The organism is Mycobacterium sp. NGS63 (genome assembly GCF_059812295.1).
Genome location: NZ_JCALCJ010000006.1, coordinates 112,108 through 166,677 on the forward strand (window position 1 = coordinate 112,108; position 54,570 = coordinate 166,677).

The following is a 54,570-nucleotide window of genomic DNA, read 5'->3' on the forward strand; positions in this document are numbered from 1 at the left end:
GCCGAACGGGATCGCGCTCGACCGCAACGGCCACTTCCTGATTGCGAATTTCGGCGCGGGTATGCTGCAGGATCTCGACCCGACGACGGGTGCGATCACGACGCTGCTCAGCGGACAACTCGATGGACGCCCGTTGCGTTGGCTGAACTTCGTTCTGGTGGATTCGGTTGGGGCGCTGTGGTGTTCGGTGAGCACGATGGCGGACGATCTTCTCGATACCATCGCCCGCGGTACCGCTGACGGGTTCATCTTTCGGGTCGCACCGGATCGCCAATCGGCGCACCTAGTCGCCGACGCGGTGAACTTCCCGAATTGCATGGCGCTGGATCGCGACGAGGACTATCTGTACGTGGTCCGCACGGTAGCCGCCGACGTGGTGCGGTTTGCGATCCGGGGCGAAACACTCGGCCCGCCAGAGCGATTCGGCCCGTCGCTGGGCGGCCGGGGCCCAGACGAGTTCGGCCCCGACCATGGCCGGCTCCTGGCCGACCCGCAGGTGACTCGTCGCTGGGGGATGGCCGACGGATGCGCGTTCGATGCTGACGGAAACTTATGGGTCACGCTCGTAGTGCCGAACAGGATTTTGGCGATCCACCCGGACGGCCGGGTAACAGTAGTCCTCGACGATCCCGACGGCGAGTCGTTGAGCGCCCCCACGAGCATCGCCTGGGGCGCCCAGGACATGCGCGACATCTACATCGGCTCGATCGCGACCCCCTACGTGCTCAAGGGCAGAAGCTCGGTGCCGGGCCTACCGATGGTGCACCAGCGCTAGCCGCCCGACGGCCCGGGCCTCATGAAGTCCGCCAAGGCCTCGTCCGAGTCCGAAGGGATGATCGATTCCGGTAGTCCCCACAGCTGCCGAATCGTCGTGCCGCCGTCGACGACGAGTGTTTGCCCGGTGATGCGGGCTGCCAGCTCGGAGGACAGGAACAGCGCGGCGTTGGCGATGTCATGCGCGCGGGGCGCCGCCAGCGGGTTGATTCCGTTGACGGCATACTCACCCGGCGGCTGGTCCTCGTTGCCGGAGCCCACATTGCCCGGCGCGATCGCATTGGCGCGAATGCCATAGCGCCCCAGCTCATCCGCGAAGGTCTTGACGAGCGAGATGACGCCGGCCTTGGCGGCGCCGTAGGCGGCGTGGTAGGTCGCCGCCGCGATGCCGTCGACCGACGCGACCGCCACCAGCGATCCACCGCTCCGCTGGGCGATCATGTACCTCCCCACAGCCTGAAAAAGATAGAACACCTGGGTCAGGTTGTAATGGATCGCCGCGTCCCACAACTGGGTACTGGTCTCCTCGACCTTCGACCAGGTCGCCCCGCCAATGATGTCGACGCACACGTCGACCCCGCCCAGCGCCGCGACGGCGTCGTCGATCGCCCGACCGACCTGCACGGCGTCGGTCATGTCGGCGACGATCGGGACGGCCTTGCCTCCCCGGCCGGCGATCTCGTCGACGATGCCATGCGCGCGCCGCTCGTCGATATCAATACAGGCGACCGTCGCGCCCGCCTCGGCCAGAGCCAACGACGTGAACCAACCGTGGCCCGCACGCTCCGGAATGTAACCCGCACCCGACACCACGGCGCGCTTACCGGACAGTCCTAAATCGATCACGTCCGGAGTATCGAGACTGCCTCGACCGCTGTCAACGAGTAGCCCTCAGCGCGCGAAGCCCCGCAGAATCCCGGTCACCCCAACTTGCCAGCGCCGGTTCACCGACGCTTTCGACTTGCCCAACCAGCGGCCGCCTTCCTGGACCGCGAGACCCTGTGCCAGCGCGAGCAATACGTGCGCGATGTCGACGGGGTCGCCGGTGAGCAGCCCGGCATCGGTGCACCGCTTGATCCTGCCGACGAAGATCTCCCGCACCGAGGGCGACGCGGCGAGTTCCTCGGGGCCGGGGTCGAAATCCTGGAACGGTCGCGAGAACATCACCCGGGCCAGCGCCGGGTAGTCGAGACAGAATCGACGAAACACCGGAATGAGCCGCTCGACGTCGGCGACCGCGTCGTCGGTCTCGGGCACCGTGAGCAGCCGGCAGGCGAGCATCCGGAATCCCTCGAAGAACACCGCGCGCAGCAGACCGCGCTTGTCCTGGAACAACTCGTAGACCGCGGGCACCGAGGTGCCGGCCTGCTCGGCCACGCGCCGGGTGGTGAACCCCGACAGGCCGTCCTCGTTCAACGTCGAGATCGCGACCTTCAGCAGTTGGTCGCGAAGCTCCGGGGTGCGCTGCTTCGGCCTGGGCATCCGGCTCAGCGGGCCTCGAATTCGGCTGCGGCTCCGTCTATTCCGGTGCGAAGCCCCTTGAGCGCAGCGGCGCGGGCGCGCAGCTTGGTGGCGGCATGTGCGACGAGATCGAGTTTGGTGAATTCGAGGGCGGCCTCTTGGGCACGACCGAGCACCCGCTCCGGCAGGTCGATCTCGTCGACGAATCCCGCGGCCAGGGCGGTCTCGCCGAAGAACACCTTGGACAGCCCGGCTGACTGCTGGTAGGCCGAGGGCGTGAGCCGCAGCTTCATGACCGCCGAGGCCGCATGCGGTAGGACTATTCCGAGAGCGACCTCATTGGCCTGAATCTTGTATTCCGGCGCGGCGATTCGGTGATCGCCACTGCACAATAGGAACGATCCCATTGCGATGGCCGGGCCGGTGCAGGCCATGACGACCGGCTTCGGATACGACAGCAGTCGATACGACAGTTCGAATCCGGCCTTGAGCATGTCGATCGCCGGCTGCCGCTCGCCGGCGGTCAAGATCTTCAGGTCAAATCCGCCGCTGAACACTCGGTGGTTGCCGGCGATTATCACCGCGCCGACGTCGTCGCGATCGGCGTTGTCGAGTGCCTCGTTGAGCGCCCGCAGCATCGTGGGCCCCAGCGCGTTGACCTTCCCGTCGTCCATCGTGATCAGCGCAACGGCCTCGTCGCGACGGTAGGTGACCGGTCCGTTCATCATGCTCCCTCGACCGCATTGATTTGTATCGACGTTACGAAACAACGTTACGAAAAGCAAGAGCCGACCTTCGGTCGCGCCTGTCCGGCGCGGTGCCAGCCGCGGCAAATCGAGGGCTGTCCCGCTAGCTGCCGATGTGGAACCATGTCGCAGATGAAGGACGACGATCCCGAAAAGCGGATCCGGGAGCTGGAACAACAGCTCGCCGACGTCACGCGCACGCCGTCGGCCCCGCCGACTTATACGGAGGGAGCCGCCTACACCGAAGGCGCGTCCTATCCGGGCGGTTCGCCGTACGGGTTGGGCGCCCCGTCACCGCGCCGCAGGAGGCCCGACCTCCGGTTGCTCATCCTCATCCTGGTGGGGGTGCTCGTGCCGATCGTCATGAGCCTGGTCGCCGTTTTCGCGAAGTCGGGTCCCCGCAAGTCCGGCGCTCCCCGCACCGCGGCGTCGGCGGGTCCGACGGCGGTGCCCCACGGCGGCGAGCTGCGCGTGGGCGGCAACATGGGCAGCAGGACGATCGCCTGCAACGACGGCAGGCTCACCCTGTACGGCTACGGCACCACGTATTCGGTCACCGGCCACTGCGCGAGCCTCACGGTCGGCGGCTACAACAACATCGTCACCGTCGACAGCGCCGACGCCCTCGAGTCCACCGGCTACGGCAACACCGTCACCGACGGCGCCTGCAACAACGGCGCCCTGAAGCTGTCGAGCTACGGGATCACGTTCAACATTACCGGCCACTGCGCGAGCCTCGCGATCACCAGCTACGACAACAAGGTCACCGTCGACGGCGTCGACGCCATCACCGTCTCGGGCTACAACAACGACATCACCTATCACTCGGGCACGCCCAAGGTCACCGATTCGGGCTATTCCAACAACATTCACCAGGGCTGAGCCCCGAGACACGTAACCTGACACGGTGGCCACGAACAACCGTTTGACAGTCGAGAACTGGCTCGAGGCCGGCTACACCGTGCTCGCCGAGCAGGGTGTGCGCGCGCTCAAGGTGGATCGGCTCTGCGAGCAGCTGGGCGTCACGCGGGGCAGCTTCTACTGGCATTTCGAGGACATGGGCAGCTTCCGCGCCGCCCTCGTCGAATCCTGGAACGCGTTTTTGGAACGCGACCGGCAATCGCTGGCCGAACTCGACTCGCTGCCCCCGCGGGAGCGGTTGTCCGCCATGATGATTGCGCTGGTGAGCCCCCAGCACTGGATGCTCGAACGCGCGATGCGGGAATGGGCGCGCACCGACCCAGCCGCCGCCGCCACCATCAAAGCCGCCGACCGACGCCTCCTGAAAGCCGTGGCGAAGGCGTACGGCGACTACGGATTCGGCGCCGCCGACGCGAAGCTGCGCGCGGAGTTGACGTTCGCAGCCGGGATCGGGCTGCTGCACCTGGCCGGCTCGGCCGCCGAGGCGCAGCGGGCGGCCCAACGCGAAGGGCTGCTGGACCTGATGCTGGCCTAGACCATCGCGATCGGCGAGATCTTCGCGCCAATCGCCAATGCGCCCGCCAACTCTCGGCCCATGTCGTAGTCGAACACGACGTGGCCGGACGCGATGTCCACGTCGCGCTTGAAACGTTGTAACGGGCTCGACAAGAATTGCGCGCTGGCACCGGATGCCTCCAGCAGGTCGGAGATGATCGCCCGGCTCTCGTGCACCGTGTGGGCGGCCGCCACACGCGCGTCGGCGCGCGTCGACCGGCCCACCCGTTCGCCGCCGGCCACGAGGCGCTCGATGCCGTCGGCGGTCTCGGCGACCAGCGCCCGCAGCGCGCGCAGCCGCACCCGCGCGTCGGCGAGCCGGATCTGGGCGGACGGCTGATCCTTTTGCGCCACACCGCTATAGGCCAGGACGCGCTCGCCCAGCCGCGCGGCGAACACTTCGGTCACCCGCTCGGCGGCGCCCAGCACCGGCATCGACGCCGTCAGCGCCAGCGCCGGCACCAACGGCCACCGATAGGTCGGCGCGTCGTGAAAGCCGGCCCCCGGCGCGGTGCCGCCGTAGATGTCGGCCACCGCGACGATGCGGTGCTCGGGGACCAGGGCGTCGGTGACGACGACGTCGTGAGAACCGGTGCCGCGCATGCCCGCCGTGTGCCAGGTGTCGACGACCTCAACCTCGTCGGCGGGGACCACGGCGAGCACCGGATCGATGCGGTCGGGCCGTTCGACGAGCGCCCCGACGATCATCCAGTCAGCGTCCATCGCCCCCGTCGCCCACGCCCACCGGCCCGAAAGGCGCACCCCGCCGTCGGCCGGGATGCCGCGCCCGGTCGGGGCCAGGGGAGCCGGCGCCAGCACCGGGCCCGAGGCGAACACCTCCTCCTGCGCCCGCGGGTCGAACAGCGACAACATCCAGTTGTGCAGCGCGTAGAACCCCAGCGTCCACGCGCTGGACGGGCAGCCGTGGGCCATCAGCCGAATCGGTTGCAGCAGTTCGGGAAACGGAGCCTGGATGCCGCCGAAGCGCGCGGGCAGCAACAGCCGAAACAGGTCGGCCTGCCGGAACTCGGCGACCGTCGCCGCGGGGAGCCGGCGCAGCCGCTCGGCCTCCTCGGCGCGTTCGGCCAGCCGCGCGACGAATTCGTCGGTGATCCCGTGCACCGGGCGACCGTAACATACTATTTAGTATGTTCTAGCCACGTCACTCGCCGGAGAACCGCTCCCACGCCGACTGTCGTGTGATGCCCAGGGTTTGGCCGATCTTCGACCAGGTGAACCCGCGCCGGCGCAGCTCGCGCACCCAGGACCGCAGGTCGGCCTCGATCTGCTGGGCCACGACGGCGATGCGGGGGATGTGATCGAGCATCTGCTCGTCGCTCATCGTCTCCCAGATCGGCAGCCGAACCTCGTTGGGCTTGTCGCGGTACTCGTCGATGATGGCCTGCGACAGGTCGATGCATTCGTTGCAGATCTGCACGCCCGGTCCGGCCACCAGCTTGTCGACGTCGGTGTTGGACTTGCCGCAGAACGAGCACCAGATCTGCGTGGTTCCCTTGGCGGTCATCGACACCCCCCGGTTGTCAGGCTGGTCCTGACAAACCGTACGACGTCAGGGCCGCCCTGACAAGCGCGCCGGCTTGTCGGGATGTCGGCGTATCTTTCGGACATGAGTAAGTCCAGGGCGGGCTCGGGTGCCGAGTTCGGCGCGTTCGTGGTGGCGATGCTGATCATCTGGGTCATCATCAAGTTCATCTGGTGGATCGTCGGGGCGGCGGCCCTGGTCGGTCTGTTCTTCCTGGTCCGGGCGATCGTGCGGGATAACCGCCGGCGCGCCAAGCTGCGCGCGGCCAACCTGGCCGCGATCGCCGCCCGTGCCGATCAGCAGCACGACTGGGTGCTGCGCGGCGACGATCGCGGGATCTACGGCGTCGAGGGCGCCGAATTCATGCACTACCTGTATCCGGCGCGACAGCAGGTGAGGCGACTACGATCACGCGGATGAACCTGTCGCGGCGCGATGCGTTGAGGTACGCGGCCGTCGCGCCAGCACTGCTCGGGGTCGGCGGCCTGGTCGCCGCGCCGCGGGCGGGCGCCGGCATCGCGGGGATGGGCGTCTTCCTCGACCCGGGCCACAACGCGGTGAACGACGCCTCGACGAATCGACAGGTCAACAACGGCCGGGGCGGCACCAAGCAGTGCAACACCTCGGGCACCGCCACCGACGCCGGCTACCCCGAGCACGCGTTCACCTGGGCGGTCGTCGGGCTGATCAGCGGCGCGCTCAACGAGCGGGGCGTGCGCACCCAGCTGTCGCGCGACAACGACGGCTCGGCCGGCCCCTGCGTGGACGAACGTGCGGCGCTGGGCAACGCGATGCGCCCCGACGCGATCGTGAGCATCCACGCCGACGGGGGACCGCCCTCCGGCTCGGGTTTCCACGTGAACTACTCCAGCCCGCCGCTCAATGACGCACAGTCCGGGCCGTCCGTCCAGCTGGCCCGTACGATGCGGGACGCGTTGGCGCAGGCGGGTTTTCACCCGGCCACCTACATCGGCTCGGACGGCCTGTACGGGCGCGCGGACCTGGCCGGGCTGAACCTGGCCGAGTACCCGGCCGTCCTCGTCGAGCTGGGCAACATGAAGAACGCCGACGACGCCGCGCGGATGCAAAGCGCCGACGGCCGGGCCCAGTACGCCAACGCCGTCGTCCAGGGGATCGTCGCGTACCTGACCGCCAAGGCCGGTTAGCTTCGACCGGTGGAATCCGACCGGGTCGTCGACCTCTATCAACGTCACGCGGTCGCGTGGGCGCGTGACCGGGGCTCTCAGCTGCTCGAAAAGACCTGGCTGGACCGGTTTCTCGACCTGCTTCCCGACGAGCCGACGGTGCTCGACCTCGGCTGCGGCAGCGGTGTGCCGATCGCGCGCTACCTCATCGACCGCGGCTGCCGGGTGACGGGGGTGGACACGTCGGCCGCGATGATCGCGATGTGCGCCGAGCGCTTCCCCGACCACGACTGGCGTGTCGCCGACATGCGAACGCTCAACCTGAACCGGGTGTTCGACGGAATCGTGGCCTGGGACAGCTTCTTTCACCTGACGCAAACCGATCAGCGCCGGATGTTCCCGATCTTCGCCCGCCACGCCGCGCCCGGTGCGGCGCTGACGTTCACCAGCGGACCCTCGGCCGGCGAACGAATAGGCAGCTATCGCGGTGAGCCGCTGTATCACGCCAGCCTGGACGGCGACGAATACCGCCGGCTGTTGCGCGACAACGGCTTCGACGTCGTGGCGCACGTCGTCGACGACCCCGAGTGCGGCGGGCACACCGTTTGGCTCGCGCGGGGGCGCGGCGAATGATCAAGGCGCTGTTGTTCGACGTGCAGGGCACCGCGACGGATTTTCATTCGACCGTGTGTGACGAGGCGAAGCGCATCAGCGCGGGACGGCACCCGGACGTGGATTGGCCCGAGGTGGTGCGTCGTTGGCGCGCGGGCTACTTCGTGGCGCTGGATGGTTCGCGAGCGTGGGTTCCGGTGGACGCGGTGTATCGCCGCACGCTCGACACCGTGCTCGACGAGGCTGGCGTCATGGGATTCTCGGATACCGAACGTGACGAGCTCGCCCTGGCATGGCAGCGGCTGCGGCCCTGGCCTGACGTGGTGCCCGGGCTGACCCGACTCAAGCGCGCGTACACGCTGGCCACGCTGTCCAACGCCGACGTGTCGGCGGTGGTCAACCTCTCCAAACGCGCGGGCCTGCCCTGGGACGCCATCTTCGCCGCCGAGATGGCCGGGGTGTTCAAGCCCGACCCGGCGATCTACCGGATGGCCGCCACCTATCTCGGCCTGCCGCCCGCCGAGATCATGATGGTGGCCAGCCACAAGTACGACATCCGCGCAGCCGGCGCTCTCGGCTTTGCGACCGCCTTCGTCGCTCGCCCGCTGGAGTTCGGTGTTGGCGACGAGGCCGACGTCGCCTACTCCGACGAGTTCCACGTCAACGCGTCCGACTTCCTCGACCTGGCCGACCAGCTCGGCTGTTAGCGGCGCATGGAATTACGCGGAGGTCAGTGCCGCATCGGGCTTTTCCGACGACATCGACAGGAACCCGCGCACACACCGCGCGGCCAGCAGCCAGTTCGCCGGCTTCTTCATGTCCAGCCCGCCCAGCAGCTGCTTGATCATGGTCAGCGTGTCGAAGTAGATGCGTTCGCAGACAAGCGTTTCCGTCTCGTCGAACACGAAGTACGCCGTCATGCGAACCCGGAACCGGCTGCCGGTGGGCGGAACCTTGCCCAGATAGCCGCGATGGGTGCCCATCAGCCAGAACTCGACGATCACCGCGTCGGCGCTGTGCCGCAGCGCGATGATCTCGTGGTCCTGGTCGGGGAACGCGGTCCGCGTGTAGACGTAGTAGCCGCGCACGGCCTCGTCGCCGTCGTGAACGACCATCTGCGGGATCAGCTCGTAGCGCGGATGCGGGAAGGTCGCCAGCACGTCGTCCCAGGCGTGGCGGACCTCGTCGTGAAAGTGGTCGAGGACCAGCTTCTGGCGCGCGGCCAGCACCTCGGGAGCGGGGAACGGGGGGATGGCAGGAGTGCTCACGCTCGTCAGCGTATGGCTTGCCGAGCAGACGCAAAAGCACCCGACACGCCGTGCGAAAGGGTGCTTTTGTGTCTGCTCGCGGAGGATTAGGACCGCGGGGTCCAGGCGACGGGCAGCCGCTTGATGCCGTGGATGAACTGCGACAGCAGGCGCGCGGGCTCCTCGACGGCGACGATGTCGGGGATTTCGCGCCGCAACTCGTCGAAGACGACCCTGATCTCGCGGCGGGCCAGATTGGCGCCCAGGCAGAAATGCGCGCCGCCGCCGCCGAAGCCGAGATGCGGGTTGGGATCGCGGGTCACGTCGAAAGCCCACGGGTTGGCGAACTTTGACTCGTCGCGGTTGGCCGAGTTGTACCACAGCGCGGCCTTGTCGCCGGCGGCCATCTTGACCCCGCTCAGCTCGATGTCGCGGGTCAGGGTGCGCCGCATGTACACCACCGGCGAGGCCCACCGCACGATCTCCTCGACCGCGGTGGGCGCCACGGCGTCGTAGTCGGCCCACCACTTTTCGCGCTCCGACGGATACCGCGACAGCGCCAGCACGCCGTGGCTGATCGCGTTGCGCGTGGTCTCGTTGCCGGCCACCACCAGCAGGATGAAGAACGAGGCGATCTCCTGCGACGTCAGCCGGTCGCCGTCCACCTCGGCCTCGACCAGGCTGGTGGTCAGGTCTTCGGCGGGATTGGACCGGCGGTCCTCGGCCAGCGCACCGGCGTAGGCGCCGATGTCGATCGACACCTGCATGAACTCCTCGAAATCCAGCGTCAGGTCGGGGTCGCCGAATCCGAGAATGACGTTGGTCCAATGGAATACCCGCTGGTGGTCCTCCTCGGGGATGCCCATCATGTCGCAGATGATCTGCAGCGGCAGCGGGCCGGCGAGCTCGCTGACCAGATCGGCCTCGCCGTCGGGATGGTTGGCGATCAGCGAGGTGACCAGCCGGTGGGCCCGCTCGCGCACCGATGCCTCGATGCGGGCCACCACCTTTGGCGTGAAGGCCCGGCTGACGATCGAGCGCAGCCGCTGATGGCGCGGATCGTCGAGCACGATCATCGAGCCGAAATACTCGGCCAGCTCGGGGGTCTGGTCGTTGATGGTGATGCCGCCCGCGGAGCTGAAGATGTCCGGATGGCGGCTGGCGAAATGCACGTCGTCGAGCTTGGTCAGCGACCAGTACCCGCTGCCCGACTCGAACCCTTCCAGCTGGATCGCGGGCCAGAACGAGATCGGGGCCTCGCGGCGCAGCGTGGCGAAGGCGCCGTCGCGCACGTCGTCGTCGAGCCCCCAGAACTCCAGCGACTCGAGATGGATGTCGGCGAGCGGGATCTCGGGCGGCGGCGCCCCGTTGGCGCGGGTCGCGATTCCTGTCGTGAGCGGCACTGGCGGTCCTAGTGGGTACACACGGTTCTGGCGGGCGTGCCCACCGTCGCCGTCGCGTCGGCCACGACGTTGCCGTCGAGCAGGATCTTGCACGTGATGGGGCCCGGGCCCTGGGCGCTAATGACGAACACCTGCCCGCCGAACCCGGTGAACTGCGTCGACCACGGCAGTTGAGCGTTCACCGCGCGCTGCTGCCCGTTGTCGGTCTGGTACGAGATATATTCGGCGACGCCCGGGCCGCTGACTTCGTAGCGGACGCGCGGGTTCTCGGGGGGCGCCGCGACCGCCACACCGCCGGAGTTCGCGAACCCGATGCCGACCGCGAACAGGGTCGCGGCCCGGCGCAAATGACTGGTCATGGTTTCACATCGTGTCACCACGGACGTCGCCCGGTCTAGGGTGAACCGGGGGCTGGCGAGCAGGAAGGTGAATATTGCGGTGAGCGGCTCAAAGCGTGTGGTGGTCTGGGGCACCGGTTTCGTCGGCAGGATGGTGATCACCGAGATCGTCAAGCACCCCCTGTTCGAGTTGGTGGGCGTCGGCGTGAGCAACCCCGGCAAGGTCGGCCGCGACGTCGGTGAGATCTGCGGATTGCCCGAATCGGTAGGCATTATCGCGACCGACGACGTCGACGCGCTCATCGCGCTCAAGCCCGACGCGCTGGTGCACTACGGCCCGACGGCCATGCACGCCAAGGACAACATCAAGCTGATCACCCGGTTCCTGCGGGCCGGCATCGACGTGTGCTCGACGGCGATGACGCCCTGGGTCTGGCCGACGATGCACCTCAACCCGCCCAACTGGATCGCGCCCATCACCGAAGCCTGCGAGCTCGGCGAGTCGTCGTGCTTCACCACCGGCATCGACCCGGGGTTCGCCAACGACCTGTTCCCGATGACGCTGATGGGCCTGTGCTCGGAGGTGCGCCGCGTGCGCGCGTCGGAGTTGTTGGACTACACCAACTACGAGGGCGACTACGAGGTCGAGATGGGCATCGGCCGCGAGCCCGAATACAGCCCGATGCTCGAGGATTCCAACATGTTGATCTTCGCGTGGGGCGCCACCGTGCCGATGATCGCCCACGCCGCGGGCATCATGCTCGACGAGATCACCACCACGTGGGACAAGTGGGTGACCCCCACCGAGCGCACCACGGCCAAGGGCGTCATCAAGCCCGGCCACGTCGCCGCGGTCCGGTTCACCATCAACGGGATCTACCGCGGCGAGACGCGCATCCAGCTCGAACACGTCAACCGCATCGGGCTCGACGCCGCGCCGGACTGGCCGGCGGGACACGACAACGACGTCTACCGCGTCGAGATCGAGGGGACGCCGAGCATCTTCCAGGAGACCGCGTTCCGGTTCACCGACGGCTCGGGCCGCGACGCCGCCACCGCCGGGTGCCTGGCGACCGGGATGCGCGCGCTCAACGCCGTGCCGGCGGTCAACGACCTGCGGCCGGGCTGGGTGACCCCGCTCGACCTCCCGCTGATCGCCGGGGAGGGCGCCATCCGCTGACCGATCGTTATACAGCTGACGCATAGCTAACGCTTGGATGGGCAATAGCTTCTGGCGGCACAATTGGCTCGGGCGCCGCCGATACGGGGGATTGAACAGATGGCCGACAGAGCGAGGACCGCGCTGGGCTTGTCGATCGGCGCGACCAACCTGGCGGCCGCGGCCGCTGACGTCGCGATCACCCGCAAGCCCGTCCTCACCCTCTACCGCCAGCGCCCGCCCGAGGTCGGCGTGCCCTCGGAAAACCCCAGGCTGGACGAGCCGGGCGTGGTGGTCAGCGACTTCGTGGACCGGGTCGGGGATCCGGTGGGCATCGTGGCGGCCGACGGCTCGGCGCACCGCAGCGAGGCCCTGGTCGCCGACGGGCTGCGCGCCCTGGCCTACGCCGCCACCGGCGGGCGGCCCCTGCCCGACGAGGTGGCGGTGACCTACCCGGCCCACTGGTCCGCCGCGTCCGTGGAGGCGATGCGCGGCGCGCTGGGGCGGGTGTCGGAATGGTCGAACCGCGCGCGGCCGCCGCTGCTGATCCCCGACGCGGCGGCGGCGCTGTTCGCGGCGCGGGCCAATCCGGGCCTGCCCGACCGCGGGACCGTGGCCGTGTGCGATTTCGGCGGCAGCGGCACCAACCTCACGCTGATGCGCGCGGCCGGCGAGGCCGTGGCGCCGACCGTGCGGTATCACGACTTCTCCGGCGACATGATCGACCAGACCCTGTTGACCGTCGTCATGTCCCACCTGTCGAAGACGATCGGCTCGCTGAGCCGGCTGCGCAACGGCTGCCGCAGGGCCAAGGAGCAGCTGTCGTCGAGCACGGTGACCACCGTCGCCGAGGAGTTGCCCGGGATGCGCGACGCCCTGCGGCTCACTCGCGACGAGCTCGACGAGGCGATCCGCGCGGCGCTGAACAGCTTTGTGGCGGTGTTCGACGATGCGTTGCGGCGCAACGGCGTTCGCGATCTGGCCGCGGTGGTTTCGGTGGGCGGCGGGGCGAACATCCCGGCGGTGACGACGACGTTGTCGGGGCATTTCCGTGTCCCGGTGGTCACGACCCGGCGCCCGCATCTGGCGGCCGCGGTCGGCGGCAGCCTGCGCGCGGCGCAGGGCCCCGGCGATGACGGCCCCACCGTGCTGATCCCGGTCGCCACGCCCGCGACGGCGCCGGCGCCGATGCTGACCCGGCCCGCTTCGGTCGCGACCGCCGAGGCGCCGGCGCTCGACACGTCCGCGATGGCCTGGCCGACGGGCCGCATGTCCGCCCGGCCCGCGGTCGAACCCGAGCAGCCGGATCCCCCGGTCGAAGAGAAGAAGGCCCGGCGTCGCCTGCCCGCCGTGCTGGTCATCGGCGCCTTGGCGGCGCTGCTGCTGGCGGGCGCCGCGGCGGCGATCGGGCTGGGCTCCGGGGACCGCCCGGTGACGACGCCGACATCGAGCACCACGGTGCCGAGACCTGCGATGCCGCCCCCGCCGCCGCCGTCCAGCGTCGAGGAAAGCCCCCCGCCCGCGCCGCAAACCGCGGAAACGCCCGCACCGCCGGCGGCTCAGCAGGAAACGGTCGCGCCCGCACCGACGGGCACCCCGGCCGCCAAACCGGCGCCGCCCCGGCTCCCGCCGCTGCCACGCATCCCCGAGATTCCCGAGCTGACGGACCTCCCGCCGATCCCCGGGATCAACGAGCCGATCCCCGGGTTTCCTGAAATCCCGACGCTGGTCAGCCAGCTCGGCCCGCGCTGAAAGGCTTGCGGCTCAGCTCTTTTCGCCCTTGTTGTCGGCGGCGGCAGCCTCGCGCAGCTGCTCGTTGAGGGCCTTGTCCTTCTCGACCTGTTCCTTGTACGCTTCCTCGTCCCGGTCGCTGTCGGCCCCGGCGTCGGCGCCCTCGGGCGACTCGCTCTTCGGGTTGCCCTCGTCGTCCAGCCAGTCGTTGACGGCCGTGCCCGTGACCATCGCTCCGGAGCCCGGCAGCACCAGGGTGGGCCGGTCCTCGTAGGCCGTCATCATCTCGGCGGCCTTCTTCTTGTCGTCCTCGTCCGGCTCCGGCTTTTCGGTCGGCTGCCGGTCTTCGGCCTCGTCGGTTGCCTGCTGGTCGTCTTCTTGACCAGGCGCTTTGTCGTCCTGCACGCTCATGCACGTACCCCCTCCGGAGTCGCAGTATCCCTCGGGGTTACCCGCTGCGGCGTTGTGCCGAAACTCTCGTCAGCGCGGGCGTTTGACCAGCACCACGGAGGCGAGCGGAATCCGCATCGGCTCGGGCGCGCCCGCCAGGCGCGCGGCGACGGCCGCCTCCAACCGGTCGACGAAGTCCGCGGCCCGCGGATCGTCGGCGCCGCCGTCCAGCCCGCCAGCCAGGGCCCCGAACAGCGCGGCGCGCGCGAACGCCGCCCACTGCGCGCCGAAAGCCGGTGCGTCGTCGTCGGTTTGGAGCCGGGCCCAGAATCGGTCCTCGGCGTTGAACGTCTCGAGGTGTTCGATGGTCAGGCTTTCGAACCGCCCGCTGGGCGCGAACGGGGCGCGAAAGTCCTTCTCGCTGCGGGCAAATGTGGGAATGGCCAGGCGGCGCAGCTCGTCGTCGCCGAGCAGGCCGTCGCGCGCCAGATCGGCCAGCGCGGCGACGATCGCCTCGAGGAGCGGCCGGAAGCCGGGCGTGCCGTCCTCGTCGACGGCCAGCGTCAGCACCACCAGGCGCCCCTCGGGGGCCAGCTCCCGCCCGCGGAACGCCACGAAGTCGTGCCAGTCCAGGGCGGCCTGGTGGGCATAGGCCGCGCGGGCCGCGTCGTCGTCGCTGTAGGCGACGTGGACGTGATCGGACAGCTCGCACGGGATCCGGCTGACCCACTGGGTCGCCCACGACGTCCAGCCGAGGTTGACCGTGTTGGACGGCACGATCTGCGAGTAGAACGACCGGCCGATCGCCGAGGCGAAACTCTTTGCGTCCGTGTGCAAATAGCTGTCCGGGTCGTCGGTCAGGGTCTTAAACAGCGCCGTGAAATCGTTGTCCGGCACGTCGGTGTGCGTCACCAGTATCGCGTGGTCGGCGCGGGTGCGCCGGCGGAGCACCGCGATGCCCGCCGACAGCGGCTTCAGCGAGTTGTGCCCGTTGGCCGCGCCGTAGTCGGCGACGACGATCGGCTGCGGGGCCTTGGGTAGCGGCACCTGTTCGGCGGCTTGCTCGAACAATGCGATGGCGTGGGCCAGGCCGGCGGCCTGCAGCCGCGACGACTGGGTGTAGGTCGCGCTGGCCGGCGTCTCGGGCCGGACCACGATGCTCGACTCGGGCAGACGAGATTCCGGCCGCATGGGCCAACGATAGTCAGTCGGGCTTCGGGTAGCTGACACCGGTGAGCTGCTCGGACAGCTCCCACAGCCGCCGGCAGTCGTCCTCGTTGCCGGCGCGCGCGGGCACCTTGGCCGGCCTGACCCCGCCGCCGGCCAACTCGCCGACGCCGCGGGGGCCGTAGAAGACGCCGCCCTCGGCGCGCGGGGCGGCCGCCGCGTACAGCGCCGGCAGGATGCCCTCGTCGATCTCCTGCCACAAGAACGGCGTGAAGCGCCAGGACGCCTTGTACAGCCGCTCCATCAGCGCGGGCCGTTCGCGGCCGTGCGAGGGCCCGCTGATCTGCAGGTTGGTCTTGGTCAGGCCGGGGTGCGCGGCGTTGGACACGATGCCCCAGCCGGCCGCGCGGCTGCGCCGGTCCAGCTCGAGGGCGAACATCAACACCGCCAGCTTGGACTGCCCGTAGGCCGACATCGCGGCGTAGGACTTCTCGAATTGGGGGTCGTCGAAGTGGATCTTGCCGCTTTGGCGGGCCGCGAGGCTGCTCAGCGAGACGACGCGGGCCCCCTGCGCGGCGCGCAACAGCGGCAGCACGTGTCCGGTGAGCGCGAAGTGCCCGAGATGGTTGCTGCCGAACTGCAATTCGAAGCCGTCGGCGGTGGTGTCGCGTTCCGGTGGCGTCATGACGCCGGCGTTGTTGATCAGGATGTCGATCGGGCGGCCCTCGGCGTTGAGCTGCTCGCCCAGCGCGGCGACCGACGCCAGCGACGACAGGTCGAGGGATTTGATGCTCAGCTTGGCGTCGCGAACCGATTGGCGGATTTCGTCGATCGCCTTTTCCCCTTTGGCGCGGTTGCGGATCGCCATCACGACGTCGGCGCCGGCGGCGGAAAGCCGGCGGGCGAGCCCGAATCCCAGCCCGCTGTTGGCCCCGGTGACGATTGCCAGCTTGCCCGACAGGTCGGGAACGGTGGCGACGAGATCGTTGGCCATGCGTATCACTCCTTTAATAGGGATGCACCGCGTCCTAGTGTGCGCTTTTGTGTCGCCTTGACGACAGCGCGGTGACACACTGCTTGGATGACCAGCAGACGGCTCGCCAAGATCTCGCTGGCCGCCGCCGTCGTGATGATGGTGGTGTCGGTGGGCGGCTTCATCACCGCGCTGGTGCTCAACGCGTTCGTTCTGGACAAGTACAACGCCTACGGCGAGGTGCCGATCCCGGGGTCGGCCAACCTGAACCTGCCCGCCGGCGAGGTCACCGTCAGCCTGCACACCGTCGTGATCGGCGGCGGCCGCGGCGGGCTGCCGGTGCCGCCGCTCGGGGTCACGATCGCCCCGCCAGAGGGCGTCGCGCAGCCCGCGGTGACCGAAAGCGTCGGCAGCACAACGACGGTCAACAACGACGCGCACGTGCGGGTGTGGGTGGCCCAGATCCCGGCCAGCGGCACCTACACCGTCACCACCGACGGCCAGGTCAACGGGTACATCAACCCGCGACTGGCCTTCGGCCACAAGAGTTCCTACGGCTTTGTGGTCTGGCTGTTCGTCGGCCTGTTCGTGGTGGGGCTGATCGACTCGATCGTGTCGGGTGTGTGGCTTTCGCGCAAGCGGCGCCGAGCGGTGGTGGCCGCCACGCCGTACCGGGTGCCCGGCGCGCCGGGGGTGGTGCCCGCCGCCGTGGCGTACGAGCCCGGCGATGAGGGAGTGCGCCTGGAGCGGCTTAAAACTCTTGCGTCGCTGCGGGATTCGGGGGCGCTGACGCCGGAGGAGTTCGAGGCCGAGAAACGCCGCATCCTCGAGGGGCATTAGGCGCCCCAAAAGTCGGCTTCTGAGCCCTAGGATGTCGGTCCCGACCGCGCTAGGCTCTGGGTTGGCAGCGGGATTGGGAGCTGGCTCATGTCGCACGTGACAACAACGCCGCACATGCTGGCGGCCGCGGCCGCGGATTTGGCCTCGGTCGGTTCGACGATCAACGCGGCCAATGCGAACGCCGCAGCCGGGACCGGGGGAGTGTACGCCCCGGGCGCCGACAGCGTCTCTGCGTTCATTGCGGGGCTGTTCGCCGCGCACGCGCAGGCCTATCAGGCCGCCAGCGCCCAGGCGAACTCCTTCCACGATCGGTTTGTGCAGGCCCTGCAGGAGAGCGCGGGAACCTATGCCAACGCCGAGGCCGCCAACGCGGCGCCCCTGGACAAGGTGGCGGGCATGATCAACGCCTCCGCCGGGCACCTGACCGGCAGCGGCGCTGGCACCGCCCACCAAGGCGGCATGGGCGCGCCGGTGCCCGGCGGCCCCGCGGGTGGGGCCGGCGGCGGCAACCCGGCGGGCGTCGGCCCATCCGGCGCGGACGCCCACCCGGGGGCGCCCGGTGGACCGCAAGCGGCAAATGCCGGCGGCGCCAACGGTGTCCCCACCGGCGACGGCGGTGCGCCCGCGGGCGCGACGGGCGGGGGCGGCGTCGCCGACCCCGGTGGTGTCGCCGCCGCCGCCAGCGTTCCGGCCGGTTGGGGACCGGTAGCGCCGGCGGCGGCGCCTGGCCCGGCGATGCCGCACCTGGCGACGCCGCCGCCCGCGCCCCCCGTCATCGGGGGCGGCTACCCGGCCGCGGCGGGTCTGGCCGCGCCGGGCATGGTCGGCCCTTCCGGCGATTCCGCCGGCATCGGCGGCTTGGCCGAACCGGTGGCACCCGCGGCCTCCACCGTGGCAGCAGCCCCGGCCGCCCCGCCGCCAATCCCGACGGCTCCCAAGGGGCAACCGCTGCACCAGAACAACCCGGCGCACCCGGGTGATCCGGCGCACCCGGCCCATCCCGACCACGACAAAGCGGCGTTGCCGGTGCCGCTACTCAGGCTGCGCATACCAAGCCTGCGGGGGTTGCGCCGACGCCTGCGCTCGGGACTTCGGGACAAAGAGGAATGGCGGGAGGAACTTCGCGAGGCCGCCAGGAGCAAGCCGTGGGGGCGCGAGGAACTGCTGGGCGCCCTCGGCCTTCGGCCGCCCGGCGACGCATAGCCGTTCGCCGGCAACGTATTCAGTGCCCGCGGGCCACCCACTCCTCGTAGTGGACGATCTCCTCGCCGACGGTGGTGTCGTCGCCGTGGCCCGTGTGCACGACGGTGTCGCCGGGCAGCTTGCCCAGCCGCTCCTTGATGGACTGCAGGATGGTCGGGAAGTCGGAATACGAGCGGCCCGTCGCGCCCGGGCCGCCGGCGAACAGGGTGTCGCCGCTGAACAGCACGCCCAGCTCGGGCGCATACCAGCACACCGATCCCGGGGAGTGGCCTGGGGTGTGCAGCGCCTGCAGGGTCGCGCCGCCCACGCACAGCGTCTCGCCGTCGGAGATGGTGCGGAACTCCTTGTCCGGGTGCGTCATTCGCCACAGCACGTCGTCGCCGGGGTGCAGCAACACCGGCGCGTCGAGCGTCTCGCCGAGCTCGGGGGCCACGGTGACGTGATCGTTGTGGCCGTGCGTGCACACCACCGCCACCACATGACGGCCGGCGACGGCCTCGACGATCGGCGCCGCGTCGTGGGCGGCGTCGAACACGACGACGTTGGAGTTGTCGCCGATCAGCCAGATGTTGTTGTCGACTTCCCAACTGCCGCCGTCGAGTTCGAAGGTGCCGTGGGTGACTACGCGGTCGATGTTCACCATCAGAGCATCACCACCGAGCGCAGCACCTTGCCGCCGTGCATCTTGTGGAAGGCCTCCTCGATGTCGTCGAGCCCGATGCGCTCGGAGACGAACTTGTCCAGCGGCAGCCGGCCCTGCAGGTACAAATCGATGAGCGTGGGGAAGTCGCGCTCGGGCAGGCAGTCGCCGTACCACGAGGACTTCAGCGACCCGCCGTGGCTGAAGAAGTCGACCAGCGGCATCTCCAGTTGCATGTCGGGGGTCGGAACACCAACCAGCACAACGGTTCCGGCGAGGTCGCGGGCGTAGAAGGCCTGCTTCCAGGTCTCGGGCCGGCCGACGGCGTCGATGACCACGTTGACACCGAAGCCCTCGGTGAGGTCCTGGATCGTCTTCACGACGTCGAACTCGCGGGCGTTGACGGTGTGGGTGGCGCCGAACTTGCGGGCCAAGTCCAGCTTGGTGTTGTCGGTGTCCACCGCGATGATCTGGCGGGCCCCGACCAGTGCGGCCCCGGCGATCGCGGCGTCGCCCACGCCGCCGCACCCGATCACCGCGACGGTGTCGTCACGGGTCACTGCCCCGGTGTTGATGGCCGCACCCAGCCCGGCCATCACGCCGCAGCCCAGCAGGCCGGCGACCGCCGGGTCGGCGCGGCGGTCGACCTTGGTGCACTGACCGGCCGCCACCAGCGTCTTGTCGGCGAACGCCCCGATGCCCAGCGCCGGTGTCAGCTCGGTGCCGTCGGTCAGCGTCATCTTCTGTTCGGCGTTGAACGTGTCGAAACACAGGTGCGGGCGGCCGCGCTTGCAGGCCCGGCACTGCCCGCACACGGCGCGCCAGTTCAGGATCACGAAATCGCCGGGCTCGACGGCCGTCACGCCCGGCCCGACGGCCTCGACGGTGCCGGCGGCCTCGTGGCCGAGCAGGAACGGATACTCGTCGTTGATGCCGCCCTCGCGGTAGGTCAGGTCGGTGTGGCACACCCCGCAGGCGATGATGTCGACGACCGCCTCGCCCGGTCCCGGGTCCGGGATGACGATGTCGACCAGCTCGACGGGTTCGCCCTTCTTGCGTGAAATCACTCCGCGCACTGTCTGACTCATGGCGTCCAACCTACTGTTGGGCGGCGTCGAGTCTGCGCTCAGATCGCCCGCCGAGGGCGAAATGCACGCTCTGAGCGCAGGCTCGGCGCAGAACCACGTGGGTGTAGCGTCGCTCAACGTGACGGCACCTGAGAGCACCGAAGAATTCGCCGCACGCATGGTCGCGGCCGTCGACGGAGCGAGCCTCACCATCCTGCTGAGCATCGGGCACCAGACCGGCCTGCTGGACGCGCTGGCCAACCTGCCGTCGGCCACCAGCGCGCAGCTCGCCGAGGCCGCCGGCCTCAACGAGCGCTACGTGCGGGAGTGGCTGGCCGGGATGACCACCGGGCACGTCGTCGACTACGACCCCGCCGCCGGCACCTACTCGCTGCCCGCGCACCGCGCCGCCGCGCTGACGCGCGCGGCCGGGCCGGCCAACCTGGCGCTGGTGGCGATGTTCCTGCCGCAGCTCGGCGAGGTCGAGCAGAAGATCATCGGCTGCTTCAGGGAGGGCGGCGGCCTGCCGTACAGCGAATTCCCGCGCTTTCACGCGCTGATGGCCGAGCAGAGCGCCGCGGTGTTCGACATCGCGCTCGTCGACGTCGTGCTGCCGTTGGTCGACGGCCTGCCCGACCGGCTGCGCGCCGGCGCCGACGTGGCCGACTTCGGCTGCGGCAGCGGCCACGCGATCAACGTGATGGCCCGGGCGTTTCCGGCCAGCCGGTTCACCGGCATCGACTTCTCCGAGGCGGCCATCGCGACCGGCGCCGCCGAGGCGGCCCGCCTCGGCCTGACCAACGCCGCCTTCGAAAGCCACGACCTGACGCGGCTGGACAAAAGCGAGGCCTACGACGTCATCACCGTGTTCGACGCCATCCACGACCAGGCGCAGCCGGCGCGGGTGCTGGAGAACATCTACCGCGCGCTGCGACCCGGCGGGGTCTTCCTGATGGCCGACATCAAGGCGTCGAGCCGGCTCGAGGAGAACGTCGACGTCCCGATGAGCACCTACCTCTACACCGTGTCGCTGATGCACTGCATGACGGTGTCGCTGGCGCTGGGCGGCGCGGGACTGGGCACCGCGTGGGGCACGCAGCTGGCCACCTCGATGCTCGCCGACGCCGGGTTCGACGACGTCGCGGTGGTCGAGATCGAGTCCGACCCGATCAACAGCTACTACATCGCGCGGAAGTGACGGCCGCATCCGAAGCTCTGGCCGTTGTCGCTGACTGGCCGGTGCCCAACGTCGCCGCCGCGGTCGTCGGGCCCGGCGGCGTGCTGGCCAGCCACGGTGACACCGGGCGGGTCTTCGAGCTGGCCTCGGTCACCAAGCCGCTGGTGGCCCGCGCCGCGCACGTCGCCGTCGAGGAGGGCGTCGTCGAGCTGGACACCCCGGCCGGCCCGCCCGGGTCCACGATCCGCCACCTGCTGGCGCACGCGTCGGGCCTGGCCATGCACTCCGATCGGGTGCTGGCCAAGCCCGGGACCCGGCGGATGTATTCCAACTACGGCTTTGCCGTGCTGGCCGAGAAGGTGGAGGCCGAGTCGCGGATCGAGTTCGGCCGCTACCTCGCCGAGGCGGTGTGCGAGCCGCTCGGCCTGGCGGCGACCCGGCTGGACGGCGGCTGTGCGGCCGCGGGGTTCGGCGCGACCTCGACGGTCGCCGACCTGGCGGTGTTCGCCGGCGAGCTGCTGCGCCCGTCGACGGTCTCGGCCCAGCTCCACGCCGAGGCCACCACGGTTCAATTCCCCGGCCTGGACGGCGTGCTGCCCGGGTACGGCCAGCAGCGGCCCAACGACTGGGGCCTGGGATTCGAGATCAAAGACGCGAAGACGCCGCACTGGACCGGCGCGCGCAACTCGGCGCGCACGTACGGCCATTTCGGCCAGTCGGGGGGCTTCATCTGGGCGGATCCCGACGCCGACCTGGCGCTGGTGGCCCTCACAGACCGTGATTTCGGCGAATGGGCGCTGGGCCTGTGGCCGGCGGTTTCCGACCTGGTAATAGCCGCCAACATGTGAATACGGCTAAATTCACGGTGCACCCTAGCGCAACAGGGGCATCACGAGGCACAATAGACACGCACGACACACAAATTTTTCTGTTCACACGGAAACCACCAGGTCGTTGGGGAAGACGTCCCTCGTGGAACCGAAGGAGCAGGAGATGCGTGCGTCGAACCAATTCGCCGACGTGACGACAGGCGTGGTGTACGTCCATGCCTCGCCCGCGGCGGTCTGCCCGCATGTCGAGTGGGCGCTCTCGTCGACCCTGCAGTCCAAGGCCAACCTGGTGTGGACCCCGCAACCGGCGATGCCCGGGCAACTGCGCGCGGTCACCAACTGGGTCGGCCCGGTGGGCACCGGCGCCCGGCTGGCCAACGCGCTGCGCTCCTGGTCGGTGCTGCGGTTCGAGGTCACCGAGGACCCCAGCCCGGGCGTCGACGGCCACCGGTTCAGCCACACCCCGCAGCTCGGTCTGTGGAGCGGGTCGATGAGCGCCAACGGCGACGTCATGGTCGGCGAGATGCGGCTGCGCGCGATGATGGCCCAGGGCGCCGACACGCTGGCCGCCGAGCTGGACACGGTGCTGGGCACGGCGTGGGACGAGGCGCTCGAGGTGTATCGCGACGGCGGCGACGCCGGCGAGGTGACCTGGCTCAGCCGCGGCGTCGGGTAAGGATCCGCAGCGCCGCCGGAACCACCGAGATCTCGGCGGGCAGCGGGCAGGCGAAGTCGCCGTCGGCGTAGACGTTGATGCCGGGGCACTCGACGTGGACGGACTTGGCGCGGGCGGTGGTCACCTCGTCGAGGTCGACGTGGGTGCCCTTCATGACGGTGGGGAAGAGGCGAACGAGCTTGGCGCGTGACGCCGAATGCGCCATGGTGATGTCGAGCAGGCCGTCGGCGGGATCGGCGTTGGGGCAGATCAGCATTCCGCCGCCATAGCTGCGGGTGTTGCCGAAGGCCGCCAGCGTGATGTCGCCGTCGATCTCGCGGGTTTCGTCGAGCACCATCCGGAACGGCAGCAGCCGCAGCTGGGAGAGCTCGGCGAGCATCGCCACGTAGTAGCGCAACCGCCCGTGCGGCCAGCTCATCCGGTTGGCCCGGTCGGTCACCAGGGAGTCGAAACCGGCGGCGGCGACGGTGCCGAAATACTTGGTGGCGCCTTGGGCGTCGCGGATCCGGCCCAGGTCAATGGTTTCCGTCCATCCGTCGACGACGACGTCCGCGGCGGCCTCGGGATCCTTTGTGGGAATGCGGAATTCGCGCGCGTGGTCGTTGCCGGTGCCGGCCGGGACGATGCCCAGCGGGACGTCGGTGCCCGCCAGCACCTGCAGAGCGTTGGAGACGACGCCGTCGCCGCCGGTGACCATCACCGCGTCGGTGCCCCGGTCGAGTTCGGCGGCGACGAGGTGGCGCGCGTCCTGCGCGTCGTCGCCGATGATCTCGGTGACCTGCACGCCGCGCCGGTGCAGCCGGGCGATCGCAAGTTGTGCGGCGCGTATCGCGGCGCCGTGCCCCGAGGCGGGATTGGTCAGCGCGGTGACCTTGCCGATCTCTCGTGTGGTCACGGAATCAGCTTGCCGGGGTTGAGGATTCCGGCCGGGTCGAGGGTCGCCTTGACCGCGCGCAGCACCTGCACGCCCAGCTCGCCGACCTCGTCGCGCATCCACGGCCGGTGGTCGGCGCCGACGGCGTGGTGGTGCGTGATGGTTCCGCCGTTGGCGACGATCGCGTCCGAGGCAGCCTTCTTGGCCTTTTGCCATTGTTCGATCGGGTTGCCGCGCTGCCCGGCGACGACGGTGAAGTACAGCGAGGCGCCGGTGGGGTAGACGTGCGAGATGTGGCACATCACCAGCGCCGGCGTGCCCGACGCGGCCAGCGCGTCCGTAAGCGCTTGGGTGACAGCGGCTTTCAGGGTGGGCACGTTCGACCAGTCGGTGGCCGTCTCGAGGGTCTCGCACAGCGCGCCCGCCGACAGCAGCGCGTCGCGCAGGTACGGTGCGCCGAACCGGCCCCGCTCCCACGCGCGCGCGGGCGCGTCGCCCAGCGACGTGCCGCCCTGGGCCGCCAGCAGCGCGCTGGTTTCGGCGTGCCGGCTCTCGACGTGCTCCGCGGTGCCCTCGAACACGGTGATGCCCAGGCACCCGCCGGTGATCTGGCTTTCGCCGATCGCCTCGGTGGTGGCGAGGTTGACCCCGGTCTCGGCCTCGTCGGAGAGCCGAATGACGGTGGGGCCGGCGGCGTTTTGGGTGACGGCGCGCAGGGCCGCGGCGCCGGTCTCGAAGTCGGGGAAGGACCACGCCTCGTAGCGCACGGCTTCGGGGATGCGGTGCACGCGCAGCCGCACCCGGGTGATGATGCCGAACGCGCCCTCCGAGCCGAGCAGCAACTGGCGCAGGTCGGGGCCCGCGGCCGAATCCGGGGCGCGGCCGAGGTCGAGGGTGCCGACGGGGGTGACCATCCGCAGCCCGCGCACCATGTCGTTGAACCGGCCGTAGCCCGCCGAGTCCTGGCCCGACGAGCGCGTCGCGGCGAAGCCGCCGATGGTGGCGTACTCGAAGCTCTGCGGGAAATGACCGAGCGAGAAGCCTTGTGCGCCTAAGAGTTCCTCGGCTCGCGGCCCGGTGAGGCCGGCCTCCAGCACGGCCTGGCCGGACACCTCGTCGAGCTCGACGAGCCGCTCGAGGCGGCGCAGGTCCAGCGACACCACGGCTTTGAACTCGCCGCGGCTGGGGTCGAGCCCGCCGACCACGCTGGTGCCGCCGCCGAACGGGATCACCGCGATGCGGTGCTCGGAGCAGTAGCGCAGGATCGCGCCGACGGCGTCGTCGTCGGCGGGGAGCAGCACGGCGTCGGGCGCGTCCTGCGGGCCGGTGGCTTTGCGTCGCAGCAGGTCGAGGGTGGACTTGCCCCCCGCGCGCAGCAGCCGGTCGCGGTCGCCGGTGCGGCAGTATTCGGCGCCGACGATGCGGGTCAGCGCGTCGGTGTCCGCCTTGGGCAGCGCCGACGGCGTCAGCCGCACCTGGTCGGCGTCGAGCTCGTGTCCGCCCGAATCCTCAAGCCCCACAGCCTGTTTCAGCAGTGCGCGGATGCCCTCGGACAGCGGCTTGGCCGCGGCGGGGTCGCCCCACGCGTCCCATTTCATCGGCGGGAGGAGTTGCTCCGGATGCGTCATGCGTTACAGTATTACACATGCTGTCAATCAGTAACGCGCCAGTGGACACCGGGGACCGGATTTTGGCGGCCGCGGCCAGCTGTGTGGTCGACTTCGGGGTGGACCGGGTGACCCTGGCCGAGATCGCGCGGCGGGCGGGCGTCAGCAGGCCGACCGTGTACCGCCGCTGGCCGGACACCAAGTCGATCGTGGCGGCGCTGCTGACCCAGCGCATCACCGGCGTGGCGCGCGACGCGCCGTTGCTCGGCGACGACCGCGAATCCCTGGTGCGGCAGATCGTTACGGTCGCCGACCTGCTGCGCCGTGACGACCTGGTGATGTCGGTGCTGCACTCGCAGCTGGCGCCCGTCTACATCACCGAACGCCTCGGCACCAGCCAGCAGATGCTGATCGACGCCCTGGCCGAACGGCTGCGCGCCGCCCAGCGCCACGGCAGCGTGCGCGCCGGCGACCCGCTGCAGATGGCCACCATGGTGCTGCTCATCACGCAGTCGACCATCCAGTCCGAACGCATCGTCCGGCCGATCCTGGACGCCGGCGCGCTGGCCACCGAACTCGGCCACGCACTGAACGGATACCTGTCGTGAACTCGTCGGCTTTGAACGCCGCGCGCCGCGCCGCCGACTTGGCCGCACTGGCCGACGGCGAGCCGGTCGACGTCGTCGTGATCGGCGGCGGCATCACCGGCGCCGGGATCGCGCTGGACGCCGCGTCCCGCGGCCTGCGGGTGGCGCTGGTGGAAAAGCACGACCTGGCGTTCGGCACTAGCCGCTGGAGCTCCAAGCTGGTGCACGGCGGCCTGCGCTACCTGGCGAGCGGCAACGTGGGCATCGCCCGGCGCAGCGCCATCGAGCGCGGAATCCTGATGACACGCAACGCCCCCCATCTCGTTCGCGCGATGCCGCAGCTGGTGCCGCTGCTGCCGTCGATGAGCCGCGGCTCGCGGGCGCTGGTGCGCGCCGGGTTCCTCGCCGGTGACGCACTGCGGGTCTTGGCGGGCACGCCGTCGTCGGTGTTGCCGCGATCGCGGCGGGTGTCGGCGCGGCGGGCGGTGGAGCTGGCGCCCACGGTGCGCCGTGACGGCCTCTCCGGTGGCCTGCTGGCCTACGACGGGCAATTGATCGACGACGCCCGGCTGGTCGTCGCGGTCGCGCGCACCGCGGCGCAGCACGGCGCCCGTGTTTTGACCTACGTCGAGGCCTCCGAGGCCACCGGCACCTCGGTGCGGTTGACCGATCGGCGCACGGGGGAGTCCTTCGAGGTGTCGGCCGGCGCCGTCATCAACGCGGCCGGGGTGTGGGCGGGCGAGATCGACGGGTCGCTGCGGTTGCGGCCCAGCCGCGGCACCCACCTCGTGTTCGACGCGGCCGCCTTCGGCAATCCGACTGCGGCCCTGACCATTCCGATTCCCGGCGAGCTGAACCGCTTCGTGTTCGCCATGCCCGAGCAGCTGGGCCGGGTCTACCTGGGGCTGACCGACGAGGCGGCGCCCGGCCCGATTCCCGACGTGCCGGAGCCGTCGCCGCAGGAGGTCGCGTTCCTGCTGGAGACGGTCAATACCGCCCTGGGCGCCGGGCTCTCGAGGGCCGACGTGATCGGCGCCTACGCCGGGCTGCGGCCGCTCATCGACACCGGCGAGGGCCGCACCGCCGACGTGTCGCGCGAGCACGCCGTCGTCGAGGCGCCGTCCGGCGTCATCAGCGTGATCGGCGGCAAGCTCACCGAATACCGCTACATGGCCGAGGATGTCCTGGATCGCGCCGTGCGCCTGCGGCATTTGCGCGCCGGGAAGTGCCGGACGCGGGATCTGCCGCTGATCGGGGCGCCCTCGGGGGCTGCCGTGCCGGTGGCGGGCCTGCCGGCCTCGCTGGTGGCGCGCTATGGCGCCGAGGCGGCCGACGTCGTCGCCAGCGCAACCCGCGACCGGCCGACCGACCCGGTCGCCGAGGGCATCGACGTGATTCGGGCCGAGTTCGAGTACGCGGTCACCCACGAGGGCGCGCTGGAGGCGTCCGACATCCTGGACCGGCGGACCCGCATCGGGTTGGTGGCAGCGGATCGGAAGCGGGTCGTCGAGGCGGCGCAGGAGTATCTTTAACGGAACTGAGTCGTATCGAGGAGGTGGCTTTGGTGGCTCGTGCATCGCGTCCGGGACGGCTGGACCGCTCGCTGGACGCGGCCATCCTGGACGCGGCGCTGGCCGGCGTGGCCGAACACGGTTATGACCGGTTGAGCATGGACGACGTCGCGTCGCGGGCCGGCGTCGGCAAGGCCGCGATCTACCGCCGCTGGCCGTCCAAGGCGGTCGTGGTCGCCGAGGCGATCGCCCACTGGAGGCGTCGGCGCGGACCCGTCGAGCCGCCCGACACCGGCAGCCTCGCCGGCGACATCGAGGCGCTGATCGCCGCGGTGCCGGACTTCAATGACGCTGAGCTGGACATGATTCAGGTGATCGTCGGGGTGGCGACGGCCGCGATGCGCGATCCCGTCCTGGCCGCCGCGCTGGACGACCTCGTGCTGTCGCCGCCGCGCCACATCGTGCGCAGCGTGCTCGACCATGCGGTGGCCCGCGGGGAGATCCCGGCCGGCCGGGACCTGAGCCTGATACCCGACGTGGCCCTGGGCCTCAACGTGCTGCGGGTGATAACCGGCCGGCCGACCGACCGCGTCTTCGTGCGGCGGGTGCTCGAAGACGTGATCCTGCCGCTGGCCGGCGCGAGCTAGGGTTTGCCTGCTGTGGGTGGGCGTGCCACAGTGGTTTTAGACGGAACTAGTTAGTTCCGTCTAAAACGGAGGCGGCGATGAGCATCGAGCGTGTCCCGGTCCTGATCGCCGGCGCGGGCGCGGGCGGCCTGGCCACCGCGGCGCTGCTGGCCAAGCACGGCGTGCGCTCGCTGCTAGTGGAAAGGCGCCGCGAGGTGTTCCTCTACCCGAAGGCCCGCAACATGAGCTTTCGCAGCCTGGAGATCCTGCGCGGTCTGGGCCTGGCCGACGAGGTCCACGCCGTCGCCGCCGGCGTTTCGGACATGCTCGCCAAGCCGACGCTGAACAGCGCCGAGCAATCCCGGGCGTTCGACGTCGCGGCGATCTTCGCGCCGTTCGACGGGCTGAGCCCCGAGCCGTCCGGGCAGTACTGCCCGCAGAGCGCGCTCGAGCCGATCCTGCTCGCCCACATTCGCGCGCACGGCGGCGAGGTGCGCTACGGGACCGAGCTGTGTTCCTTCGAGTCGGGCGACACCGGCGTCGAAGCCGTTGTGCGGGATTCGGGGGCGTTGAGCACGGTGCGCGCCGACTACCTGGTGGCTGCCGACGGCGTGCACAGCCCGATCCGCGACGCGCTGGGCGTCACGACCTCGGGCTACGGGGCGCTGCCGATCTATGTCGTGTTCGTCTACTTCCGGGCGCCCTGGCGAAAGTTCGTGCCCGAGTTGGGAGATGGCGACGCGGTGCAGGTCAGGAATGCCGACGTGGACGGTATCTTCCTGCCGGTGCGCGACGACTTCGGGATGTTCATCACCACCTACTTCCCCGGCGAAGGCGAGTCCGCCGAGGCGTTCACCGCGCAGCGTTGCCGCGAGCTGATCGTCAAGGCCGTCGGGGAGCCGATCGACGTGGAGGTCGTCGACGTCGCGCCGTGGCAGCCCAACGAGCGGGTGGCCGACCAATTCCGAAGCGGCCGAGTGTTTCTCGTCGGCGACTCCGCCCACACCATGCCGCCGTTCAAGGCCGGCGGCGCCAACACCGCCATTCAGAGCGCGCACAACCTGGCCTGGAAACTGGCGTTCGTCCTGGCTGGTGACGCCGATCCCGCGCTCCTGGACAGCTACCACGCCGAACGTCACCCGGTCGGCAAATTCGCTGCCCGGCAGTCACTTACCGGCCCGAGCATCGAGTTGCTTCGGCTGAGCGACGACCGGCCGAAGTTGCCGGCCGACGAAGAGTGCTCGATGTTTTCCTTGCTCATCGGTTACCGGTACGGCTCGGACGGACTTGAGCTGGTCGACGAGCTGCGCGGGCAGACCGGAACCCGCGTCCCGCACGTGTGGGTGCGCGACGGCGTTTCGACGCTCGATCTGCTCGGCCCCGGGTTCACCGTCCTGACCGGCGACGAGCGGTGGTGTGCCGCCGCGGCCGGGGTGTCGGTCGAGGCGCATTGCGTGCGCGGCGCTGCCTGGGCGGCCGCGACCGGGCTCGCCGCCGGCGGGGCGCTGCTGGTGCGCCCCGACGACTTCGTCGGCTGGCGCGCCGAAGAGCTGCCGAGCGACCCCAAAAGTGAACTGCGCCAGGCGCTTAAGCGAATTCTGGGTAGGCCGCGAGCCCAACCACACTGCGCAATTTGGCGCGATTTTTCGCAGTGCGGTTCGGCTCGCGGTGAGAACTACAGCCGGTAGCAACGCGGCGAGTCATCGCGGAGCCGCCGGCTTGCCCGGCAAACCGCCCCGCGCGCCAGGTTTATGACTACGCCAGTCCTTGCCGGGCCCGAGAACGACGAGGATGATCGGTTTATGGGGACGCCCGCCAAGCCGGGCTGGTACGACGATCCAGTCGACTCGAACGCCCAGCGTTACTGGGACGGCCAGGGCTGGACCCCACACCGTCAGCGCAAGCCCCCACCTGATCTGCCGCCCCCGCCCCCGCCGGATCAACAACAGCAGGCGCCACCGCCCGATCAGGCGCCGAACGGCGGTCCGGCGCAACGATCTCGGGCTGCGGCCAAGATCGTGGCGATCATCGGTGCGGTCGCCGCATTGGCGATAGCCGGTGTGCTGGTGGCGCACAAGTTCATCGCCAGCCACCAACCCGCATCGCCCAGCGGTGGACCCGGCCCGGCCTCTCAGTCCCCTCGATCGCCCGGCGGCGGGCACAGCCCGGCCTATCAGGACGGGTATCAGGACGGGCAAGAATTTGCGAAATCCCCCGGCGGCCTGGCGGGCCCCCAACCGTACTGCGGGGCGTCTTCGGTCGCCCAGGGTGAAGGCGATCCGCAGGATACCCAGGACTGGGAGCAGGGCTGTCTCGACGGCTACGCCAACGGCAAACGATGAAGGCGGGATGGTTCGTCCTGCCGGCGACATCGTTCGGAGAAAGACGAAGATCATGACGACACCCACGCAGCCCGGCTGGTACGACGACCCGGGGGACTCGAAGGCGCAACGCTATTGGGACGGCCAAGACTGGACACCACACCGCCGGCGAATGAATACGACTGCGGGACAGCGCGACCCCGCGCCTCCGGCATCGCCGCCGCCGCCGCAGCTGCCGCCGCCGACGTTGCCACCGCCGCCGCCTGCCGCCGGAACGACCCCTCGGGATCAGTCTCGATCCCACGCGTCCCGGCAACGCAAGATCCTCTTTGCCGTTGCGGGGATAGCGGTGATCGTGTGCCTCTTCGCGTTCGGTGCCAACCAGTTCCGCTCCGCGGGACCCCAGACGTCCTCCGCGCCCGGGGGAACCCAGACGTCGTCCGCGCCCGGGTCCGTCGGATCGGCGTCCCCCGGTGTCGACAAGTCCTCTCAATCCTACCGAATGGGCCTGAAAAGCGGCACGAACGGCTACGCGGAGGAACGTGCGTTCGGGGCCGTATATCTCGGTGGCAGCCTCCCGCCGATGCAGTACAAAGACGCGTGCAAGCAAAGTTTCAACCTAGACAACGGCGGAAACCTCCCCGTTGTCGAACAGGATTACATGGCGGGCTGCCTCGACGGCCTCAATCACCAGTCGGCGGAGTGGACCAAGCAACGATCCGCGCCACGCCAACCTTGACCCAGAACGCGCCAAGCCCTGACGCGGACCTTGTACCAGCCGCGAGCCCAACCACACTGCGAAATTTGCCGCGATTTTTCGCAGTGCGGTTCGGCTCGCGGTGAAAGGGGGCGCCAGGGGAGGCGCGCTGTGACCTACAGCGGGATGTTCTTGTGGCGGCCGCGACGGGCGGGCGCCTGCGCCAGCGCCTCGGTGAGCTTGCTGCGCGTGTGCGCCGGGTCGATCTTCTCGTCGACCACACCGATCTCGATGGCGCTGTCCACGCCGCCGGCGATCCGCTCGTGCTCGGCGGCCAACTCGTCGTGCAGCGCCTCGCGCTCGTCCTCGGGCGCGGCGGCCAGCTTCTTCTTGTGCAGGATGCCGACGGCGGCCTTGGCGCCCATCACCGCGACCTCCGCGTCCGGCCACGCGAACACCTTGGTGGCGTTCAGCGAGCGCGAGTTCATCGCAATGTAGGCCCCGCCGTAGGTCTTTCGGGTGACCAGGGTGACCCTGGGGACGGTGGCCTCACCGAACGCGTGCAGCAGCTTGGCGCCGCGGCGCACCACGCCGCCCCACTCCTGGTCGACGCCCGGCAGGTAGCCCGGCACGTCGACGATTACGATCAGCGGGATCCCGAACGCGTCGCACAGCCGCACGAAACGTGCTGCCTTCTCGGCGCTTTCGGAGTTCAGGCAGCCGCCCAGGCGCAGCGGGTTGTTGGCCAGCACGCCGACGGTGCGACCGGACAGCCGGCCCAGCCCGACCACCATCGACGGCGCCCAGTTGGCCTGGAACTCGTCGAACGGTGTGTCCGAGTCCAGCAGCGCGGTCACGATCGGGTGCACGTCGTAGGCCCGCCGCGCCGACTCGGGCAGCAGCGCGTGGATGTCGGTGTCGCCGGCCTCGGCCTTGCTGCGGTCGAAATGCCCTTGCTGGCAGAACAATCCGACCAGCCGGCGGCCGCGCTCGTAGGCGTCGAGCTCGTCGTCGGCGACGATGTGGCACACCCCGGACTTCTTGTGGTGGGTCTCCGGACCGCCGAGCGACGCCATGTCGACGTCCTCGCCGGTGACGCTGCGCACCACGTCGGGCCCGGTGACGAACACCCGGCTCTCCGGCGCCATGACGACGACGTCGGTCAGCGCGGGCCCGTATGCGGCGCCGCCGGCGGCGAAGCCGACGACCACGGAAACCTGTGGGATGTAACCGGATGCGCGGATCATCGCCTCGAACACCAAACCGACCGCGTGCAGCGCCCGCACCCCCTCGGCCAGCCGGGCGCCGCCCGAGTGCCAGATGCCCACGATCGGGCTCTGCTCCTCGATGGCGGTGTCGTAGGCGTCGACGATGTGTGTGCAGCCCTCGATGCCCATGGCCCCGCCCATCACGGTCCCGTCCGTGCAGAACGCGATGGTGCGCAGCCCGTTGACGGTGCCGGCGGCCGCGAGCACCCCGGAGCGGTCACGCTCGTGCAGCAGCTCCACGCTGCCCTCGTCGAAGAAATTGCTCAGGCGCAACAACGGGTCGCGAGGGTCGAGCGACTCGCCAACCGACGCGGGGGCCATGATCGTCATCGCAAATCTCCTGTTCCGAGGGTCCCGAGTTGTGGTGCGGGTCAGTACCGTCCAAAGGCGAGTGCGACGTTGTGCCCGCCGAATCCGAACGAGTTGTTGATCGCGTACCGGTAGTCACCGGACCGCGGCTTGCCCGCCACCACGTCCAAATCGATTTCCGGATCGAGGTTTTCCAGGTTCAGTGTCGGCGGGATGACCTGGTCGCGCAACGCGAGCACGGTCAGGATCGACTCCACCGCACCGACCGCACCCACCGAGTGGCCCAGCGCCGCCTTGGGCGCGTACACCGCCGGCTTGTGGCCGCCCAGCGCGTTGTTGATGGCCCGGCCCTCGGCCACGTCACCGACCGAGGTTCCGGTGGCGTGGGCATTGATGTGGTCGATGTCGCCCGGGGTCAGGCCCGCGAGCTGGATCGCCCGGCTCATCGCATGCCCGGCGCGCTCGCCGTTGGGGTCCGGAGCCACCATGTGGTAGCCGTCGGAGGTGATGCTCGCCCCCATCAGCCGGGCCAGGATGGTGGCCCCGCGCGCCTTGGCGTGCTCCTCGGTCTCGATGACCATGAGCGCGCCGGCCTCGCCGAACACGAACCCGCTGCGGTCCTTGTCGAACGGGCGACAGGCCCCCTCGGGGTCGTCGTTCTTGGTGGACATCACGATGCGCATCTGGGCGAACGCCGCGATCGGCACCGCCTCGATCTTGGTCTCCACCCCACCGCAGATCGCGATGTCGGCCTCGCCGAACACGATGTTGCGCCACGCCTGGGCGATGCCCTCGGAGCCCGACGCGCACGCCGACACCGGCGTGATGACACCGGCCTTGGCGTGCCGCTCCAGCCCCACCGCCGCCGCGGCGCCGTTGGGCATGTACTTCTGCACGCCCAGCGGCGAGACCGCCTTCATGCCACGAGCGCGCATGTCGTCGTAGCTGAAGACCATCTCCTCCGAGGAGCCCATCCCGGTGCCGATGGACACCATCAGCCGGTCGGTGTCGACCTCGGGGGAGCCCGCGTTCTCCCACACCCGCCGGCTCAAGACGGTGGACATCTTTTGCAGGTAGCCCATCCGGCGCAGCTCGATGCGAGTGAGCTGACTGTCGAACTCCTCCAACAGGTGCCCCCCGATGCGCACCGGCAGGTCGAACTCCTCGACGAACGGGTCGTCGAGCTTGCGGATCCCACTTCGGCTGTCGAGCAACAACTTCCAGGTGCCCTCGACATCAGTGGCCAGTGCGGTCGTCATGGCAACACCGGTGACAACCACATTCGGGAGCGCTTTCCCGGTAACCAGCTCAGGCGATGTCGTCATTGGTCTAACGAAATTTCCTTCCGTGTTGTCCGGTTCCCCCCGGGCCGTTTGCGGGCCCGCACCGTCGCCGGACGCAGTGCTTAGTAACGCCCGAACGCGAGGGCCACGTTGTGGCCGCCGAATCCGAACGAGTTGTTGATCGCGTAACGGAATTCGCCGTAGCGAGGTTCGCCCGCGACCACATCAAGGTCGATCTCGGGATCGGGGGTCTCGTAGTTCAAGGTGGGCGGTATGACGCCGTCCCGAAGGGTCAATACCGTCAAAACGGATTCCAGCGCGCCGACCGCGCCGATCGAGTGGCCCAGCGCCGACTTCGGCGCATAGATCGCCGCCCGCTCGCAGCCGGCGACCCGGATGGCATTGGCCTCCGCGGTGTCACCGATCGGCGTCGCCGTCCCGTGCGCGTTGACGTGGTCAATGTCCTTGGCGGACAAGCCCGCCAGCTCCAGCGACCGCGTCATCGCCCGGCCGGCGCGCACGCCGTCCGCCGCGGGCGCCACCATGTGGAAGGCGTCCGAGGTGATGCCGGCACCCATCAACCGGGCCAGCGGCTTGGCGCCGCGGGCCTTGGCGTGCTCCTCGGTCTCGATGAGCATCAGCGCCCCGGCCTCGCCGAACACGAAGCCGTCGCGGTCCTTGTCGAACGGGCGCGAGGCACGCTCGGGCTCGTCGTTGCGGGTCGACATGGCGCGCATCATCGAGAACGCCGCGATCGGCAGCGCCTCGATGGGCCCCTCGACGCCGCCGCACACGGCGACGTCGGCGTCACCCATGACGATCTGGCGCCACGCGTGGGCGATGGCCTCCGAGCCCGACGAGCAGGCCGACACCGGCGTCATCACGCCCGCGCGGGCCCCCAGCTGGAGCCCGACGGTGGCCGCGGCGCCGTTGGGCATGATCATCTGAACGGCCAGCGGCGACACCTTGCGGGGGCCGCCCTCGTTCATCAGGTCATAGCTCTCGACGATCCGCTCGGCGCCACCCAGCCCGGTGCCGACCACGACCGTGAAGCGGTCGGGATCGACCTCCGGGCTGCCCGCGTTCTCCCACAGGTGGCCGGACAGCAGCTTGCCCATCCGCTGGACGTAGGACATGCGTCGCAGGTCCAGCCGGCCCATGTGGTTGTCGACGGGCTCCTTGAGGTGTCCGCCGATCTTGACGGGCAGGTCCCACTTGGTGACGAATTCGTCTTCGAGGACGTGGATGCCGCTCTCTCCGGCCAACAAACCCTTCCACGTGCTCTCGATGTCCGGCGCGATCGAGGTCGTCGCCGTGACGGCGGTTACCACAACGCTGGGGTAACCGCCATTAGCAGTGGAAGGCTTGGTCACTTGCTGTCCGCCTCCAGCCGCGCCTTGACGTTCGCGACGGCCTCGGGGTTCTCGGTCTCCAGCTTGGCGCGCAGCGCCTCGGCAGCCTCGGGGTTCTCTTCCTCGAGCTTCTGGATGTAGGCGACGACGTCACCGACGGTGCGCAGGCCGGCGAGGTCCTCGTCGGGGATCTTCACGCCGTACTTGTCCTCGGTCTGCACCGCGATCTCGACCATCGACAGCGAGTCGATGTCCAGGTCGTCGACGAACGACTTCTCCGGGGTGACCTCGGAGGGCTCGATACCGGTCACCTCTTCGATGATCTCGGCGATACCGGCAATGATTTCTTCCTGAGTGACGGCCACAGCCTATTCCCTTCGTAATGTGTTGTGTGCAAATCGGATTGACGTTTGCAGTTGTTATTGTCCTGGCGAAAGCCGGCTCTCTCAGAGGTTGGCCAACTCGTCCAGATCTGCGGGTGACTTCACGGCACGGGCCGTAACCCCCCGAAGTTCGCGCTTGGCGATACCGGTGAGCGTCCCCGCCGGGGGGAACTCCACGATCGCCGTCACGTTGCGCTCACGCAGCGTCTCGGTGCACAGGTCCCAGCGCACCGGCTGGGTGAGCTGAGCGACCAGCGTGTCCATCGCGGCCGCGGCCGAGGCGACGGGCTTGCCGTCGCGGTTGGACAGCAGCGTGGCGGTGGGCTCGGCGGTCTCGACGGCCGCCGCGGCCGCGGCGTAGCCGTCCAGGGCCGGAGCCATGTACTTGGTGTGGAACGCCCCGGCCACGCCGAGCGCGCGCACCCGCGCCTTGGCCGGCGGGTCCTCGGCGAGCTTCTCCAGCGCTGCCAGCGGGCCGGCGGCCACGATCTGGCCGGGCGCGTTGCGGTTGGCGGGGAACAGCTCGAGCTCCTCGAGGCGGCTCAGCACCTCGGCCTCGTCGCCGCCGAGCACCGCCGACATGCCGGTCGGCTCGATGGCGCAGGCCTTGGCCATTTCGGCGCCGCGGGTCGCGGCCAGCGCGACGGCGTCGTCGGCGGCCAGCACGCCGGCGATCGCGTAGGCCGCGATCTCCCCGACGGAGTGACCCGCAACGATCAGTTCCGCGTTGTTGACGACGCCGCGCTTGCTCATCTCCTGGTGCGCCAGCAGCGTGGTGGCGACGACGAGCGGCTGCGTCACCGCGGTGTCGGTGATTTCCTCGGTCGACGCGGTGGTCCCCAGCCGCACCAGGTCCAGGCCGCTGGCCTTGGACCACAGGGTCAGCTGGTCGGCCGCCCCTGGCAGCTCCAGCCACGGCGACAGCATCCCCTCCGTCTGCGAACCCTGTCCGGGCGCAAGCAATGCGATCACGTGTCTAAGAGAACACTGTGGAAACGGTTTTGGCGGGTGTAACAGATTATGAACCTCGTCTTAGCTTTTTGTGTACACCCTACAAAACGGCTCGGTAAGCTACAGTTTTGATACCGGGCCGCGATCTGTCGCTTAAATCACTATCGCTCGGAGGCACCCGCAATACCGCTTCTGACCGGCAGGGGAGCCGGTGCCACGGTCCCGGCGGCGACGCCGGGCGGCTGGGCCGGATAGTTGAGCTGCCCGACCGTCGAGGCCACACGCAGCACATATGCGTCGCGGGGCTGAGTGGGATCACGCCCGGTGAAGTCGGTGATGCGCTTGAGTCGGTAGCGCACCGTGTTTGGATGAACGAACAACTTTCTGGCACAGGCCTCAATGGCGCCGCCACAATCCAGGTACGCGTCGAGCGTCTCGATCAGCGTCGGGCCGGCGTCGGCCAGCGGCCCCATCACGTCGGTGTGCAACGCGACGATCGCCGACGCGTCCCCCATCAGGGCCCGCTCGGGCAGCAATTCCCGGGCCAGCACCGGCCGCGGCGCGCCCCGCCAGCCTGCGACGGCGTTCATCCCGGAGATGGCCTCGCTGGCGCTGTGGTAGGCCGCGGTCAGCATCGGCGCCGTGGGCCCGATGACCACCGGGCCATCGGAGAACGCCTGCAACAGGTCGCCGAGGAATTTGTCAGTTGGCGACAGTTGGCCGGACACGATCGCGACCAGCCAGGTGCCGTGCACGTCGGTCAGCGCCGCCCGCACGTGGTTGGCGGCGATGTCGCGGACATGCTGGCTGGCCCGCTGGCTGTCCTCGGGACCGATCGAACCGTCGCGCCCGGGCGCCGGGATGCCGACCACCACGGTCGCCGGCGCGGTGGTGTCCCAGTTCAGCGCCGCGGCCCGGGACAGCAGCTCGGGGCCGGTGTCGCCGCGCACCACGGCGTCGACCACGCTGGCCTCCATCCGGCTGTCCCAGGTGCCGCGGGCCTCGGCCGCGTTCGCGTAGGCCGAGGCGGCGGCGAACGCCAGGTCGCGGCTGTACTTCAAGATCCCCACGGTGAGCGCGGTCAGCTGCTCCTCGGAGCGCGCCAGCAGCGGCACCACCTCCTCGAAGAACTCCATGGTGACCCGCACCATGTCCACGCTGTGGCGCAGCGCGATGCGCCGGGTCAGGTCCTGGGGAAAGAGCTCGAAGGCCTGGGCGGTGTGGCTGACGTTGCTGTGTGGGTCGTGCATCCACTCGACGAAGTTGACGACGGCGGTCTGCACGACGAGCGCCACGCTGGCCCGCTGGGAGGCCTCCAGGTCGGCGAAGAACGGCAACCGCTCCTGCATGGCCGTCACCGCCTCGGTGGCCAGCCGGCCGGAGTACTGCTTCAGCCTGCGCAGCAACGATTCGGGGACGCTGTCCAGCTGCTCGAGCGGCGACCGGGGATGCTTGGCGAACGGCCCGGCGAACGCGTTGTCATTCACCCCTAAAAGCTACGCGAGATTTCTGGAACTTTCCGCCAAGACGGGCGCTCGGCGAGCGTGCGGCTGTCCGCACGTTCGAGCCCCAGGGTGCGGCTGGCCGCACGCTCGGCGGGGAGGGGCGGGGGTAAGAGGTCAGGCCACGCCGGGGTCGGAGGTCTGTTCCGGCGCGGCCAGCACGTCGTCGATCCGGTACTGGCGTGCGGCGGCGACCGGCACCGACGGGTCGATCTCGCCGTCGCGGGCCAGCGCCTCGAGCACCGCGACCACCTGAGACTCGGCGTCGGTGTTGAAGTACCGCCGGGCGGCGGGCCGGGTGTCGGAGAAGCCGAACCCGTCGGTGCCCAGCGTGACGAAGGTGCCCGGCACCCACGGCCGGATCTGCTCGGGCACGGCGCGCATCCAGTCCGACACGGCCACCACCGGGCCGCCGGCGTCCGCGAGCACCCGGGTCACGTACGGGGTGCCGGCCGGCTGGTCGGGGTGGCGCAGCCGCGCCCGCTCGACGTCGACGCCGTCGCGGTTCAGCTCGCCCCAGCTGGTCACCGACCACACGTCGGCGGCGACATCCCACTCGGCCGCCAGCATCTCGGCCGCCTGCAGCGCCGAGGGCATGGCGACCCCGGACGCCAGCAGCTGCGCCTGGTTGGTGCGCTGTTCGGTGGCGGCGCGGTAGCGGTAGATGCCGCGCAGCACGCCCTCGGGGTCGAAGTTGTCCGGCTCGGGCGGCTGCACGTACGGCTCGTTGTAGATGGTGATGTAGAAGAACACGTTCTCGGGGTTCTCCCCGAACATCCGCGCCAGCCCGCTCTCCACGATGTAGGCGATCTCGAAGGCGAACGCCGGGTCGTAGGACACCACCGCCGGGTTGGCGGCGGCCAGTAGCAGCGAGTGGCCGTCGGCGTGCTGCAGGCCCTCGCCGGTCAGCGTGGTGCGCCCGGCGGTCGCGCCGAGCAAAAAGCCGCGCGCCATCTGGTCCGCGGCGGCCCACAGGCCGTCGCCGGTGCGCTGGAACCCGAACATCGAATAGAAGATGTAGATCGGGACCATCGGCTCGTTGTGCGTGGCATAGGAGGTGCCGACGGCGGTGAAGCAGGCCGTCGAGCCGGCTTCGTTGATGCCCTCGTGCAGGATGTGCCCGACTTCGCTTTCCTTGTACGCCAACATCAGCTCGGCGTCGACCGACGTGTAGAGCTGACCGTTGCGGTTGTAGATCTTCAGCGACGGGAACCACGAGTCCATCCCGAAGGTGCGTGCCTCGTCGGGAATGATCGGTACGATGCGGTTCCCAAATTCCTTGTTGCGCAATATCTCCCGGAAAGTGCGCACGGTAGCCATCGTGGTGGCGACCTCCTGGTTTCCCGAGCCTTTCTTCAGCGCGGCGTAGGTGTCGCGGCCGGGCAACGCCAGGGCCTTGGTCTTCGTCCGGCGTTCGGGGACGAAGCCGCCCAGTGCGCGGCGCCGGTCGAGCAGGTAGCGGATTTCGGGCGCGTCGGGGCCGGGGTGGTAATAGGGCGGAAGGTAGGGGTCCTCCTCCAGCTGGCTGTCGCTGATCGGGATCCGGATGGCATCGCGGAACCACTTGAGGTCTTCCAACGCAAGTTTCTTCATCTGATGGGTGGCGTTGCGGCCCTGGAAGTGCGCGCCCAGCGAGTAGCCCTTGATCGTCTTGGCCAGGATCACCGTCGGCTGTCCCTTGTGCTCGACGGCGGCGCGGTAGGCGGCGTAGACCTTGCGATAGTCGTGCCCGCCGCGCTTGAGGTTCCAGATCTCGGAGTCGGTCATGTGCTCGACGAGCGCCTTGGTGCGCGGGTCGCGGCCGAAGAAGTGGTCGCGCACGTAGGCGCCGTCGTTGGCCTTATAGGTCTGGTAGTCGCCGTCCGGGGTGGCGTTCATCAGGTTGACGAGCGCGCCGTCCTTGTCCGCGTGCAGCAGGGCGTCCCACTCGCGCCCCCAGACCACCTTGATGACGTTCCAGCCGGCGCCCCGGAAGAAGGACTCCAGCTCCTGGATGATCTTGCCGTTGCCGCGCACCGGGCCGTCGAGGCGCTGCAGGTTGCAGTTGATCACGAAGGTGAGGTTGTCCAGGCCGTCCAGGGCGCCTATGTGCAGCAGTCCGCGGCTTTCGGGTTCGTCCATCTCACCGTCGCCCAGGAAGCACCACACGTGCTGGTCGGAGGTGTCCTTGATGCCGCGGTCGTGCAGGTAGTGGTTGAACCGGGCCTGATAAATGGCGTTCATCGGGCCCAGGCCCATCGATACGGTCGGGAACTCCCAGAAGTCGGGCATCAGCCGCGGGTGCGGGTAGGAGGGCAGCCCGCCGCCGGCGTGGCTGTGCTCTTGGCGGAACCCGTCGAGCCGGTCGGCGGTCAGCCGCCCCTCGAGGAAGGCGCGGGCGTAGATGCCGGGGGAGGCGTGGCCCTGGATGAAGACCTGGTCGCCGCCGCCGGGGTGCGACTTGCCGCGGAAGAAGTGGTTGAACCCGACCTCGTAGAGCGCCGCCGACGACGCGTAGGTCGAAATGTGGCCGCCCACCCCGATTCCCGGGCGCTGGGCGCGGTGCACCATGATCGCGGCGTTCCACCTGATCCACGCCCGGAAGCGGCGCTCGACGTCCTCGTCGCCGGGAAACCACGGTTCGAGCTCGGTGGGGATGGTGTTGACGTAGTCGGTCGACGTCAGCGCCGGGATGGACACGCGCTGCTCGCCGGCGCGCTCCAGCAGCCGCAGCATCAGGTAGCGGGCCCGCGCCGGGCCGGAGCGCTCCAGCAGTTCGTCGAAGGACTCCAGCCACTCCGAGGTCTCGTCGGGGTCGATGTCGGGAAGATAGGACGCCACACCTTCGCGGATCACCCGAACCCGGTCGGGTTCGCTTGCGCTGCTTGGGGTTTTGGCCAGATCGTGGCGCGCGAACTCGGTGGTCAACTTCCGCTCCTGTACTCGGCGGTGAAACGGCGTGCGTCCTGTCCTTCTATCGTGCCGCACCGGCGTTTCGGGTGGGTACTCGGTGCGTCCCGGGGGGCCGGCAATGGGCACCCGGTAACGTCAGCAACGTGCTCATCGGATGGCGTGCCGTCCCGCGCAGGCACCTGGGGGACATCCCCCGGCGAGGCGCGCTGGCGCTCGGCTGTGTCGCTGCGGTGGTCATGGGAATCGTGGGGTGTACCTCGGTCACCAACGGCACGGCCACGCCCGATACCAAGGTCGCCCCGGCCTACCGGCAGTCGGTGTCCGCGTCGGTGTCGGCCTCGTCGGCGACGTCGCGCGTCAAGGAGTCACAGCGCCAACAGTCCCTGACCACCCGCGCGGTGCGCACCTCCTGCGACACGCTGGCAACCTCCAGCAAGGACGCGATCGACAAGGTGAACGCCTACGTCACGGCGTTCAACGGCGGCCGCAACACCGGACCGGCCGAGGGCCCGGCGATCGGCGCACTCAACGACAGCGCCACCACGGTGTCCAACAGCTTCAACGACGCGCTGTCGCAGCAGCTGAAGGACGCTTTCAACGCCTACATAGACGCGGCGCGGGGGGTGGCCAACGCCATCGGCACGCACGCGTCGATCCCGGAGTTCAACCGGCGTGTCGACCAGCTCAACGACACCAAGACGAAGGCGCTGAAACTCTGCCTGGCATCCTTCTGAGACCGCATGGGTATGGACCGCGTTGTCGCTATGCGACGATAATTCTCATCGCACGGCGCGCGGATGGATTAAGGAGGCTCCACGGTGGTCGCGGCGGATGACGCCCCGAGCTACGCTCGCAAACTGGGCATCCAACCCGACCAAGTCGTCCAGGAGTGGGGCTGGGACGAGGACACCGACGACGACATCCGCGCAGCGGTCGAGGAGGCCTGCGGCAGCGAGCTGCTCGACGAGGACAGCGACGAGGTGACCGACGTCGTGCTGCTGTGGTGGCGCGACGGGGACGGCGACCTGGTGGACACCCTGATGGACGCGATCAGCCCGCTGGCCGAGGACGGCGTCATCTGGGTGCTGACCCCCAAGACCGGCAAGCCCGGTCACGTGCTGCCCGCCGAGATCGCCGAGGCGGCCCCCACCGCGGGCCTGATGCCGACGTCGTCGGTCAACCTGGGCAACTGGAGTGGCAGCAGGCTGGTGCAGCCCAAGTCCCGGGCCGGGAAGCGTTGATGCTGCCCGTCGGCACCGCCGCCCCCGACTTCACATTGCGCGACCAAAATCAGCAGCCCGTCACGCTGAGCTCGTTTCACGGCGCCAAGAACGTGCTGCTGGTGTTCTTCCCGCTGGCGTTCACCGGGATCTGCCAGGGCGAGCTGGACCAGCTGCGCGACCACCTGCCCGAGTTCGAGAACGACGACAGCGTGGCGCTGGCGATCTCGGTGGGCCCGCCGCCGACGCACAAGATCTGGGCCCTCGAGAGCGGGTTCACGTTCCCGGTGCTGTCGGATTTCTGGCCGCACGGCGTGGTCAGCCAGGCCTACGGCGTGTTCAACTCCGACGCCGGATATCCCAACCGCGGGACTTTCGTTATCGACCGGTCGGGGGTCATTCGGTTCGCCGAAATGAAACAGCCCGGCGAGGCCCGCGACCAGGGGCTGTGGACCGAGGCGCTGGCGGCGCTGAAGACTTAGATTTTTTGGGTGCTTCGTCTTACGGCGTGTAGCCTCGGCGGGGTTTTAGGGCGCGTAGCTCAGTGGTAGAGCTCTGGTTTTACACACCAGCGGTCGGCGGTTCGATACCGTCCGCGCCCACTCTTTCGCCGGCTCGCAGGCGTAACGCCAGGGCGACTTTGAGCCCTGGGTTTCGCCCTGCCGTTACGCCCGCGATCCCCGGAAGCCGCGGACCTTTCTGACGAAGGCCGCCCCGAAAGCCTTGGCCGAGTAGGGGTCCTGGCCGGTGATCAGTTCGCGATCCTCGACCACCTTGCTGCCCATCGGCAGGATCGTCTGTGCCACCTTGGCGCCGCGAGACTTCAACAGTTCGGTCGGGTCGTCTTTGAGACGTCCTTTGAAACGGCGCACCAACGGCACCGTGGACAACATCGTGTCCACGCCGGTCTTGAAGCACGTCATGCGGTAGCCCTCGTAGGTCCAGCGGCCCTCGATGGTGGGAGCCGCCGCGAGTGCGGCCGGGGCGTGACAGATCAGCCCGGTGGGCCGTCGGGCGTCGTGGAAGTAGCGGACCAGCGCGCCGAAGTCGTCGTTGAGGGAGTCGTCGGCAAACGCGTCGCGGTGCAGCAGGTCGACCAGGGGCGCGTGACCGCCGGGCACGAACATCGCGTGGAACCCGTCCAGGCGCCGGGTGTCATGGCTGATTTCTTCGAGTTTGGCCGGTGTCGCGAGACCGAGTTCGAGGAGCTCGCGATAGCTGCTCAGGGAGGCGTCGCGCTTTTTCCGTGAGCCCGCGAAGTACATCAGGCTGCACGAGGCGCCGTCGATGGTGGGAATCCTGGCGCCCGGTGTGGCGAACGCCAGCTCAAACCCGGCCTCCCGCATTGCGTCGGTCGGTTCGACCAGCTCACCCAGATAGGTGCCGGTCAGCTCGCTGCGGCCTTCCCGGAGGGGAATCCGGTCGGCCGCGGACACCACCACGAGCACGCGCGGCCCCGTCGTCGTCGGCATGTTGTCAGCGATACCCCCACCGCGCCGTGACAACCGCTTACGGTCGCGGCTCAGCGATCCAGGACCGGGCGCCGGCCAGCACGGCGGCGTGTACGGCCCGCGCGATGCGGGCGCCGAACGCCGAGCGCGGACCGCCGAAAACCTCCGCGGCCCCGTCCGTCGGGCAGTGCACGACGACCGCGTCCGACGCGGTCCCGGTCGCTTGTATCCCGGCCTCGTGCAGCGCCTGCGCCTTCGCCTCGGTCGCGGTGGCCACGGCGTTGACCAGCGCCGCCGGCGACAGCCGCACCGGCACCGCGACCACGATGTTGATCGTCCCGACCCGGTACGGCGCCTCGCGGCGGAAGTCGTGGTCGGGCGCGGACGCCCAGGCCGGGCTGGACAGGCCGACGGTGGCGGCGGCGTGCACGCCGGCGTCCGCGGCGACGTGGTGGCGGGTCACGTCGACCGCGGTGAGCAGCCCGCAGCCGGTGCCGACGAGCCCGAGCGCGGCACCGATCTCGGTCAGGTGGCGCTCGGGGTCGGTCCGGTCGTAGTCGAGGGGGACCGTCGCGTTGACCAACCAGTCGCGCGGGCCGATGCCGCCGCCGAGCGGGCCCGACGAGATGCACAGCCGGGGTTCGGCGAATTCCCAGACGAGGAGGGGGACCTGTCGAGCTTGTTCGACCCGCGCGGTCAGCCTGGGATGCACGATCCCATCCTCGCGCACGGTCAGCTGTGCCGCGCGGCCTCCTGGGCGAGCTGCACCCGCGAGGTCAGCCCCAGCTTGCTGTAGACGTGGGTGAGGTGCGCCTGCACGGTGCGCGGCGAAACGAACAGCCGGGCGGCGACATCCTTGTTGCCCAGCCCCTCGCTGACCAGCCGGACGACGTCGAGCTCGGCGCGGGTCAGCGAAGACCAGCCGCTGTCGGGGCGCTTGCGCTCGCCGCGGCCGCGCTGGGCGTAGGCGATCGCCTCCTCGATCGACAGCGCCGCCCCCTCGGCATAGGCGGCGTCGAAGTCGTTGTCGCCCAGGGCATCCCGAACCGTCGCGAGTCTGGCTTCGTCATCGGCTTCTAGTGTCTTGAATTGCACCATTCCCATGCTTTGGCGCGCCGACTCGGCCGCACCGAATAGGCGGGCCGCAACCAGGTTGTTGCCGGTCTCGCCCGCGACGGCGGCGAGGCAGTCGAGAGCGAACGGAACGACGAGATCGCTTTCGAGGCGGGTCGCCAGGTCGAGCGTGTCGTAGGCATCTCGTTCGGCGGCGTCCAGTTCGCCCTGCGCGATCTCCACGCGTGCGCGCGACGCCAACGAGAGCGACAGGCCGCGGCCCCTCGTCACGGGCACGACGTCGTCGGCCCAGCGACGCGCCGCGGCGAGATCGCCGCACGCCATCGGCGCCAACGGTGCCCAGCAGTAGGTCGAGGAGATCTGGAGATCCAGGCCGCTGCATTGGCGCGCGGCTTCGTACTCCTGCCACGCCGCGGGCGCATCTCCGGCCGCCAGGTGGGCAATGGCGAACGCGGTGTGGACAGGGCCTTCATAGAATTCGAAAAGCGCGGATGCGCTGAGGCGAGCTGCTTCTGCCGCGGCTTGAGTACCGGCCGCGTCCCCGATATGAGCGAGCGCGTATCCCCGACATACGCGGGCGTACATCGCGGTCATCGGGTCATGGGCCACAGTGGACGCCTCGGCCACCTGACCTAACCGGGCGGCGCCCCCGGCCAGATCGGTGCCGAATATCTCCGCCCAGCCCAGGGCCATACAGCATTGCCGGGCGATGAAGCCGTCGCCGATTTCGTCGGCGATCCGAAGTCCTTCCTCCGCGGCGGCCTGAACAGCGTGGAGCGATTCGTCGCCGATGAGACCCGAAATAGCCTGGTGTGCCCGGATCTGAGCCAAGGTCCGCACATCTCCGAGGTCCCGGGCGATGTCGGCCGCCTCGGTGTAGTACTGCCGCGCGGTGTCGGTGTCGTTGGCAGCGATCAACCCGCAGGCAGTCAGCGCCCGCAGCACGAGCGCAGGGTCGCCGAACTCGCGCGCCATTGCCAAGATTCGCACGGCCTCATCGAGGACGTCGGCGCTGGCGAGTTGGGCGAGCAGTTCGGCCTTGTTCGTGGACGCCATTACGAACGCCGCCGAAAGCTCTGGGCTGCCGTCGGCCAGCGCGCCGCCGAGCCAGTTCAATCCTTCCTGGATGCGCCCCCGGGTTAGCCACAGTGGCTGCAGCGACGACACCAGCGCCAGCGCACGCTCGGGTTCCGACCCTTCCCGGCTCCACGCGAAGGCGGCCCGCAGATTGTCGATTTCGGTTTGGGCCCAGTCGATCCGGCGTTCGCGGTCGGGGTTTTCCGGGGCGTCGAGTTGGGCGGCAACGGCGGTGTAGTGATCGCGGTGACGGGCGCGGACGTCGTCGCCTTCGCGGGACTCGCTGAGTTTTTCTTGCGCATATTGCCGGACGGTTTCCAGCAACCGGTAGCGCGTGCCCTGAAGGCTGTCTTCGGCGACGACGAGCGACTTGTCGACAAGCAGCATGAGCTGATCGAGCACCTGGTAGCGCTCCATCTCGTCGGTGACCGCTTGGGCGGCGTCGAGGTCGAACCCGCCGTAAAACACCGCCAGCCTCCGGAACAACACCTGCTCGGGCCCGGACAGCAATGCATGCGACCAGTCCACCGAAGCGCGCAGTGTCTGCTGGCGACGCACCGCGGTGCGCGCCCCGCCGGTGAGCAGCCGGAACTGGTCGTGCAGGCTGTCGAGGATCTCGGTCGGGGACAACGCGCGGACCCGCGCCGCGGCCAACTCGATCGCCAGTGGCAGGCCGTCGAGCCTGCGACAGATCTCGGTCACGACGTCAGAGTTGTCCGCGGTGATGCGAAATTCCGGCTTGGTGCGGCGGGCGCGGTCGGCAAACAGCTCGACCGCCTCGTCTGCCAGCGACAAGGAAGGCACCCGCCAGCTCGCCTCACCGGGCACGCCGATCGGCTCGCGGCTGGTCGCCAGCAATGTCAGTCCCGGGCACCCGGACAGCAGTGCGGTGATCAGCTCGGCGCTGGCGTCGAGCAGGTGCTCGCAGTTGTCGAGCAGCATCAGCATCCGGCGATCGCGGACGAACCGGTGTATCAGGTCGATCGCCGCTTGACCGGGCTGGTCGGGCAGGCCCAGCGCGCGTGCCACCGTGACGGGCACGACGTCGGGATGGGTAATCGGTGCGAGGTCGACGTACCAGACGCCGTCGGCGAATCCGGCGGCGATGTTGGCCGCTACCTGCACCGCCAATCGTGTCTTGCCGGCGCCGCCCGCGCCGGTCAGGGTGACGAGCCGGCTGTCGGCCAGCGCCTCGCGGATGCCCTTCATTTCGTTTTGGCGCCCGATGAAACTCGTGAGCTGAGCCGGGAGATGTTCGGCGGCAACGACATTGGCGGTGCGCAGCGGCGGGAACTCGTTGTGCAGGTCTGGGTGGCAGAGCTGCACCACGCGTTCGGGTCGGGGCAGGTCGCGCAGCGGGTGGGTGCCGAGGTCGGCGAGTGTGACCCCGTCCGGCAGCTGGTCGACGACGAGCGGTTCGGTCGCACCCGAGAGCACCGTCTGCCCGCCGTGGGCAAGGTCACGCAGGCGCGCGGTGCGGTTGATCGTGGGGCCGATGTAGTTGCCTTGTGTGCTGGACGGGTCGCGCAGCTGGATGTCGCCGGTGTGCACGCCGATGCGCAACTTGATCGGCGCCAGCGGCGCCCGCTGCAGCTCCAGCGCGCAGGCGACCGCGTCGGCGGCCCGGGCAAACGCCAGCACGAAGCTGTCGCCCTCGCCCTGCTCGACGGGCCGCACGCCGTGGTGGGTCGCGGTGGCGCCGGACAGGGTCCGGTCGAGGCGCCCGATCGCGTCCTTCATGGCGTCGGGTTGGGTCTCCCACAACCGCGTCGAACCCTCCACGTCGGCCAGCAGCAACGTGACCGTTCCGGTCGGAAGGTCGGCCATGACCGCGTCCATCCCTGGCAGGTTCCAGCTAACTTCGCTCATGCTAGCCAGCATGCGGGCGCCGCCGGGACCGAACATCAGCGAAATCGCCAATATTTGCCCGGCGGACACGCGTATGGGCTCCGTGTGGCCGGCCGTGTTGAATCATGGCCATGACCCGACAAGCGTCCCTGAACATGCCCCTCGAAGAGGCGATGCGGACCCAGCGTGCGATCCGCCGCCTGAAGCCCGACCCGGTGGACGACGCGCTGGTTTTGCACCTGCTCGAGCTGGCGACGAAGGCGCCGACGGGTTCCAACGCGCAGAACTGGGAGTTCATCGTCGTCAAGGATCGCGCGGTCGTCGCGAAGCTGGGCCGGCTGTGCCGCACCGCCATGAAATTCGTCGGACCCGCCTACGAACGTGCCCTTCGGCGCCGCCCGGACGACAAGATGCGGCGCGTGTTGAAGGCCGTGCGATGGCAGACGGAGCACTTCGACGACATCCCCGTGGTCGTGGTGGCGTGCCTGAGGGGTGTCGTGGCGCCGTGGCCCCCCATCGCGGCGAGCAGCTCCTACGGTTCCATCTATCCCGCGGTACAGAACCTGTTGCTGGCGGCGCGCGCGGCGGGGTTGGGCGCCGCGCTGATCACCATGCCGCTGTGGAGCACGCTGTTGGTCAAGCGCGTCCTGGGCCTGCCGCGAAATGTCACGCCGTGCGCGGTGATCCCCCTGGGGTGGCCGAGGGGCAGATACGGGCCCACCACGCGCCGCCCGGTCGGAGAACTCGTCTCGCTCGACCGGTACGGCAACCGGGCGTTCCTGGAGTCGCGGTCATGAACGGGCTGAAGCCGTTTCGCATCGACGTCTCCGACGACGTCCTCGATGATCTGCGTTCGCGGTTGGCGCGCACCCGCTGGCCCGAAGCCGAATGCGTCGACGACTGGAGCCAGGGCATGCCGCTGGCCTACACCCGCGAGCTGGCCGACTATTGGGCCAACACCTACGACTGGCGCCCGCGCGAGGCCGCGCTCAACCGCTTCGACCAGTTCGTCACCGAAATCGACGGGCTGGACATCCATTTCATCCACCAACGCTCGCCGCACGCGGGCGCCTTCCCGCTGGTGATCACCCACGGCTGGCCTGGCTCGATCGTCGAGTTCCACAAGGTGATCGAGCCGCTGACCACTCCCGCGTCCGGGCGCGCCGAGGACGCCTTCCACGTGGTATGCCCGTCGCTGCCGGGCTACGGGTTCTCCGGCAAGCCCGCCCACACCGGATGGGGCGTCGAGAAGACGGCCGAGGCGTGGGAGGCGCTGATGCTGCGCCTCGGCTACGACCGCTACGGCGCGCAGGGCGGCGACTGGGGCGCGGCCGTCACGACCCAGATCGGCCGAAACCGGGGCCACTGCGCGGCCATCCACCTCAACATGCCGATCGGGCGGCCCACCAAGGAATCCATGGCCAACCCGACCCCCGAGGAGCAGCGGGCCATGGCCGCCCTTGCCGAGCATCGCAAGTGGGGCACCGGCTACTCCAAGCAGCAGTCCACCCGGCCGCAGACGCTGGGCTACGGGCTGCTCGATTCGCCCGTCGGGCAGCTGGCGTGGATCGTCGAAAAGTTCTGGGCCTGGGCCGATTGCGACGGGCACCCCGAGAACGCCTTCACCCGCGACGAGTTGCTCGACAACGTGATGGTGTATTGGGTGACCGGCACCGGCGCGTCGTCGGCGCGGATGTACTGGGAGAGTTTTCGGGTGTGGGGGCAGATGGACCGCGTCGAATTGCCCACCGGCGTCGGCGCTTTCCCGGGCGAGCTGCTGAAGGCGCCGCGCAGCTGGTGCGAGCCGGTCTACAACATCACCCACTGGACGGACATGCCGCGCGGCGGGCACTTTGCCGCGTTCGAACAACCCGAGCTGTTCGTCGAGGACGTCCGCGCGTTCTTCGCGACGGTGCGCTGACTCGTCTTGCGCGAGTGTGAATTTCACGACGCGACACGCCGAGGATGCGTCGTGAGATTCACACTCGGCGGGAAGGGCGGGGCCGGCCGATCATGGGGCCGCTGGCGGAATAGCCGCCGTCGACGGCCAGCGCGGCGCCGGTGACGAACGATGCCTCGTCGCTGGCGAGAAACAGTGCGGCCGAGGCGAGTTCGGCGGGATCGCCCCAGCGCGCCATCGGCGTCGGCAGGTAGTCGCCGGCGGGCACCTCGGCGCCGGGTTTGGCGCCCGCCATCCCGGTGTAGGTCATGCCGGGACAGATCGCGTTGATCCGCACGTTGGTGTGGGCGTAGTCCAGCGCCGCGGATTTCGTCATCTGCACCACCGCCGCCTTGGCCGCCGCGTAGCAGGACAGGCCCTTCCAGCCGACCAGCCCGGAGGCCGAGGCGGTGTTGACGATCGCGCCGCCACCGCCGTCGAGCATGGCGGGGATCGCGTATTTCATGCCCAGGAACACGCCCTTGAGGTTGATCGCCACGACGGTGTCGAACAGGACCTCGTCGATGTCGGCCAGGGCCGCGTGCGGCCCGCCGAATCCGGCGTTGTTGAGCAGGATGTCGACCCGGCCGAAACTGTCGACGGCGGCGGCGACCATCTGCCGCACGTCGGCGGCCACGGTCACGTCGACATGCACCGGCACCGCGACGTCGCCGAGCACATCGGCGATGTCGCGTTCCTGCCCGCTGATGTCGGCGCACACGACGCGCGCGCCTTCGCCGGCGAATCGTTTGGCGGCCGCCCACCCGATGCCCGAGCCGGCGCCGGTGATGATCGCGACCTTGCCGCTGAGACGGCTCATCTAGACGATCCGCCGGCCCCGCCGCGCCCGAAAACGCATGTCCCACAGGTAAAGCTGATAGCCGAGGATCCAGGCCCGGTGCGGGATGAGCCGGTCGGCCAGCCGCAGGGCGGTCAGCAGCCAGTCGAACCGCCGCTGCTGGGCCTGCGACCAGTCCAGGCGCATCATCTCGCGAAACTCGGGCGCCAGGAATCCCGTCGTCGCGAACAGGTTGAACGGCCCGGCCAGGACTCGCAGCGGCCACGGCAGAAACGCCACCGAGGCCACCCCGTGCAGGTGCTCGCGCACCGGCGGGTCGATGTGCAGCTCGTCGAGCTTGCGCTTCCAGTACTCGTCGAACGCGGCCCGGTCCGGCGGCCACATGCGGTCGGGCACCTGCAGCGTGGTCCCCAACCGTTTGGCGTCGCGATAGACGGCGTCGGCGGTGGCGTCGTCGAGGGGGCCATGCAGAAACTCGTGCTGGTCGACGAAGTAGCGGTACAGGCACGCCGCCACCCACAGCTGCAGCTTGGGGTCGAACGCGTTGTAGGACACCGGGCTTGACGCCGTCGAGCGAACCTGCCGGTGTGCGCCATCCACCGCGGCGCGGATCAGCGCCCGGTCGGACTCCGTCCCGATGGTCGCGACCGCCAGGTACGTCCCGGTGGTGCGGGCCCGCTTGAACGGATGCTTGTAGACGTTGCCGCTGTCCACCGGGCTTTCCAGCACCCCGTAACCGACGCCGGGCAGCGACAGCTGCATGATCACGTTCGCGGCGGGCAGCAACGTCGCCGCCGGGTTCAGCAGGTCGGCGACCCGCTTCATGACGAGCACCGCCTGACAAGCCTCATATTTCGAGTACACCACGGTCAGGCGCCCCGACGTTAGAGCCGGCCGAAAGTGGGCACCTTGGGCGGATGAGTACCGAACCAAATCCACCGCCGCCCGATCCGCCCAACCTGTCACCGAAGGGGAAGTGGGGGGTTGCGCCCTCCGCGAGTCCCCAGATGACGCGCTCGGAGGGCCATTTCAAGGCGTCCCCGCTGGTGTGGTCGCTGGTGGCCCTGCTGGTCGTCGTCGTGATCGTGGCCATCGTCTTCTCGGTGGTCTGACCCGGGTGTGAGACGCTGCCCGGGTGTTTGCGACGCGGGCCCGGGCGGCGGGGGTGCTGGCCGGCTACCTGGCCGACCTCGCGCTGGGCGACCCGAAACGCGGCCACCCCGTCGCACTGTTCGGGCGGGCCGCCACGCTGGTGGAGCGCGTCACCTACCGCGACACCCGCGCCGCCGGCGCGCTGCACGCGGGCCTGACCGTCGGCGCGGTCGCCCTGCTCGGCGCGGCCGCCACACGGCGGCCCTGGACGCTCGCGGTGGCCACGTGGATCTGCCTGGGCGGAACGTCGCTGGCGCGCACCGGCCTGGACATGGCGCAACTGCTGGAGCGCGACGACGTCGAGGCCGCCCGACGGCTGCTGCCGTCGCTGTGCGGGCGCGACCCGGCGCGGCTGGACGGTGCGGGCCTGGCGCGCGCGGCGCTGGAATCGGTCGCGGAGAACACCTCCGACGCCGCCGTGGCGCCGCTGCTGTGGGCGACCGCGGGCGGGGTGCCCGGGGTGCTGGCCTACCGGGCGATCAACACGCTGGACGCGATGGTCGGTTACCGCTCCGAGCGCTACCGCCGATTCGGTTGGGCCGCAGCGCGATTGGACGACGCGGCCAACTACCTGGCCGCGCGCCTGACCGCCGCCCTGGTGGTGGCGTGCGCGCCGGTCGTCTCCGGATCACCGGCGGACGCGGCGCGCGCCTGGCGCCGCGACGCCGCCCGGCACCCGAGCCCCAACGCCGGGGTGGTCGAGGCGGCGTTCGCCGGCGCGCTGGGCGTGCGGCTCGGCGGGCCCACCCAGTATCACCACGAGCTGCAGATCCGGCCTGCGCTCGGCGACGGCCCGCCGCCGAGCGTGGCCGACCTGCGCCGCGCGGTGGCGCTGTCGCGGGTGGTGCAGGCCGCGGCGGCGGCGTCGCTCGGGCTGGCGGCCTATCGCCGCCGGCCGTAGCGGTCGGCGAGCTTGTCCTCGACGGTCTGCGCGCTGCCGGCGGCTTGTTGCTTTTCCTGACGCCGGACGCGGATCTCGGAGTACACGAAGTAGCCCAACAGGATTGGCGCGACGATGCCGAACGAGATCCACTGGATGCCATAGGACAGAAACGGCCCGGCGTCGAGGTGCGGCACCCCGATCACGCCCAGCCCGCCGGGCTGATTTTCGACCAGTTGCAGATAGGACCCGGCCAGCGGGACCTTCGTCAGCGCCGCCACCTGTGCGGTGTTGATCGAATACACCTGCTGCACACCGTCTCCGACGAACGGATCCTTGCCCTGGGCGGTGGGTTCGGAATCCCGCAGGCGCGCCGTGATCGTCACCGGCTCGGCCGGCGGGCGGGCGATCGCGGGCACGTGGGATCCATGCTCGGGCCGCACGTAGCCGCGGTCCACCAGCACGGTGGGCCCGTCGTCGACGACGAACGGCGCCAGCACCTCGAAGGCCGGGTCCCCGTCGACCACCCGCAGCCGCGCCAGCACCTGCACGTCGGGCAGGTAGTGCCCGGTGGCCGTCACGCGGCGCCACTGCGCGCCCGGCGCCGACGAGTCCTGCTGGGGCAGCAGCGTTTTCAGCGGCACCGGCGCCGTGTTGAGGGAGGACTCGATCTGATGGTTCTCCCGCGACGTCCTGGTGTTCTTGCCGAGCTGCCACGGCGCGAGCACCATGAAGCACAGGTAGGTGAAGGCGACGACCACCAGCGCCAGCGCTATCCAGCCCGGCCGCAACAGGAACGCCAGGCGCGGCATCAGCCGGATCCGTTCCCCGCCAGGCGTTCGTCGACCCAGGCGTGTAGGCCGGGCAGGGCGGCCTCGATGACCGCGAGCACCTCTTCGAAGTCTTCGGGGTCGCCGTAGTAGGGGTCGTCGACGTCCAGCGCGTGGCTGCCCGAGCGCGGGTCGAACGATCGCAGCATCCGGATCCGGTCGTCGTCGACGCCCAGCTGCCGCAACATCCGAACGTGGTTGCGGCCCAAGGCGATCACCAGGTCGGCCGACAGGTGGTCCTCGTCGACCTGGGCGGCGCAGTGGGCGGTGGAATAGCCGTGGGCGCGCAGCACCCGGGCGGCGCGGTCGTCGGCGCAGCTGCCGATGTGCCAGTTGCCGGTGCCCGCGCTGGTCACCCGCACCGCGTCGCTCAGGCCGCGCCGGCGCAGTTGGTCGGCGAACATCTTCTCGGCCATCGGTGAGCGGCAGATGTTGCCGGTGCAGACGAAGGTGATGTGCAGCGGTTCAGACACCCAGGGCCCTCCGCAGCTCGTCGATGGTCGCGGCGTGCGTCACGTTGCCGAATTCGTCCGACGAGCCGTAGCCCCACCCGACGACCACGGTGTCGATGCCGTGCGCGGCGGCGCCGTGCACGTCGTGGCTGCGGTCGCCGACCATGAGCACCCGCTCGGGCAGCGGCTCGAGCTGTTCCAGCGCGTGCGCCAGCACCTCCTCCTTGGTCTTGCGGGTGCCGTCGGGGGCCGCGCCGGCGATGACCTCGAAATGCCGGTCGAGCCCGAAATGGGCGAGGATGCGCCGCGCGGTCGGCTCCAGCTTGGAGGTGGCCACGGCCAGCCGGACGCCGGCGGCGCGCAGGTCGGCCAGCAGCGCTTCGATCCCGTCGAACGGGGCGTTCATCGCCCAGCCGCGGGCGCCGTACTCGGCCCGGAAGGCCGCGAACGCCTCGTCGGCGGACTCGCCCACCATCGACCGCAGGGTGTCGTCCATCGGCGGGCCGACGATCCGCGCGGCCAGGTCACCCTGGGGCACGGTCGCGCCGATGTGGCCCAGCGCGTGCAGGAAGCTGGCCACGATCCCCTCCGCCGAGTCGGTCAGCGTGCCGTCGAGGTCGAAGATCACCAGCTGCGCGCCGTCCGCGATTACGCCTGTCACCTCACCATTGTCCTGTATGCCTCCGTCATGACCGCATCGAGGACGCATACCGGTGTTCCCGCCAGGCGCTTGCGGAGGCCCACTAGTGTTTCAGTGATGGCGACTCTGAACCCGAGCCCGCCTGCGGCGGCGCGTTATCACGGCGATCAGGCCGTCACGCCCGGGATGCTCGACTTCGCCGTCAACGTCCGTCACGCGCGGCCGCCCGAGTGGCTGACGCGGCGACTGGCCGCGCGGCTGGGCGACCTGGCGCGCTACCCGGGCGCCGAGGACGCGCGCCGCGCGCGGGACGCCGCCGCCGAGCGGCACGGCCGCACCCGCGACGAGGTGCTGCCGCTGGCCGGGGCGGCCGAGGGGTTCGCGTTGCTGCCCAACCTGCGCCCGGCGCGGGCGGCGATCGTCGCGCCCTCGTTCACCGAGCCGGCC

Annotated in this window: 56 protein-coding genes, 1 tRNA gene and 1 pseudogene (2 of these 58 cut by a window edge); 28 read left to right on the forward strand and 30 right to left on the reverse strand. The window is 69.7% G+C overall.

What is annotated here, in order from left to right:
* Positions 1-775, forward strand: partial view of an SMP-30/gluconolactonase/LRE family protein gene (locus tag AC5Y4Z_RS16895; RefSeq protein ID WP_499965613.1) — the 3' portion only. 185 nt of this gene lie to the left of the window's left edge; the window shows 775 of its 960 coding nt (coding positions 186-960); its start codon lies beyond the left edge, outside the window; its stop codon occupies positions 773-775.
* On the opposite strand, the gene AC5Y4Z_RS16900 is transcribed toward AC5Y4Z_RS16895, so the two are convergent.
* From AC5Y4Z_RS16900 to AC5Y4Z_RS16910, 3 genes are read right to left on the reverse strand one after another with little or no spacing between them, the layout of a single operon-like run.
* Complete coding sequence (locus tag AC5Y4Z_RS16900) at positions 772-1,620, reverse strand: SDR family NAD(P)-dependent oxidoreductase (protein ID WP_499965614.1); 849 nt, start codon at positions 1,618-1,620, stop codon at positions 772-774. The genes AC5Y4Z_RS16895 and AC5Y4Z_RS16900 overlap by 4 nt on opposite strands.
* A gap of 45 nt (positions 1,621-1,665) precedes the next feature.
* Positions 1,666-2,256 (reverse strand): TetR/AcrR family transcriptional regulator, encoded by a 591-nt coding sequence (locus tag AC5Y4Z_RS16905; protein ID WP_499965615.1) that lies wholly within the window; start codon positions 2,254-2,256, stop codon positions 1,666-1,668.
* 5 nt (positions 2,257-2,261) lie between these two features.
* Complete coding sequence (locus tag AC5Y4Z_RS16910; protein ID WP_499965616.1) at positions 2,262-2,960, reverse strand: crotonase/enoyl-CoA hydratase family protein; 699 nt, start codon at positions 2,958-2,960, stop codon at positions 2,262-2,264.
* Positions 2,961-3,113: 153 nt separating this feature from the next.
* Between AC5Y4Z_RS16910 and AC5Y4Z_RS16915 the strand changes: the two genes are divergently transcribed.
* Together AC5Y4Z_RS16915 and AC5Y4Z_RS16920 are read left to right on the forward strand one after the other, a co-directional pair.
* Positions 3,114-3,863: a DUF3060 domain-containing protein gene (locus AC5Y4Z_RS16915; protein ID WP_499965617.1), complete on the forward strand. Its 750-nt coding sequence runs from the start codon at positions 3,114-3,116 to the stop codon at positions 3,861-3,863.
* 25 nt (positions 3,864-3,888) lie between these two features.
* Entirely contained in the window at positions 3,889-4,437 is a 549-nt protein-coding gene (locus tag AC5Y4Z_RS16920; protein WP_499965618.1) for a TetR/AcrR family transcriptional regulator, read from the forward strand.
* Here the strand turns inward: AC5Y4Z_RS16920 and AC5Y4Z_RS16925 are convergent.
* Together AC5Y4Z_RS16925 and AC5Y4Z_RS16930 are read right to left on the reverse strand one after the other, a co-directional pair.
* A complete protein-coding gene (locus AC5Y4Z_RS16925; RefSeq protein WP_499965942.1) occupies positions 4,434-5,600 on the reverse strand; it encodes an acyl-CoA dehydrogenase family protein in 1,167 nt (388 codons plus the stop codon). The genes AC5Y4Z_RS16920 and AC5Y4Z_RS16925 overlap by 4 nt on opposite strands.
* A gap of 243 nt (positions 5,601-5,843) precedes the next feature.
* A pseudogene (locus AC5Y4Z_RS16930) lies at positions 5,844-5,982 on the reverse strand (ClpX C4-type zinc finger protein); the annotation flags it as partial.
* Between the two features lie 102 nt (positions 5,983-6,084).
* On the opposite strand from AC5Y4Z_RS16930, the gene AC5Y4Z_RS16935 reads away from it, so the two are divergent.
* The 4 genes from AC5Y4Z_RS16935 to AC5Y4Z_RS16950 are packed head-to-tail and all read left to right on the forward strand — an operon-like array spanning position 6,085 to position 8,464.
* Entirely contained in the window at positions 6,085-6,420 is a 336-nt protein-coding gene (locus AC5Y4Z_RS16935) for a hypothetical protein (protein ID WP_499965619.1), read from the forward strand.
* Positions 6,417-7,166, forward strand: a complete 750-nt coding sequence (locus AC5Y4Z_RS16940) for an Rv3717 family N-acetylmuramoyl-L-alanine amidase (RefSeq protein ID WP_499965620.1) — start codon at positions 6,417-6,419, stop codon at positions 7,164-7,166. The genes AC5Y4Z_RS16935 and AC5Y4Z_RS16940 overlap by 4 nt, the downstream gene beginning before the upstream one ends.
* 9 nt (positions 7,167-7,175) lie before the next feature.
* Entirely contained in the window at positions 7,176-7,778 is a 603-nt protein-coding gene (locus tag AC5Y4Z_RS16945; RefSeq protein WP_499965621.1) for a class I SAM-dependent DNA methyltransferase, read from the forward strand.
* A complete protein-coding gene (locus tag AC5Y4Z_RS16950) occupies positions 7,775-8,464 on the forward strand; it encodes a haloacid dehalogenase type II (protein WP_499965622.1) in 690 nt (229 codons plus the stop codon). The genes AC5Y4Z_RS16945 and AC5Y4Z_RS16950 overlap by 4 nt, the downstream gene beginning before the upstream one ends.
* A 12-nt stretch (positions 8,465-8,476) precedes the next feature.
* Here the strand turns inward: AC5Y4Z_RS16950 and AC5Y4Z_RS16955 are convergent, their stop codons facing one another.
* From AC5Y4Z_RS16955 to AC5Y4Z_RS16965, 3 genes are all read right to left on the reverse strand, one after another.
* Entirely contained in the window at positions 8,477-9,025 is a 549-nt protein-coding gene (locus AC5Y4Z_RS16955; protein ID WP_499965623.1) for an ester cyclase, read from the reverse strand.
* An 86-nt stretch (positions 9,026-9,111) separates the two neighbouring features.
* A complete protein-coding gene (locus tag AC5Y4Z_RS16960; RefSeq protein ID WP_499965624.1) occupies positions 9,112-10,407 on the reverse strand; it encodes a cytochrome P450 in 1,296 nt (431 codons plus the stop codon).
* A gap of 8 nt (positions 10,408-10,415) precedes the next feature.
* On the reverse strand, positions 10,416-10,766 hold the full coding sequence (locus AC5Y4Z_RS16965) for an MmpS family transport accessory protein (protein WP_499965625.1): 351 nt from the start codon (positions 10,764-10,766) through the stop codon (positions 10,416-10,418).
* 73 nt (positions 10,767-10,839) lie between these two features.
* On the opposite strand from AC5Y4Z_RS16965, the gene AC5Y4Z_RS16970 reads away from it, so the two are divergent.
* Both AC5Y4Z_RS16970 and AC5Y4Z_RS16975 read left to right on the forward strand, forming a co-directional pair.
* On the forward strand, positions 10,840-11,925 hold the full coding sequence (locus AC5Y4Z_RS16970) for an NAD(P)H-dependent amine dehydrogenase family protein (RefSeq protein WP_499965944.1): 1,086 nt from the start codon (positions 10,840-10,842) through the stop codon (positions 11,923-11,925).
* Between the two features lie 99 nt (positions 11,926-12,024).
* Complete coding sequence (locus AC5Y4Z_RS16975; RefSeq protein WP_499965626.1) at positions 12,025-13,656, forward strand: Hsp70 family protein; 1,632 nt, start codon at positions 12,025-12,027, stop codon at positions 13,654-13,656.
* Between the two features lie 12 nt (positions 13,657-13,668).
* Here the strand turns inward: AC5Y4Z_RS16975 and AC5Y4Z_RS16980 are convergent, their stop codons facing one another.
* The 3 genes from AC5Y4Z_RS16980 to AC5Y4Z_RS16990 form a co-directional block, all read right to left on the reverse strand.
* Positions 13,669-14,046: a hypothetical protein gene (locus AC5Y4Z_RS16980; RefSeq protein ID WP_499965627.1), complete on the reverse strand. Its 378-nt coding sequence runs from the start codon at positions 14,044-14,046 to the stop codon at positions 13,669-13,671.
* Positions 14,047-14,115: 69 nt separating this feature from the next.
* Entirely contained in the window at positions 14,116-15,216 is a 1,101-nt protein-coding gene (locus AC5Y4Z_RS16985) for a class I SAM-dependent methyltransferase (protein ID WP_499965628.1), read from the reverse strand.
* A gap of 13 nt (positions 15,217-15,229) precedes the next feature.
* Positions 15,230-16,186, reverse strand: coding sequence for an SDR family oxidoreductase (locus AC5Y4Z_RS16990; protein WP_499965629.1), 957 nt, complete (start codon positions 16,184-16,186; stop codon positions 15,230-15,232).
* A gap of 87 nt (positions 16,187-16,273) precedes the next feature.
* Here AC5Y4Z_RS16990 and AC5Y4Z_RS16995 point away from each other — a divergent pair, with 87 nt between their 5' ends.
* On the forward strand, positions 16,274-17,005 hold the full coding sequence (locus tag AC5Y4Z_RS16995; protein ID WP_499965630.1) for an SHOCT domain-containing protein: 732 nt from the start codon (positions 16,274-16,276) through the stop codon (positions 17,003-17,005).
* 87 nt (positions 17,006-17,092) lie between these two features.
* A complete protein-coding gene (locus AC5Y4Z_RS17000) occupies positions 17,093-18,208 on the forward strand; it encodes a PE family protein (RefSeq protein WP_499965631.1) in 1,116 nt (371 codons plus the stop codon).
* Positions 18,209-18,227: 19 nt separating this feature from the next.
* Here AC5Y4Z_RS17000 and AC5Y4Z_RS17005 read toward each other — a convergent pair whose 3' ends face one another.
* Positions 18,228-18,851, reverse strand: a complete 624-nt coding sequence (locus tag AC5Y4Z_RS17005; protein ID WP_499965632.1) for an MBL fold metallo-hydrolase — start codon at positions 18,849-18,851, stop codon at positions 18,228-18,230.
* Positions 18,851-19,936 carry an S-(hydroxymethyl)mycothiol dehydrogenase gene (locus AC5Y4Z_RS17010; protein ID WP_499965633.1) on the reverse strand — a complete coding sequence of 362 codons (1,086 nt, stop codon included), beginning with the start codon at positions 19,934-19,936 and terminating at the stop codon, positions 18,851-18,853. The genes AC5Y4Z_RS17005 and AC5Y4Z_RS17010 overlap by 1 nt, the downstream gene beginning before the upstream one ends.
* A gap of 157 nt (positions 19,937-20,093) precedes the next feature.
* Here AC5Y4Z_RS17010 and AC5Y4Z_RS17015 point away from each other — a divergent pair, with 157 nt between their 5' ends.
* From AC5Y4Z_RS17015 to AC5Y4Z_RS17025, 3 genes are all read left to right on the forward strand, one after another.
* Positions 20,094-21,113, forward strand: a complete 1,020-nt coding sequence (locus AC5Y4Z_RS17015) for a class I SAM-dependent methyltransferase (protein ID WP_499965945.1) — start codon at positions 20,094-20,096, stop codon at positions 21,111-21,113.
* Complete coding sequence (locus AC5Y4Z_RS17020) at positions 21,110-21,940, forward strand: serine hydrolase domain-containing protein (protein ID WP_499965634.1); 831 nt, start codon at positions 21,110-21,112, stop codon at positions 21,938-21,940. The genes AC5Y4Z_RS17015 and AC5Y4Z_RS17020 overlap by 4 nt, the downstream gene beginning before the upstream one ends.
* Before the next feature lie 145 nt (positions 21,941-22,085).
* The gene (locus AC5Y4Z_RS17025; protein ID WP_499965635.1) at positions 22,086-22,598 is read left to right on the forward strand and encodes a DUF3145 domain-containing protein; all 513 of its coding nucleotides are present in this window, start codon (positions 22,086-22,088) and stop codon (positions 22,596-22,598) included.
* On the opposite strand, the gene AC5Y4Z_RS17030 is transcribed toward AC5Y4Z_RS17025, so the two are convergent.
* Together AC5Y4Z_RS17030 and AC5Y4Z_RS17035 are read right to left on the reverse strand one after the other, a co-directional pair.
* The gene (locus tag AC5Y4Z_RS17030; RefSeq protein WP_499965636.1) at positions 22,579-23,493 is read right to left on the reverse strand and encodes a diacylglycerol kinase; all 915 of its coding nucleotides are present in this window, start codon (positions 23,491-23,493) and stop codon (positions 22,579-22,581) included. The two genes, AC5Y4Z_RS17025 and AC5Y4Z_RS17030, sit on opposite strands and share 20 nt — an antisense overlap.
* A complete protein-coding gene (locus AC5Y4Z_RS17035; RefSeq protein ID WP_499965946.1) occupies positions 23,490-25,070 on the reverse strand; it encodes an FAD-binding oxidoreductase in 1,581 nt (526 codons plus the stop codon). Before AC5Y4Z_RS17035 ends, AC5Y4Z_RS17030 begins: the two co-directional genes overlap by 4 nt.
* 47 nt (positions 25,071-25,117) lie before the next feature.
* Between AC5Y4Z_RS17035 and AC5Y4Z_RS17040 the strand changes: the two genes are divergently transcribed.
* The 6 genes from AC5Y4Z_RS17040 to AC5Y4Z_RS17065 all read left to right on the forward strand — a co-directional run bounded on the left by AC5Y4Z_RS17040 (position 25,118) and on the right by AC5Y4Z_RS17065 (position 30,863).
* Entirely contained in the window at positions 25,118-25,687 is a 570-nt protein-coding gene (locus AC5Y4Z_RS17040) for a TetR/AcrR family transcriptional regulator (RefSeq protein WP_499965637.1), read from the forward strand.
* Positions 25,675-27,198, forward strand: coding sequence for a glycerol-3-phosphate dehydrogenase/oxidase (locus AC5Y4Z_RS17045; protein WP_499965948.1), 1,524 nt, complete (start codon positions 25,675-25,677; stop codon positions 27,196-27,198). Before AC5Y4Z_RS17040 ends, AC5Y4Z_RS17045 begins: the two co-directional genes overlap by 13 nt.
* Before the next feature lie 23 nt (positions 27,199-27,221).
* Positions 27,222-27,824, forward strand: a complete 603-nt coding sequence (locus AC5Y4Z_RS17050) for a TetR/AcrR family transcriptional regulator (RefSeq protein ID WP_499965638.1) — start codon at positions 27,222-27,224, stop codon at positions 27,822-27,824.
* Between the two features lie 77 nt (positions 27,825-27,901).
* On the forward strand, positions 27,902-29,491 hold the full coding sequence (locus AC5Y4Z_RS17055; RefSeq protein WP_499965639.1) for an FAD-dependent monooxygenase: 1,590 nt from the start codon (positions 27,902-27,904) through the stop codon (positions 29,489-29,491).
* A gap of 114 nt (positions 29,492-29,605) precedes the next feature.
* On the forward strand, positions 29,606-30,145 hold the full coding sequence (locus AC5Y4Z_RS17060; RefSeq protein ID WP_499965640.1) for a DUF2510 domain-containing protein: 540 nt from the start codon (positions 29,606-29,608) through the stop codon (positions 30,143-30,145).
* 52 nt (positions 30,146-30,197) lie between these two features.
* A complete protein-coding gene (locus AC5Y4Z_RS17065) occupies positions 30,198-30,863 on the forward strand; it encodes a DUF2510 domain-containing protein (protein WP_499965641.1) in 666 nt (221 codons plus the stop codon).
* 134 nt (positions 30,864-30,997) lie between these two features.
* On the opposite strand, the gene AC5Y4Z_RS17070 is transcribed toward AC5Y4Z_RS17065, so the two are convergent.
* The 7 genes from AC5Y4Z_RS17070 to aceE form a co-directional block, all read right to left on the reverse strand.
* Complete coding sequence (locus tag AC5Y4Z_RS17070) at positions 30,998-32,419, reverse strand: acyl-CoA carboxylase subunit beta (RefSeq protein ID WP_499965642.1); 1,422 nt, start codon at positions 32,417-32,419, stop codon at positions 30,998-31,000.
* A gap of 41 nt (positions 32,420-32,460) precedes the next feature.
* Positions 32,461-33,723, reverse strand: a complete 1,263-nt coding sequence (kasB, locus tag AC5Y4Z_RS17075; protein ID WP_499965643.1) for a 3-oxoacyl-ACP synthase KasB — start codon at positions 33,721-33,723, stop codon at positions 32,461-32,463.
* Between the two features lie 80 nt (positions 33,724-33,803).
* A complete protein-coding gene (kasA, locus tag AC5Y4Z_RS17080) occupies positions 33,804-35,054 on the reverse strand; it encodes a 3-oxoacyl-ACP synthase KasA (protein ID WP_499965644.1) in 1,251 nt (416 codons plus the stop codon).
* Positions 35,051-35,398, reverse strand: a complete 348-nt coding sequence (acpM, locus tag AC5Y4Z_RS17085) for a meromycolate extension acyl carrier protein AcpM (protein ID WP_066932760.1) — start codon at positions 35,396-35,398, stop codon at positions 35,051-35,053. Before acpM ends, kasA begins: the two co-directional genes overlap by 4 nt.
* An 81-nt stretch (positions 35,399-35,479) precedes the next feature.
* Complete coding sequence (locus AC5Y4Z_RS17090; RefSeq protein ID WP_499965645.1) at positions 35,480-36,388, reverse strand: ACP S-malonyltransferase; 909 nt, start codon at positions 36,386-36,388, stop codon at positions 35,480-35,482.
* 140 nt (positions 36,389-36,528) lie between these two features.
* Complete coding sequence (locus tag AC5Y4Z_RS17095; RefSeq protein WP_499965646.1) at positions 36,529-37,854, reverse strand: PucR family transcriptional regulator; 1,326 nt, start codon at positions 37,852-37,854, stop codon at positions 36,529-36,531.
* A 132-nt stretch (positions 37,855-37,986) separates the two neighbouring features.
* Positions 37,987-40,776: a pyruvate dehydrogenase (acetyl-transferring), homodimeric type gene (gene aceE / locus AC5Y4Z_RS17100; RefSeq protein WP_499965647.1), complete on the reverse strand. Its 2,790-nt coding sequence runs from the start codon at positions 40,774-40,776 to the stop codon at positions 37,987-37,989.
* A 128-nt stretch (positions 40,777-40,904) separates the two neighbouring features.
* Between aceE and AC5Y4Z_RS17105 the strand changes: the two genes are divergently transcribed.
* The 4 genes from AC5Y4Z_RS17105 (at position 40,905) to AC5Y4Z_RS17120 (ending at position 42,583) form a co-directional block, all read left to right on the forward strand.
* Positions 40,905-41,495, forward strand: a complete 591-nt coding sequence (locus AC5Y4Z_RS17105) for an Rv2240c family protein (protein WP_499965648.1) — start codon at positions 40,905-40,907, stop codon at positions 41,493-41,495.
* A gap of 84 nt (positions 41,496-41,579) precedes the next feature.
* A complete protein-coding gene (locus tag AC5Y4Z_RS17110; RefSeq protein ID WP_499965649.1) occupies positions 41,580-42,002 on the forward strand; it encodes a DUF3052 domain-containing protein in 423 nt (140 codons plus the stop codon).
* Positions 42,002-42,463 (forward strand): peroxiredoxin, encoded by a 462-nt coding sequence (locus AC5Y4Z_RS17115; protein WP_499965650.1) that lies wholly within the window; start codon positions 42,002-42,004, stop codon positions 42,461-42,463. The genes AC5Y4Z_RS17110 and AC5Y4Z_RS17115 overlap by 1 nt, the downstream gene beginning before the upstream one ends.
* 48 nt (positions 42,464-42,511) lie before the next feature.
* Positions 42,512-42,583, forward strand: a tRNA-Val gene (locus tag AC5Y4Z_RS17120).
* A gap of 63 nt (positions 42,584-42,646) precedes the next feature.
* On the opposite strand, the gene AC5Y4Z_RS17125 is transcribed toward AC5Y4Z_RS17120, so the two are convergent.
* Genes AC5Y4Z_RS17125 through AC5Y4Z_RS17135 form a run of 3 tightly spaced genes read right to left on the reverse strand, consistent with a single transcriptional unit; the run spans position 42,647 to position 47,464 of the window.
* A complete protein-coding gene (locus AC5Y4Z_RS17125; RefSeq protein ID WP_499965651.1) occupies positions 42,647-43,453 on the reverse strand; it encodes a DJ-1/PfpI family protein in 807 nt (268 codons plus the stop codon).
* 37 nt (positions 43,454-43,490) lie between these two features.
* Positions 43,491-44,144, reverse strand: a complete 654-nt coding sequence (locus tag AC5Y4Z_RS17130; RefSeq protein ID WP_499965652.1) for an adenosylcobinamide amidohydrolase — start codon at positions 44,142-44,144, stop codon at positions 43,491-43,493.
* A 20-nt stretch (positions 44,145-44,164) separates the two neighbouring features.
* Positions 44,165-47,464: a LuxR family transcriptional regulator gene (locus AC5Y4Z_RS17135; protein ID WP_499965949.1), complete on the reverse strand. Its 3,300-nt coding sequence runs from the start codon at positions 47,462-47,464 to the stop codon at positions 44,165-44,167.
* Between the two features lie 122 nt (positions 47,465-47,586).
* On the opposite strand from AC5Y4Z_RS17135, the gene AC5Y4Z_RS17140 reads away from it, so the two are divergent.
* Together AC5Y4Z_RS17140 and AC5Y4Z_RS17145 are read left to right on the forward strand one after the other, a co-directional pair.
* The gene (locus AC5Y4Z_RS17140; protein ID WP_499965951.1) at positions 47,587-48,228 is read left to right on the forward strand and encodes a nitroreductase family protein; all 642 of its coding nucleotides are present in this window, start codon (positions 47,587-47,589) and stop codon (positions 48,226-48,228) included.
* A 5-nt stretch (positions 48,229-48,233) separates the two neighbouring features.
* Positions 48,234-49,352 carry an epoxide hydrolase family protein gene (locus tag AC5Y4Z_RS17145; RefSeq protein ID WP_499965952.1) on the forward strand — a complete coding sequence of 373 codons (1,119 nt, stop codon included), beginning with the start codon at positions 48,234-48,236 and terminating at the stop codon, positions 49,350-49,352.
* A 58-nt stretch (positions 49,353-49,410) separates the two neighbouring features.
* Here AC5Y4Z_RS17145 and AC5Y4Z_RS17150 read toward each other — a convergent pair whose 3' ends face one another.
* Positions 49,411-50,190, reverse strand: a complete 780-nt coding sequence (locus AC5Y4Z_RS17150; RefSeq protein ID WP_499965653.1) for an SDR family NAD(P)-dependent oxidoreductase — start codon at positions 50,188-50,190, stop codon at positions 49,411-49,413.
* A complete protein-coding gene (locus tag AC5Y4Z_RS17155) occupies positions 50,191-50,994 on the reverse strand; it encodes an oxygenase MpaB family protein (RefSeq protein WP_499965953.1) in 804 nt (267 codons plus the stop codon).
* 310 nt (positions 50,995-51,304) lie between these two features.
* On the opposite strand from AC5Y4Z_RS17155, the gene AC5Y4Z_RS17160 reads away from it, so the two are divergent.
* Positions 51,305-52,222, forward strand: a complete 918-nt coding sequence (locus tag AC5Y4Z_RS17160; protein WP_499965654.1) for a cobalamin biosynthesis protein — start codon at positions 51,305-51,307, stop codon at positions 52,220-52,222.
* Here the strand turns inward: AC5Y4Z_RS17160 and AC5Y4Z_RS17165 are convergent.
* The 3 genes from AC5Y4Z_RS17165 to AC5Y4Z_RS17175 are packed head-to-tail and all read right to left on the reverse strand — an operon-like array spanning position 52,204 to position 54,111.
* Positions 52,204-53,013, reverse strand: coding sequence for an SURF1 family cytochrome oxidase biogenesis protein (locus AC5Y4Z_RS17165; protein WP_499965655.1), 810 nt, complete (start codon positions 53,011-53,013; stop codon positions 52,204-52,206). The genes AC5Y4Z_RS17160 and AC5Y4Z_RS17165 overlap by 19 nt on opposite strands.
* Positions 53,013-53,504 (reverse strand): low molecular weight protein-tyrosine-phosphatase, encoded by a 492-nt coding sequence (locus tag AC5Y4Z_RS17170; RefSeq protein WP_499965656.1) that lies wholly within the window; start codon positions 53,502-53,504, stop codon positions 53,013-53,015. Before AC5Y4Z_RS17170 ends, AC5Y4Z_RS17165 begins: the two co-directional genes overlap by 1 nt.
* On the reverse strand, positions 53,497-54,111 hold the full coding sequence (locus AC5Y4Z_RS17175) for an HAD-IA family hydrolase (protein ID WP_499965954.1): 615 nt from the start codon (positions 54,109-54,111) through the stop codon (positions 53,497-53,499). The genes AC5Y4Z_RS17170 and AC5Y4Z_RS17175 overlap by 8 nt, the downstream gene beginning before the upstream one ends.
* A gap of 129 nt (positions 54,112-54,240) precedes the next feature.
* Between AC5Y4Z_RS17175 and cobC the strand changes: the two genes are divergently transcribed.
* A protein-coding gene (gene cobC / locus AC5Y4Z_RS17180) for an Rv2231c family histidinol phosphate aminotransferase CobC (protein WP_499965657.1) crosses the window boundary here: on the forward strand, positions 54,241-54,570 show its start. It continues 702 nt past the right edge of the window; only the first 330 of its 1,032 coding nucleotides appear in the window; the start codon lies at positions 54,241-54,243; its stop codon lies beyond the right edge, outside the window.

What these genes read in the sequence shown, in the direction of transcription:
- AC5Y4Z_RS16905 (WP_499965615.1), bottom strand. Translation starts at nt 2,256, where the DNA reads ATGCCCAGGCCGAAGCAGCGCACCCCGGAGCTTCGCGACCAACTGCTG.
- AC5Y4Z_RS16910 (WP_499965616.1), bottom strand. Translation starts at nt 2,960, where the DNA reads ATGAACGGACCGGTCACCTACCGTCGCGACGAGGCCGTTGCGCTGATC.
- AC5Y4Z_RS16915 (WP_499965617.1), top strand. Translation starts at nt 3,114, where the DNA reads ATGAAGGACGACGATCCCGAAAAGCGGATCCGGGAGCTGGAACAACAG.
- AC5Y4Z_RS16935 (WP_499965619.1), top strand. Translation starts at nt 6,085, where the DNA reads ATGAGTAAGTCCAGGGCGGGCTCGGGTGCCGAGTTCGGCGCGTTCGTG.
- AC5Y4Z_RS16940 (WP_499965620.1), top strand. Translation starts at nt 6,417, where the DNA reads ATGAACCTGTCGCGGCGCGATGCGTTGAGGTACGCGGCCGTCGCGCCA.
- AC5Y4Z_RS16950 (WP_499965622.1), top strand. Translation starts at nt 7,775, where the DNA reads ATGATCAAGGCGCTGTTGTTCGACGTGCAGGGCACCGCGACGGATTTT.
- AC5Y4Z_RS16965 (WP_499965625.1), bottom strand. Translation starts at nt 10,766, where the DNA reads ATGACCAGTCATTTGCGCCGGGCCGCGACCCTGTTCGCGGTCGGCATC.
- AC5Y4Z_RS16975 (WP_499965626.1), top strand. Translation starts at nt 12,025, where the DNA reads ATGGCCGACAGAGCGAGGACCGCGCTGGGCTTGTCGATCGGCGCGACC.
- AC5Y4Z_RS16980 (WP_499965627.1), bottom strand. Translation starts at nt 14,046, where the DNA reads ATGAGCGTGCAGGACGACAAAGCGCCTGGTCAAGAAGACGACCAGCAG.
- AC5Y4Z_RS16985 (WP_499965628.1), bottom strand. Translation starts at nt 15,216, where the DNA reads ATGCGGCCGGAATCTCGTCTGCCCGAGTCGAGCATCGTGGTCCGGCCC.
- AC5Y4Z_RS16990 (WP_499965629.1), bottom strand. Translation starts at nt 16,186, where the DNA reads ATGGCCAACGATCTCGTCGCCACCGTTCCCGACCTGTCGGGCAAGCTG.
- AC5Y4Z_RS16995 (WP_499965630.1), top strand. Translation starts at nt 16,274, where the DNA reads ATGACCAGCAGACGGCTCGCCAAGATCTCGCTGGCCGCCGCCGTCGTG.
- AC5Y4Z_RS17000 (WP_499965631.1), top strand. Translation starts at nt 17,093, where the DNA reads ATGTCGCACGTGACAACAACGCCGCACATGCTGGCGGCCGCGGCCGCG.
- AC5Y4Z_RS17005 (WP_499965632.1), bottom strand. Translation starts at nt 18,851, where the DNA reads ATGGTGAACATCGACCGCGTAGTCACCCACGGCACCTTCGAACTCGAC.
- AC5Y4Z_RS17010 (WP_499965633.1), bottom strand. Translation starts at nt 19,936, where the DNA reads ATGAGTCAGACAGTGCGCGGAGTGATTTCACGCAAGAAGGGCGAACCC.
- AC5Y4Z_RS17015 (WP_499965945.1), top strand. Translation starts at nt 20,094, where the DNA reads ATGGTCGCGGCCGTCGACGGAGCGAGCCTCACCATCCTGCTGAGCATC.
- AC5Y4Z_RS17025 (WP_499965635.1), top strand. Translation starts at nt 22,086, where the DNA reads ATGCGTGCGTCGAACCAATTCGCCGACGTGACGACAGGCGTGGTGTAC.
- AC5Y4Z_RS17035 (WP_499965946.1), bottom strand. Translation starts at nt 25,070, where the DNA reads ATGAAATGGGACGCGTGGGGCGACCCCGCCGCGGCCAAGCCGCTGTCC.
- AC5Y4Z_RS17040 (WP_499965637.1), top strand. Translation starts at nt 25,118, where the DNA reads ATGCTGTCAATCAGTAACGCGCCAGTGGACACCGGGGACCGGATTTTG.
- AC5Y4Z_RS17055 (WP_499965639.1), top strand. Translation starts at nt 27,902, where the DNA reads ATGAGCATCGAGCGTGTCCCGGTCCTGATCGCCGGCGCGGGCGCGGGC.
- AC5Y4Z_RS17060 (WP_499965640.1), top strand. Translation starts at nt 29,606, where the DNA reads ATGGGGACGCCCGCCAAGCCGGGCTGGTACGACGATCCAGTCGACTCG.
- AC5Y4Z_RS17065 (WP_499965641.1), top strand. Translation starts at nt 30,198, where the DNA reads ATGACGACACCCACGCAGCCCGGCTGGTACGACGACCCGGGGGACTCG.
- AC5Y4Z_RS17070 (WP_499965642.1), bottom strand. Translation starts at nt 32,419, where the DNA reads ATGACGATCATGGCCCCCGCGTCGGTTGGCGAGTCGCTCGACCCTCGC.
- kasB (WP_499965643.1), bottom strand. Translation starts at nt 33,723, where the DNA reads ATGACGACATCGCCTGAGCTGGTTACCGGGAAAGCGCTCCCGAATGTG.
- AC5Y4Z_RS17115 (WP_499965650.1), top strand. Translation starts at nt 42,002, where the DNA reads ATGCTGCCCGTCGGCACCGCCGCCCCCGACTTCACATTGCGCGACCAA.
- AC5Y4Z_RS17125 (WP_499965651.1), bottom strand. Translation starts at nt 43,453, where the DNA reads ATGCCGACGACGACGGGGCCGCGCGTGCTCGTGGTGGTGTCCGCGGCC.
- AC5Y4Z_RS17135 (WP_499965949.1), bottom strand. Translation starts at nt 47,464, where the DNA reads ATGCTGGCTAGCATGAGCGAAGTTAGCTGGAACCTGCCAGGGATGGAC.
- AC5Y4Z_RS17140 (WP_499965951.1), top strand. Translation starts at nt 47,587, where the DNA reads ATGCCCCTCGAAGAGGCGATGCGGACCCAGCGTGCGATCCGCCGCCTG.
- AC5Y4Z_RS17150 (WP_499965653.1), bottom strand. Translation starts at nt 50,190, where the DNA reads ATGAGCCGTCTCAGCGGCAAGGTCGCGATCATCACCGGCGCCGGCTCG.
- AC5Y4Z_RS17155 (WP_499965953.1), bottom strand. Translation starts at nt 50,994, where the DNA reads ATGAAGCGGGTCGCCGACCTGCTGAACCCGGCGGCGACGTTGCTGCCC.
- AC5Y4Z_RS17165 (WP_499965655.1), bottom strand. Translation starts at nt 53,013, where the DNA reads ATGCCGCGCCTGGCGTTCCTGTTGCGGCCGGGCTGGATAGCGCTGGCG.